Raw genomic sequence first — 57671 nt, forward strand, 5'->3', positions numbered from 1 at the left:
CAATCCTATCTAGCTCGCAGCATAGCGGCTGAACAGTCACTTTCTTCCTATGTTCCCATAATAGACTGCCCCGGCAATTCATTCCGCCCGTCTGCTATTTGCCGACTACTGCCGATTGTACTCGACGCTACGACAGCGGCTATAGCGATGGCCCCCGGAACTCCACAGCAGCAACTTTATCGCTGCCTGCACAAAAATACTGTTTATAGTCGAGAACGTTTAAAGGCGATTTCAGACAACATGGTAGCCACCCGCCGGGCCTCTGCAAGTAGCGAAGGGTGATCTTCATGCGTCCGGTTCTCCCCGCACCAATCGCAGCAATCCCAAAGCGTCCCCATCCACCACTCGTTCAACTCCGAGAGGGATGCCGGCTGAGGCAAGTCACTTAGATTGATGTTGAATGTGGAGTCTAAATCTTGTACTAGTCTGCACAACGCGTGAACTGACATTTTGTGAGCAGCGAAATTATCTAACGCCCGCTTCAGCGCATCTTGCGCATAAGGCAGTGCCTCCCAAGACTCCGGGACAAATCTGTTCAGGTGAAACGCTACTTTTGATGTAAGATCCTTCGCCTGACCATCTGATGTACATGTATAGAATTGCCATATGTCCGGATGCGCTTCACCTAAATCAATATTGGCAGCGTCAGCAATGTTGGGCAGCTCTTCCAGCATACCAACTCCACACCAAAACTCGACCGTAATACGGTTTAATTCGTCGCGCCAATTCGTCATGGGTGCCAAAAATCTTTCCATTGTAAAGCCAGATTCTAAATCAGACCCAATGACCACTGTTGGCCGACCTCTGCCGATCGTACTCGACGGCGCTTAAAACAAGTTTATTGACCATCTGCCGCGCCATTGCTGAGCTTTGTACTTATCGAAACCTGTCTCGATTAGCACCCGGGCACTGTAGATTCCATTGATCGCGTTGCTCGTGCGAAGCGCGAAAAGGGAAGGAAATCGCGCTGTTGCAGCCCCGAGGATACCTTCCATTTCTTCACGGGTTCCCCAGAGCCAGACCTCATACACAAGCGGGGCTATCTGGACTTTCAATGGGTCATATTCACCGATCCAGCGGCGCAAGGAGGAACCCGTAGCGGGCGTGCTCGCTGCCTGCCGAAAAACTGCGCAGGCAGCAGGAGCGGTGAAAGTAGATCGCCCCGTTCGCGGTCATCACGCCGTTTTTCGGCTGCAGGCCGAACGGCAGGTAGCGCCGGTTGAAAATACGCACGGCAGCGAAATTGATGGCCGCGCCAAACCGGCGCAGCGCCATCGTGCCCGCCGTCAGCGCGCGAAAGCGCTGCGCTGTGCGGCGCGCACGGGCGCCGTCAAGCCTAGCGCCGCAGTGCCGCCGCCGCGCGCGCCAGTTCGGTGATGCGGGCCCAGTCGCCCGACGCAATCGCATCCTTGGGCGTGAGCCACGAGCCGCCAACGCAGGCCACGTTTTTGCAAGCCAAAAACTGCGGCGCGGTGTCGATCGAAATGCCGCCCGTCGGGCAGAACGTCACGTCAGGCAGCGGACCACCAATGGCGTTAAGCATGCCCACGCCGCCGGCCGGCACCGCCGGGAACAGTTTGAGCTGACGAAAGCCGGCCTCGCGCGCGGCCATTACTTCGGACGGCGTCATCACGCCGGGCAGGAGCGCCAGGCCGCTTTTGCGCGACGCTTCAATCAACGCTGGCGTGAGGCCCGGCGAGACGCCGAACACGGCGCCCGCATCGCGCGCGGCGGCGAATTCTTCGGGCAGGGTGAGCGTGCCCACGCCGAGGATCGCGCCCGGCACTTGCGCCATGTCGCGAATCGCACGCAGACCGTGGGGCGTGCGCAGCGTCACTTCAAGCACGCAAATGCCGCCGGCAACGAGCGCGCGGGCCAGGGGAACGGCGTGCTCCGGATCGTCGATGGCAATCACGGGGATGACGCTCGCCGAGCGCATGATGTCAAGTAAGGTCATGGTCATATTGGGTTCTTGATCAGGGTGTCTTCGTCGGAACCGGGTACGGTGTCGCCAATGTCGGCGGCCTCGTGCAGCGGCAGGGTGGTGTGGATCGGCGATGGCAGCGCGAAGGTGGTGGCGCCCTTCTCCGCTTCGCTGATGGTACTGCGGAACATCGAAAACAGTTCACGCCCCATGCCCACCTGGTTGGGCGAGAGGTCGGTCGTAGCCAGAGAGCGCGCCGCCCACACAGCGGCCGGCACCAGCGCTTCGAGCGTGCCGGCGCCCGCGTCCAGGCGAATGATGTCGCCGTCGCGCACCAGGCCAAGCGGGCCGCCCGCGAGAATTTCAGGCGAGACGTGGATCGCCGCCGGCACCTTGCCCGACGCGCCCGACATGCGCCCGTCGGTGACCAGGGCCACGTGGCGCCCGGCGTCCTGCAGGTTGGCCAGCGCCGGCGTGAGTGCGTGCAGCTCCGGCATGCCGTTGGCGCGCGGGCCCTGGAAGCGCAGCACCGCGACGAAATCGCGATCGAGCTTGCCGGCGCTGTAGGCGTGCATGAAGTCTTCCTGCGAATTGAAGGTCAGCGCGGGCGCTTCGACCACGCGGTGCTCCGGCTTGACGGCCGACACTTTCATCACGGCGCGGCCAAGGTTGCCGGCTACCAGCACCATGCCGCCGTCGGGCGCAAAGGGATTAACCGCCGCGCGCAGCACGTTCTCGTCGGCGCTCTTCTCAGGCACCGGCTTCCAGTACACGCCAGCGCCGGCGCCGTCGCTGAACGGCTCGGCGCAGTGGGCGCGCAAGCCGCGCCCCAAAATGGTGGTGACGTCGTCGTGCAAGAGGCCCGCGTCAAGCAGTTCGCGGATCACGAAGCCCGGGCCGCCGGCGGCCTGAAAGTGGTTGACGTCGGCGTCGCCGTTCGGGTAGATCCGCGTTAGCATCGGGACGATGGCCGACAACTCATTGAAGTCGTCCCAGTCGATGACGATGCCGGCTGCCTTGGCGATTGCCACCAGGTGCAGCGTGTGGTTGGTCGAGCCGCCGGTGGCCAACAGGCCCACCACCGCGTTGACGATGCATTTTTCGTCGACCACATGGCCGACCGGGATGTAGGTGCCGCCCTGCTGGGAAATTTCGACCGCGCGCTTGGCGGCGGCCGCGGTGAGCGCGTCGCGCAGCGGCGTGCCCGGCGTGATGAAGGCGGCGCCCGGCAGGTGCAGGCCCATGATCTCCATCAGCATCTGGTTGCTGTTGGCGGTGCCGTAAAAGGTACAGGTGCCGGCGCTGTGATACGAACCGGCTTCGCACTCGAGCAGCTCTTCGCGCGTGGCCTTGCCTTGCGCGTAGAGCTGGCGGATGCGCGCCTTTTCCTTGTTCGAGATCCCGCTGGTCATCGGGCCGGCCGGCACGAACACCGCCGGCAGGTGGCCGAAGTGCAGCGCGCCGATCAGCAGGCCCGGCACAATCTTGTCGCACACGCCCAGGTACAGCGCGGCGTCGAACATATTGTGCGACAGCGCGATGGCGGTGCTCATGGCGATGGCGTCGCGCGAAAACAGCGACAGCTCCATGCCCGGCTGGCCTTGGGTGACGCCGTCGCACATGGCCGGCACGCCGCCGGCGAACTGCGCCACCGCGCCCGCTTCGCGCACCGCATCCTTGATGATGGCCGGGAAGGACTCGAACGGCTGGTGCGCCGAAAGCATGTCGTTATACGACGAGACGATGGCGACCGACGGTTTTTTCAGTTCGCGCAGCTTGAGCTTGTCGTTGGCGGGAAAGGCCGCGAAGCCGTGCGCCAGGTTGGTGCACGACAAGGCGCCGCGCTGCGGGCCTTGCAGGCGGGCGGCGTCAAGATGCGCCAGGTACGCCGCGCGCGACGGCGCGCTGCGTTTGATGATGCGACTGGTGACCGCTTCAACTACGGGATGCAAGGCCATGGCCATTCCTTATGAATTAATTTCATGAAATTTTACTACAAAAACTGCTGGAACCGAACATTTCACACAAACATTGGGTTTTGAGACCCGGGCAGCGATATGGCGGAATGCGCGCTGCGCGCTTTTCCGCCCTACGGTCATAACTGATTGTCGCTATGTCGCGCAATGCGCGCCGCGCCCTTTTACCCCCTTCCGACGTCATCCATTTCCGTAGGGCGGAAAAGGGCCCGACCCGCATTCCGCCACGCGCCGCCCGCGGCCTCAACACCGTTTGTAGTGAATTTACGCAAATTCTTGTATGATTCGATAATCTAAGCACAACCAACCTCCGACCATACTCCCATGCGCCAGATCGCCCTGAGCACGACCGCCAGCTACCAAGCCCTTGAAACGCACGCGCTCGAAGCCGAAGACTGGCTGCTGCGCGACCTGTTCGCCAACGACCCGGCGCGTTTTCCCGCGTTCACGGTCGACGCGGCCGGCCTGTTCCTAGACTATTCAAAAAACCGCCTCGATGCGCGCACGCTTGAACTGCTGGCCGATCTGGCGCGCGAGCGCGGCGTGGAAGACCAGCGCGACGCCATGTTCGCCGGCGAGCGCATCAACCTCTCCGAACACCGCGCCGTGCTGCACACCGCCCTGCGCGCGCCGCGCGAGCTGGCGCTGATGGTCGACGGCCAGGACGTCAGCGCCGACGTGCACGGGGTTCTGGAGCGCATGCGCGTATTCACCGATGCGGTGCGCGCCGGCATCTGGCTCGGCCACAGCGGCAAGCCGATCACCGACATCGTCAACATCGGCATCGGCGGCTCGGACCTGGGCCCCAAAATGGTCTGCCTGGCGCTGCGCCAGTACGCCCACCCGCGCCTGAAACTGCACTTCGTCTCCAACGTCGACGGGCACGACCTCGACGCCGCGCTCGGCAAGGTCCATCCCGAGACCACCTTGTTCATCATCGCCTCCAAGACCTTCACCACCACCGAGACCATGATGAACGCGCAAAGCGCGCGCGCCTGGTTCCTCGAGCGCGCCGGCGCCGATGCGCTGGCCAAGCATTTCGTGGCCGTCTCCACCAATACCGAAGCGATCAAAACGTTCGGCATCGATCCGGCCAATATGTTCCCGTTCTGGGACTGGGTGGGCGGGCGCTATTCGGTCTGGTCGGCGATCGGCCTGTCGGTCATGCTGGCCGTCGGCCACGGCTACTTCAGCGACCTGCTGGCCGGCGCGCACGCGCTGGACCTGCACTTCAAGGAGGCGCCACTGGAAAAGAACATGCCGGTGCTGCTGGCCATGATCGGCTTTTGGAACCGCCAGTTCCTGGGTTGCCCGTCGCTGTCGATCGCGCCCTACCACCAGGACCTGAACCGCTTCCCGGCCTACCTGCAGCAGCTCGACATGGAAAGCAACGGCAAGTGCGTGACCAAGGGCGGCCAGCCGGTCGACACCCTCACCTGCCCGGTCATCTGGGGCGACTGCGGTACCAACGGCCAGCACGCCTACTTCCAGCTGCTGCACCAGGGGACCGACGTCACGCCGATCGACTTCATCGCCGCGCTGCGGCCGGCCCACGAGATGGGCCACCACCATGCGGCGCTGTTGGCCAACTGCTTCGCGCAGTCGGAAGCCTTCATGCGCGGCAAGACCACCGCCGAAGTGAAGCAGGACTTGCAGGGCCAGGGCTTGACGGAGGCGCAAATCACCGATCTGGCGCCGCACAAGACCTTCCCCGGCAACCGACCCAGCAACACCATTCTGATGGAATACCTGACGCCCTACACGCTGGGCGCGCTCATTGCGCTGTATGAACACAAGACGTTTGTGCAAGGCGTGATCTGGGACGTGAACAGCTTCGACCAGTGGGGCGTCGAGCTGGGCAAAGTGCTGGCCAAAAAGATCGAGGCAGAGCTCAACGGCGACGCCCAGCCAGCCCAGCACGACAGCTCTACCAACGGCCTGATTGCCATGGCAAAGGCCGCGGTTTAATATGCCGTACCGGACCCCAAGGACCATCGACCAATTTACCGTCGTCCACGCCGACCCCATGCTGGTGGGCGAATGCCCCCTGTGGCACCCCGCCGAACGCAATATCTACTGGGTCGACATCGCCGGCTACAAAGTGCACCGCATCCATCCCCTGACCGGCGAACACCGCGAATGGCGCATGGAAAGCGAACCGGCCGCCATCGCGATCCATTCGCACGGCGGCCTGGTGGTGGCGACCCGCAGCGGCTTCGTGCACCTCGACACCGGCTCGGGCGAAGTATCGCCCATCGCACCGGCGCCTTACGATACGGCCATTGCGCGTTTCAACGACGGCTGCGTCGATGGCGCCGGGCGCTTCTGGGTCGGCACCATCTACGAGCCGCGCGACCAGCCGGCGGCCGAGATGTACTGCCTCGAAAAAGGTGCGCTGACCTTGAAATGGTCGGGCGGGATGACCAACTCCAACGGCTTGGCGTTCGCACCCGAGCAGCATGCCATGTACCACGCCGACACCACCGCCCACCGCGTCGACCGCTACAACTTTGACGCGGAAACGGGAATGGTGTCGCACCGCGAGCCGTTCCATCAGTTTTCGAGCGACAAGGCCAACAACTATGGCGGGCGTCCGGACGGTGCTGCCGTCGACAGCGAAGGCGCTTACTGGTGCGCGATGTTCGAAGGCGGCCGCCTGCTGCGCTTTTCGCCGCAGGGCGAACTGCTGTGCGAGGTCGCGCTGCCGCTGCGCTGCCCGACCATGATCGCCTTTGGCGGCGACGACCTGCGCACGCTGTATGTCACCAGCGCCAGCCATGGCCGCCCGGCCGCGGAGCGCGAACAGTATCCGCTGACAGGGTGCGTGCTGTCGCTGCGACTTGAGGTCGCGGGGCGCGAGGAGCCGATGTATTTGCCTTGATTGCCGCGACACGGTTGGGTTGAGAGTCCCGGAACGGATGACATCCCGGCCCTAATCCCACGCTACATTCATCCCTTGCGGGATGTGAGTGGCAATATTGATCAGGTGTTCCTTGAGCGTGGCAATCTGCTCGCTTGGCGCAGCGCGCCCCAGCATCCGCGCAAGCACGGTATGGCTCGAAGTAGCTGCTCTCAAAGGTGAGCCGCAAGACAATGTCTGGCATCGCCGCCCGTCAAGGCTGGAGTAAGGCGAAAATATAGCACCGGAGAAAAATTACTTAATTGTATTTTTTTGTGGCGTTTGTCAGGCGTGGCGCAAACCCCACGCTTTCGACCTTGCGCGCTACAATGTTTTGCAGCAGCGCACAATCCCGAGGAGTTGCCAATGAGCGCGTCACGTCGCAACCCGTCATGAGCACCAGCCCACGCCTTCCCGATGAGACGCTGGTGCATATCGCCGGGCGCATCGCTCACCTGGGCGGCTGGATTGTGGATTTGCTGAGCGACCGAATGTTCTGGTCCAACGAAGTGTGCGATATCGTCGAGGTCCCGCATGGCGCCTCGCCCACCGTGGCTGAGGCGATCGCCTACCACCCGCCCGGGTGGCGCGCGCGTGCCAGACAATTGTTTGACGGCTGCGCCAACGATGGCATTGGTTTTGACGAAGAGATGCAGGTCATCAGCGCAAGCGGCGTACGAAAATGGGTACGGATAACGGCGGAAGCCGTCTCTGGCGCCGAGGGCGCGGTCACCCGCGTGCAGGGTGGGTTCCAGGACATCACCGAGGCCAAACACGCCGACAGCGACCGCCGCATTCTTGCCACGCGCCTGACCACGACGCTCGAGAGCATCACCGACGCCGTCGTCATGCTCGACCGCGAATGGCGCTTCACGTTCATCAACGGTACCGCTGAACGGCTGTTGCAATGCACGCGCGAGGAAGTGCTGGGCATGAACATCTGGGACCGCTTCCCGGAGGCGGTGGACGGTCCCTACTTCATTCAATACCACCGCGCCATGCGCGAGAACTGCTCGGTCGCCTTTGTCGAACACTACGCTCCGCTCAAGCTGTGGACCGAAATCCGCGCCTATCCGTCCGAGGAAGGCCTGGCCGTCTACATCCTCGATATCAGCGAGCGCAAGGCGAGCGAAGCGAAAATCCACACGCTGGCCTACTTCGACAAGCTCACCGGCCTGCCCAACCGCGAACTGCTGGTCACGCATGTCGAGCAAGCGATCGCCGCCAACCACGCCGCAGGGCGCTACCGGGCCCTGTTGATTATCGACCTGGACAACTTCAAGAGCATCAACGACACGCGCGGGCACGACAAGGGCGACCTGCTGCTGCAGATGGTCGCGCAGCGCGTGTGCGCGGCGGTCGGCACGGCCGATATCGTGGCCCGCTTTGGCGGCGACGAATTCGTGATCCTGCTCGACGACCTGGGCGCCGAGCGCGAGTTGGCGCAGCAGCGCGCCACAGCCGCCGCCGGCGCGCTGCTCGGGTGCTTTAACGGTGGCTTCGAGATCGCCGGCATTGACCAGTACAGTACCGCCAGCATCGGCGTCACCCTGTTCGACGGCGAGGCGGTTAGCCCGGACACCTTGCTGCAGCGCGCTGACCTTGCCATGTACCAGGCCAAGGGCGCCGGGCGCAACGCCTACGCGCTGTATTCGCCCGAGCTGCAGTCGCGCCTGCACGACCGCGTGGCGCTTGAGGCGGACCTGCGCCAGGGCCTCTCGTCGGGCCACTTTCTGCTGCACTACCAGCCGCTGGCCGAAGTGGACGGACGCATGACGGGGGTCGAGGCGCTGGTGCGCTGGAACCACCCCACGCGCGGAATGGTGCCGCCCAACGACTTTATTGCGCCGGCCGAAGAAAGCGGCTTGATCCTGCCGCTGGGCCAGTGGGTGATGCGCACCGCGTGCGAACTGCTGGCGCGCTGGACCGGCGCGCCAGCCAGCGCCCACCTGACGATGGCGGTCAACGTCAGCGCCCACCAGCTGCACCGGCCCGATTTTGTCGCCCAGGTGCTCGACGTGCTGGCCGCCACCGGCGCGCCGCCCGAGCGCCTCAAGCTGGAGCTGACCGAGAGCCTGTTGGTCAACGACGTTGAAGGCACCATCGCCAAGATGGACCAGCTCAAGCTGGCTGGAGTGCGCTTTTCGCTGGACGATTTCGGTACCGGTTACTCGTCGCTGTCGTATTTGCACCGCCTGCCGCTCAGCCAGCTCAAGATCGACAAGAGTTTTGTGCGCGACGCACTCGGCGGCCAGCAAGGCGCGGCCATTGCCCACACCATCCTGGCGCTGGGCAAGGCGCTCAGGCTGACGGTGCTCGCTGAAGGGGTGGAGACGCCTGAACAGCTGGCCTTCATTGCCTGTGCCGGCTGCAGTGAATACCAGGGGTATTTGTACAGCCGGCCGCTGACCGAGGCGGCGCTGGCGGAATTTATTGCCGCCCGCTGAGCAAGCTGACATCGGCAACGCCCGCAGCATCGACACATCTCGCCAAGTAAGGCTCCTTGTGGGATGCGTGCTTCCATGCTGCCCGCAACCGCACCGCGAATGCCACCAACCGTTGCCAATCTACAACCCTTACGTACGCGAGCGAACAAACAAAACTGCTAAACTTCCAATGCAAATTTAAGCTTGCTACTTCAAAGGAATGATGTGGACACGCTGGTCAAGACGGGTATCACCGGGTTGGATGAAGTATTGCGCGGCGGCCTGCCGCGCCAGAATAACCTGCTGGTTGAAGGCGCGCCCGGCGCCAGCAAGACCACCCTTGGCCTCGGCTTCATCCATGCCGGGGCCGCGCTGTACAACGAGCCGGGCGCGATCGTCTCGTTCGAACTCGATGCCGCCAAGCTGCTGCGCGACGCGGCGCTGTTTTGCTGGGACTTGCAGGCGCAGATCGAGCGCGGCATGATCAAGGTGATCCAGACCAGCCCCGCCGTGCTGCTGTCCGAATTTCGCAACCCCGACGGCGCCTTTGCCGAAACGCTGCGTGCGATGGGCACCAAGCGCCTGCTGATCGACGGCCTGACCCCGCTGCGCCTGTACGCCGAGGTGCACGAGCTGCCGTTTCGCGAAGACCTGCACCTGCTCATCGAAGGCATCAACCGGCTGGGCGTGACCACGCTCATGACGGCCGAGCGCGACGAAACGCTGGGCACCGTGCCGGCCCACGAGCGCTTTGTGTTCGACACCATCATCTCGCTCACGCGCCAGGAACAGAACCGGCGCGTGCAGCGCCGCCTGACGGTACTCAAGTCGCGCGGCCAGGACTTCATCGGCGGCAGCCACACCATGCGCATCGAAGGCGGCAAGGGCATCCACGTGTACCGCCGCGCCCAGTCGCGCCCGCACAACTCGCCCGACCAGCCCACCTCGAACGAGCGCCTGTCGATCGGTTCGGCGCCGATTGACGAGATGATGGACGGCGGCTTGTACAAGGGATCGGTCACCATGCTGAGCGGCATATCCGGCACCGGCAAGACGGTGCTCAGCGTGCAGTTCCTGGACGCTTGCATCAAGGCCGGCCACAAGACGCTTCTGGTCAGCCTCGACGAGCACCCGCGTCAGCTGATGCGCAACGCCGCCTCGCTCGGCTTCGACCTCGAAGGCATGCTCGCGCGCGGCGAGCTGTTCATCCATTACGAGTCGCCGCTTGAACTGGAACTGGACGTGCACTTCGACCGCGTCATCAAGCTGGTCGAGCAGGAAGGCATCGACTGCGTGGTGTTTGACTCGTGCGCGGTGTACGAGATGACCAGCCCGGCCGAAGTGGCCAACTACCTGTACGCGGTGGCGACTTTTTTCAAGGACCGCCTGGCGACGATCTTCCTGAACTATGAAAGCCCGGAGCTGTTGGGCCTGTCGCAGATCAGCCAGGAGCTCAAGGGCTCGCACCTGGTCGACAACATCATCTTGCTCAATTACGTCGAGATTTCGACCGTACTGCGGCGCGCGATCGCCATTCCCAAGGTGCGCGGCAGCCGCAACCGGCAGATCACGCGCGAATACGTGATCGGCGAAGGCGGCCTGCTGCTGCTCGACGAAAGCGCCGGCCATGCCGACCCGGCCGGCGTGGTGCCGCAGCTGCCGTTTTCGTCCTACTACGGCTTGCTGTCGCGCTCCCCGTCACGCCAGAGTCCCCTGATCGACGAAGCGGTCGCGCATGGCGACAAGATGCCGGAATCGGTCGAGCTGCCGACTGCAGCGTCGTCGTGATCAGCGTCGCGCTGCCCGAGGATAAGGGACACGACTGGGACAGCTGGCGCCAGCCGCTCGACCAATTTGCGCAGGCCACCGGACTGACGGTGTCGGCCTACGACATGGACGGCGCGCGCCGCATTGGCCCGCTGACGGCGTCGCGCAGCGCGCAGCTGCTTGCTACCGGCTCCCTGTGGCACGAGGACGGCGCCGGCACGGCGCTCGAGCGGCGCCTGGTGCGCGCGCCGGCCGGTGCCGTCCTGCACGGCATGCGGGTGTGCGCCATGCCCCTCACGCACTTCGGCCAGGTATACGGTGTGCTGGTGTACGGCTGGAGCTTTGGCAACTTCAGTTCGCCCATCGAGTGCGAACAGATCGGCGCCCAGGCGGGCGTGTCGGGGCAGGCGCTGTGGAACGAGGTGCGCCTTGAGCCGCCGGTCTCAAACGCGCGCCTGGCGACCTACACGGCGCTGCTGCAAACGCTGGTGAACACCACCGACCGCCAGCGCGAAACGATCGAGGAACTCAATCGCGTCAGCCGCACGCGCGACCTGTTCCTGGCCACCGTCTCGCACGAAATGCGCACGCCCCTGTCGGCCCTGTCGATGCGGGTCGAAGTGCTGCTCAAGACCGTCAAGGATTTGCCCAAGCCGGTTGAAAGCGCGCTGCTGGCCATGCGCGTGCACGTACGCCAGGAAGCGGGCATGATCGACGACCTGATCGACGCGGCGCGCACCTTGACCGGGCAAATGTCGGTCAACCGCACGCGCGCCTCGCTTGGGCGCATCGTGCGCGACGCGGTATCGACCATCGAAGTGCAGACGCATGAAAAAGCGATCGCCTTCAGCGTGGCGCCGTCCGACCAAGGCGACAGCATTGTGGTGTACGCCGACAGCCACCGCCTGCAGCAAGTGCTGTGGAATTTGCTGCTCAATGCGATCAAGTTCACGCCGCCGGGCGGCGCGATCCAGATCAGGATCGGGCAAAGCCGTGGTCATGTCGAAATCGACGTGGCCGACAATGGCCAGGGCATCGCCGCGCGCGACCTGGCGCACGTGTTTGGCGCCTTCACGCTGCAGCGGGAGGGCAACACCACTGGCCTCGGACTGGGCCTGTACATCGCGCGGCGCATCGTCGAACTGCACGACGGTACACTGACCGCGGCCAGCGGCGGCAAGAACCAGGGCACCACCTTCACCCTCCGCCTGCCCCTGTTTTTGTAGGGCGGATGCAAGCCGCCACAGCGCCGCGAGGACAGCTTTCGTAGTAAAATTACTTGCAAATGCTTCATTTATGTAGTAAATTTACATTACTCCAGCACCCAACTATTGCGAGAACTTACCATGGCCCTTACCGATTTCGACCTCGTTCTTTTTGGCGGCAGCGGCGACCTGTCGATGCGCAAACTGCTGCCCGCGATGTTCGCGCGCGACATCGCCAACGACTTGCCGGCCAGCGCCCGCATCATCTGCGTGGGCCGCCACGACTGGTCGCAGGAAGAATTCCTGGCCACCGTCGAAAGCACATCCAAGCCGCACATCAAGACCGCGCCGAATGCCAACGGCTGGGCCAAGTTCATCCAGCGCATCGTCTATGTGTCGCTGAACGCGACCGACCCGGCCACCTATGGCCCGCTGGTCGAAGCGCTGCGCAAGGACGACGCGGTCACGCGCGTGTATTACCTGGCCACCCCGCCCCACTTGTTCGCGCAAATTTGCGACAACCTCGACAACGCCGGCCTGGCCACGCCCAATTCGCGCGTGGTGCTTGAAAAGCCGCTGGGGCGCGACCTCGCATCGGCCAAGCAGATCAATCTTGAAGTCGGCAAAGTGTTTGCCGAATCGCAGATCTACCGGATCGACCATTACCTGGGCAAGGAAACCGTGCAGAACTTGCTGGCTCTGCGCTTCGGGAACATTCTGTTCGAGCCGCTGTGGCGCCGCGAATGGATTTCCGACGTGCAGATCACGATCGCCGAAAAAATCGGCGTGGGCAACCGCATGGGTTACTACGACACGTCCGGCGCGCTGCGCGACATGCTGCAAAACCACCTGCTGCAGCTACTGTGCATCGTGGCCATGGAGCCGCCCACGTCCATTTCGCCCGACGCCGTGCGCGACGCCAAGCTGCAGGTACTGCGTTCACTCAAGCGCTTCACCCCGACCACGCTGGCGCAAAACATCGTGCGCGGCCAGTATCGCGCCGGCCATGTGGATGGCAAGGCCGTGCCGAGCTACCGCGAAGAGCCCGATGCGCCGCAAAAGTCGAGCACCGAAACGTTCGTCGCCATCAAGGCAGAAATTGACACCTGGCGCTGGGCGGGCGTGCCGTTCTACCTGCGCACCGGCAAACGCATGGCCGACAGCCTGGCCGAAATCGTGGTGCGCTTCAAGCAGATCCCGCACTCGATTTTCAATCAGCCCACCAGCAGCTTTCAGCCCAACAGCCTGGTAATCCGCCTGCAGCCGGACGAAGGCTTGTCGCTGAACCTGATGGCCAAAACGCCGGGCGACAGCATGCGCTTGAAGCAAGCCGAACTCGAACTCGACTTCCGCGAGCAGTTCAAGACGCCGCGCATGGATGCGTACGAGCGCTTGCTGCTCGACGTGCTGCGCGGGCAGCTGACGCTGTTCATGCGGGGCGACGAACTGGAAGCGGCGTGGGAATGGGTTGAGCCGATCCTGGACCATTGGGAAGAAGACGACAGCGTGCCGATTCCGTATTCGGCCGGTACCTGGGGCCCTGCCGCGGCCAGCGCACTGATCGGCCGCGACGGCCTGCAGTGGCGCGAAGAAGCCTTGCCGGAAGACTGAACCCGTGCTGCTCGACTCGATCCGCACCCAGCTCGACTCGCTCTCCAAGTCGGAGAAAAAAGTCGCGCAGGCGGTGCTTGACCATCCCGGCGCCACGGTCAGCCAGAACATCACCGCGCTGGCCAAAAGCGCGCAAGTGTCCGAGCCGACCGTGGTGCGCTTTTGCCGCACGCTGGGCTACGACGGCTGGCACGAATTCAAGCTGAAACTGGCGCAAGGGCTGGCGCTGGCCATGCCCGGGGTGAACGAGCAGCCGGCGCAGGACGACCTGGCTTCGGACCTGGTCAACAAGATTTGCAGCCGCTCGATCAACACCTTGCTCGACTTGCGCAACAACTTGAATCCGGAAGCGGTGCAGCGCGCGCTCGACATTTTGTCGCGCGCGAACAAGATCGAGTTTTACGGACAGGGCACGTCGGGCATTGTCGCCGCCGACGCCCAGCACAAGTTCTTTCGCTCGGGCGTGCCGACGGTGGCCTATGCCGACCCGAACATCCACAGTATTGCCGCCGCCCTGCTGCACAGCGGCGACGCGGTGGTGGCCATTTCCCAGCGCGGCAACAGCCCGGCGCTGGTCCGCTCGGTCAAGCTGGCGCGGCGTGGCGGGGCCGACGTGATCGTGCTGGCGCCATCGGGCACGCCGCTGGCCGATTTGGCGACGGTCCTCATTCCCATCGACCTGGTTTTTAACACCGACCCGTACACGCCCATTTCGGCGCGCCTGGCCTACCTGGTTGTCATTGACGTGCTGGCGGTCGGCCTGGCCTTGCAACGCGGCCCCGAATTCAGGAAAAAAATGCAGAACGCCCAAAAAGCGCTGCAGGAATTCGACATGCAGTTCGATTCCTTCATCGGCTAGACTAGCGTGCTTGTAAAATAGCGGTCTCGCTACTTTACTGCTCACGCCATGTATATCACTCCCGCCGCTGCACTGAAACCCGATTACGCACTGCTGCGCCGCCAGGTCGAGAGCATTCTCGACGGCGAGCGCGACCTGGTCGCCAACGCCGCGCAATTTTCTGCCTTCATCTACGACACCATCGCCGAACTGAACTGGGCAGGTTTTTACCTGGCCAAGCCCAGCAAAAAGGGCGAAGGCCAGGACTTGCTGGTTGGCCCGTTCCAGGGCAAGCTGGCGTGCGCGCGCATCCCGTTCGGACGCGGCGTGTGCGGTGCGGCCGCGCAGCAGCGCAAGACCCAGCTGGTGCCCGACGTGCACGCTTTTCCCGGGCACATTGCCTGCGATTCGGCATCGAACGCCGAAATTGTCATCCCCCTCATCAAGGATGGCACGCTGCTGGGCGTGTTCGACATCGACAGCCCGCTGCTCAACCGCTTCAGCGAAGAAGACCAGGCCGGCCTTGAGTCGCTGGTGGACGCCTTTATCAACGCGACCGACTTCGGCTGACATGCGCGGGGGCGCGCCGAGAGTACAATGGTTTTCCTGACCTTATTTCCCATCCTGTCACCTACCAAGTGTCCCGAGTCGGAAGTTCGTTGTATAAATATTCCGACAATCCCCACGATGCTGCGTCAAAAATGCTCGCAAGGCCCCGGCCTTGCTCCGCTTTTGTTCCATGCCTCATGGCGATTTCGGAACATTTATAATCAACGAACTTCCAACTCAGGACACTAGCGCGCATATGAACCAGCTCGAACAACTTAAGCAATTCACCACCGTCGTTGCCGACACGGGCGACTTCCAATCCATCAAACAGTTCACGCCGCAGGACGCGACGACCAATCCGTCGCTGATTCTGAAAGCGGTGCAAAAGCCTGAATACAAGCACTTGCTCGACCATGCCGTCAAGGAGTATCCCGGCATGTCGATTGACGACGTGATCGACCGCGTGCTGGTCGCTTTTGGCATGGAAATTTTGAAGATCATTCCGGGGCGCGTCTCGACCGAGGTGGACGCGGCCTTGTCGTTCGATACCGAGGCCACTGTCGCCAAGGGGCGCGAGCTGATCGCGCTGTACGAGGCTGCCGGCGCGGGACGCGAACGCGTGCTGATCAAAATCGCTTCCACCTGGGAAGGCATCCGCGCTGCGGAAATTTTGCAGAACGAGGGCATCCGCTGCAACATGACCTTGCTGTTTGCGTTGCCGCAGGCAATTGCCTGCGCCGAAGCAGGTGCGCAGCTGATCTCGCCATTTGTTGGCCGCATCTATGATTACTACAAAAAGTCGACTGGCATCGATTACATGGGCGCGGAAGACCCGGGCGTGCAGTCGGTCAAGCGGATTTACGCTTACTACCGCAAGTTCGGCTACCAGACCGAAGTGATGGGTGCAAGTTTTCGCAATACGTCGCAGATTCTGGAATTGGCCGGCTGCGACTTGCTGACCATCAGCCCGGACTTGCTGCAGAAACTGGCGGAGACCGAAGGTACGGTCGAGCGCAAGCTCAGCAATGATGCAGACGCGGCGTCGATCAAGGAAGTGGCGCTGGATGAGAAAACCTTCCGCTTCATGATGAATGAAGACGCCATGGCCACCGAGAAGCTGGCCGAAGGCATTCGGGCCTTCTGTGCCGATTCCGGTAAGCTCAAGCAAATTATTGCCGGGATGCGGTGACGGGTACACACTGAGCGAGCAATCCACATCGTCCCCGCGCACGCGGCTGTAGCAGAAGCGCCAGCGGTGCAGCAAAGTTACATCGTCCTCGCGCACGCGGGGGCCCATAGAACCGACGAGTCACAGTTTCATTTACACGAGCTGGTCACTGTAACTCATTGACTCGAACAGAACTATTAGCATCCGTTCTATGGGTACCCGCCTGCGCGAGTACGATGTTGTTCTCGTTTTCGAGCGCGCAAACTTCGCAATTTCTGTCGCGCCGACTAATCTCAACGCGTTTTACTCCACCCTCTTTGGGAGGACCATGTGGTATAGGTTTTCAGATCGGCAAATGTCGCGATTGTGTGCAATATCCTCGTCCGCAAGGACGAAATGGCGGCATGCATTCTCCGGCGTTCCTGAGAACGAGGTGGTGCCACGCACACTCCCGCGTTCCTGAGACCCATGTAGCGCACTCTCCCGTATTCCCTCACACCCGCAAGCCGTCCAGGTGCGTCCCCACAATCTCCCCACCCAGCTTCACCAAATCAAACGGCGGACCGATCAGCCAATTCCTGATCAATCCTTCCACCAGCACCCACAGCCCCAGCGCCACCGCATTCGGTCTGGCGTCCGGCTTGACCTGCCCCTTCTTGATCCCGATCCGCACCCGGCTTTCGGCGCGCCGGATCCAGTCGGCCTGGTTGAGCGAGCGCCGTTCGCGCACCACCGTCATCTCATCGGTATATTCCAGCTTCAACGTGGCGATTTCAAACGTGCGGCGCGCTTTCGGGTCTTCCACTGTCAAACGGAAAACCCGCTCGGCATACTCGCGCAGGTCGCCCAACGGGTCGCTGCTGTTGGGCTGATCGAGCAGCTGCATGGCCGATTCGAGCGGCATGGACGCGCATTCCATCATGGCGTTGAACATCGCGCCCTTGTCCTCGAAATGCCAGTAAATCGCCCCTCGCGTCACGCCCGCCGCAGTTGCGATATGCTGCAACGTGGTACCCGATACGCCGCGCTCGGCAAATAGCGCCGCAGCAGCCTCGAGGATGCTGCGGCGCGTTGCCAGCGCGTCCTCTTTCGTCTTGCGAACCATTACTTCTCCAAACTTTAGGCACCGAAAACATTAAACATACATTCGTGATAGTATATTCAGAATCATATAAAGCAGTGTTTAGTTGAATCACGCCGTCAAATTGCTGTGCCGTAAATACAACTAATCGCTATTATCAATCAAAAGGATGTCCACGTAATGCGCCACGCTTCCCTCCTCATTCCGCCTCCGACTCCGACCCCGCCCCCGACCGTCAAGCGGATCGCCGCCACCACGCTCGCCGCGCTGCTGCTCCTTTCCGCCTGCGGCGACAAGACTGCTGGCGCCCCCGGGCCAGGCGGCCCAGGCGGCCCCAAGCCACCCCCGGAAGTAGGCGTCGTCACGGCCAAGCTGCAAGCGGTGGTGCTGCAGACGGAGTTGCCCGGCCGCGTGGAGCCGGTGCGCGTTGCCCAGGTGCGCGCCCGCGTCAACGGCGTGGTGCTCAAGCGCTTGTTTACCGAAGGCAGCGAAGTCAAGGCCGGCCAGTCGCTGTTCCAGATCGACCCGGGGCCGTACGCCGCCGCGCTCAACAGCGCGCGCGCCAACCTCGGCAAGTCCCAGGCCAACCTGACCCAGGCGGCGGCCCAGGCCGCGCGCTACAAGCCGCTGGTCGAGGCCAATGCCGTCAGCAAGCAAGAGTACGTGAACGTGGTCGCGGCGCAAAAAACGGCCGAAGCCGATGTGGCCGCCGCGCGCGCGCAAGTGCAGATTGCGCACATCAATGCCGGCTACGCCAACGTGACGGCGCCTATTGCCGGGCGCATCGGGCGCGCGCTGGTGACCGAAGGCGCGCTCGTCTCGGCCGCTGAAGCCACCCAGCTCGCACTGATCCAGCAAACCAGCACCGTCTACGTCAACTTCACCCAGTCGGCCTCGGAACTGCAGCGTTTGCGCAAAGCTTCCGGCCAAAAGTCCCTTGCCGGCGGCACCACCCCGGTCACCATCATGCTTGACGACGGTTCCGAATTGCCGCAAAAGGGCAAGCTGCTGTTTTCCGACGTCAGCGTCGATCCGACCTCGGGCCAGGTCACGCTGCGCGCCGAGGTACCGAACAGTGATGGCACCTTGTTGCCGGGCCAGTACGTACGCGCCCGCATTGCGCAATCGTCCTTGCCGGCCGCCATGCTGGTGCCGCAACAAGCCGTGACCCGCGGTACCCAGGGCGACACCGTCATCATCGTCGGTCCCGACGGCAAACCCGGCCCGCGCCCGATCAAGATTTCTACCCAGCAGGGAAGCAACTGGGTCGTTCTCGACGGCATCAAGGAAGGCGAACTGGTCGTCGTCGACGGCTTCCAGAAAATGCAGGCGCCCAACATGACGGTCAAGCCGGTGCCGTGGACCGCGACCGCCCCTGCCGCTGCCCCTGCCGCCGCCGCCGCCGCCGCCCCTGCTGCCGCCGCCACCAAATAAAGACAGGACTTCTCCATGGCTCGCTTTTTTATTGAACGCCCCATCTTTGCGTGGGTGATCGCGCTGTTCATCATGGTGATGGGCGCCGTGGCAATCACGCAATTGCCTATTGCGCAGTATCCGGCTGTTGCACCACCGGCAATCGTCATCAATGCCGCCTACCCGGGCGCGTCCGCACAAACGCTGGAAGACTCCGTCATCAGCGTCATCGAACGCGAAATGAACGGTTCGCCCGGCTTGATCTACATGGAATCGAACAGCCAGGCCAACGGCGCCGGCACCATTACGCTCAGCTTCCAGACCGGCACCAATCCCGACCTGGCCCAGGTGGACGTGCAAAACCGGCTGGCGCGCGCCACCCCGCGCCTGCCGCAGGCCGTGGTGCAGCAGGGCGTGCGCGTAGACAAGGCGCGCTCGAACTTCCTGATGTTTACCATCCTGTCGTCGGACGACCCGAAATGGGATCCGATCGCGCTGGGCGACTATGCGTCGCGCACCGTGTTGCCGGAAATCCAGCGCATTCCCGGCGTCGGCCAGGCGCAATTATTCGGCACCGAGCGCGCCATGCGCGTGTGGATCGATCCGGCCAAGCTGGTCGGCTTCAACCTGTCGCCAACCGACGTCAACAATGCAATCCGCCAGCAAAATGCGCAAGTCTCGTCCGGCACCATCGGCGACTTGCCTAACGTGGGCGGGCAATTGATTACGGCTACCGTCGTGGTCACGGGTCAGCTGAGCAATGTCGAACAATTCGGCAATATCGTACTGCGCGCCAATCCGGACGGCTCGACCGTGCGCCTGAAGGACGTAGCCCGCATTGAAATCGGCGGCCAGAGCTACGCCACGTCCGCGCGCCTGAACGGCAAGCCCTCGACCGGCATCGGCATCCAGCTCGCGCCGTCCGGCAACGCCCTGGAAACAGCCAAGCTGGTGCGTGAGCGCATGACCCAATTGTCCAAGTACTTCCCGACCGGCATGACCTACGCGGTCCCCTTCGACAGCTCCGCTTTTGTGGATATTTCGATCCGCCAAGTGGTAGAAACGCTGATCGAAGCGGTGATCCTGGTGTTCCTGGTCATGTACTTGTTCTTGCAAAATTTCCGCTACACCTTGATTCCCACCATCGTGGTGCCGGTTGCCCTGCTCGGTTCGCTGGCCACGCTGCTTGCGCTCGGCTTTTCCATCAATGTGCTGACCATGTTCGGCATGGTGCTGGTGATCGGCATCGTCGTCGATGACGCCATCGTTGTCGTCGAGAACGTCGAGCGCATCATGAGCGAAGAAGGCTTGTCGCCGCTGGAAGCCACGCGTAAAGCAATGGGCCAGATTTCCGGCGCCATCATCGGCGTGACCGTGGTGCTCATTTCCGTGTTCGTGCCGCTGGCGTTTTTTGGCGGTGCAGTAGGCAACATCTATCGCCAGTTCTCGGCCGTCATGGTGTCGTCGATCCTGTTCTCGGCCTTTATGGCGCTCTCGCTCACCCCCGCCCTGTGCGCGCACTTCCTCAAGCCGGTTGAAGCGGGCCACCATCATGCCAAGACCGGTTTATTTGGGTGGTTCAACCGCGGCTTTACCAAAACGGCCAAGAACTATGAAGGTTTTGTGGCCAAGACACTGCGCCACACGGGGCGCGCAATGATCGTGTTCGTGGCCGTGATTGCGGTCGTGGGCTTGCTGTTCGTGCGCATGCCGAACGCTTTCCTGCCGGCCGAAGACCAGGGCTACATCATCGCCAACTTCCAGCTGCCGCCGGGCGCCACGCTCGAGCGCACCGGCAAGGCGCTGCGCGAAGCGGAAGACTTCATCCTCAAGCAGCCTGAAGTGGCCAGCATGGTGGGCGTGCAAGGCTTCAGCTTTTCCGGTTCCGGCCAGAATATGGCGCTGGGATTTATTACGCTCAAGAACTGGAAAGAGCGCAATGGCGCCGGCCACAGCGCACAAGATATTGCCGGGCGCATTTCCGGACGCATGTCGACCGTGCGCGACGCCTTCATCTTCGCGATCAGCCCGCCGCCAATTCCCGAACTGGGCAGCAGCACCGGCTTTTCTTTCCGCCTGCAAGACCGCGGCGGCTTAGGTCATGACGCCCTGTTGGCTGCTCGCAATCAATTGCTCGGCATGGCGTCGCAAAGCGCCGTGCTGGCAGGCGTGCGTCCGGAAGGACTGGAAGACGCGCCGCAAGTGCAGCTCGATATCGACCGCGACAAGGCCAATGCGCTGGGCGTGTCGTTTGACGCCGTCAATGCCGCCATTTCGACCTCGCTCGGATCGAGCTACATCAATGACTTCCCGAACGCCGGCCGCTTGCAGCGCGTGGTGGTCCAGGCCGACGCGCCGAACCGCATGCAGCCTGAAGACTTGCTCAAGCTGAGCGCCGTCAATACGCGTGGGCAGCAGGTGCCCTTGTCGGCCTTTGCCACCACGCGCTGGATTACCGGCCCCATGCAGACGGTGCGCTACAACGGCTACCCGACCATGCGCATTGCCGGCGACGCCGCCAAAGGGCGCAGTACCGGCGACGCGCTGGTTGAAATGGAACGCCTGGCGGCGCAGTTGCCGCCCGGTTTTGCTTTCGAATGGACCGGCCAGTCGCGCGAAGAGAAACTGTCCGGCTCGACTGTCTTCATCTTGCTCGGCTTTGCCTTGCTGGCCGTGTTCCTGTCGCTCGCGGCGCTGTATGAAAGCTGGTCGATCCCGGTCTCGGTGCTGATGGTGGTGCCGCTGGGCGTTTTGGGCGCGCTGCTGGCGGCCAGCAGCCGCGGGTTTTCCAATGACATTTACTTCAAGGTGGGCTTAATTACCATCATTGGCCTGGGCGCCAAGAACGCCGTGCTGATCATTGAATTTGCCAAGGACTTGCAGGCGCAAGGCAAGTCCGCCGCCGAAGCCGTGATCGAAGCGTGCCACCTGCGCTTCCGTCCGATCCTGATGACCTCGTTTGCCTTTATCCTCGGCGTATTGCCGCTGGTCGTGGCCAGCGGCGCCGGATCGGCCAGCCAGCGCGCCATCGGTACCGGGGTGATGGGCGGCATGGTCACGGCCACCGCCCTGGGCATCTTCTTTGTACCGGTGTTCTTCGTACTGGTACGCAAATTGTTTAAGGGAAGCGAGCGCCAGCGCAAGAAATATGCGCACGAAGAAGCCGCCGCTCCTGCTGTCGAGGTCAATCATGGTTAAGCGCTCTGTTCTCACCGCCGCGCCGCTGGCGCTGGCCCTGGCCCTGACCGGCTGCATGTCGCTCGCGCCCAAGTACCAGCGCCCCGCCGCACTCGTTGCACCCAGCTTCCCCATCGCCGGCGCTGCGTCCAGCCAGGCGGCGGACTCGATCGCGTGGCAAGGTTTTTTTGCCGATGCGCGCCTGAAGCAATTGATTGGTCTGGCGTTGACGAATAACCGCGACTTGCGCGTGGCCATCCTCAACATCGAACAGGCGCGCGCCCAGTTCCAGATTCGTCGCGCCGATCTGCTGCCCTCGGTCGGCCTGGGGGTGTCGGGCAGCCGCGCGCCCGGTCCAAATGACAGTACCACCAGCAACTACAGCGCGGGGTTCGCCGTCAGCTCCTTCGAGCTCGACTTGTTCGGGCGCGTTCGCAGCCTGAACAATGCAGCGCTGGCGCAGTTTCTTGCCACCGAAGAAGCACGCAAGGCCACCCACATCAGCCTGATTGCCTCGGTCGCCAACGCTTACCTGGCCACGCTGGCCGACGACGAATTGCTGGCCCTGACGCAAAAGACGCTGGAAGCGCGCGGCGAATCGCTGCGCCTGATCCAGCTCAAGTACGACAATGGCGTGGTGTCCAAGCTGGACTTGCAGCAGGGCTTGTCGCTGGTCGACAGCGCCCGCGTCACGCTGGCCCAGCAACAACGCCAGCGCGCGCAAGACCTCAATTTACTCACGCTGCTAATCGGACAAACCTTGCCCGCCAACCCCGCGCCCGGCAACACGCTGGCGGCAACGGCACTGAGCGAATTGCCGTCCGGATTGCCGTCCGACTTGCTAACCGTGCGGCCCGACATTCGCGCCGCCGAGCAGCAACTGATTGCCGCCAACGCCAATATCGGCGCCGCGCGCGCCGCGTTTTTCCCGCGCATTTCGCTGACGGGCAGCGCGGGCAGCGCCAGCGGCGAGCTGAGCGGCTTGTTCAAGAGCGGCTCGTTCGGCTGGTCGTTCGCGCCGCAAATGGTGTTGCCGATTTTCGATTATGGCCGCAACCAGGCTAACCTCGGCAGCGCGCGCGCGGGGCGTGACATCGCCGTCGCCCAATACGAAAAGACGATCCAGTCGGCATTTCGGGAAGTCGCCGATGCGCTGGCCGGGCAAGCGACCTACGGCGAACAATTGCGCGCGCAGCGTTCGGTGGCCGAGGCCGAGCAGGAGCGTTTCAATCTGTCGGACTTGCGCTATCGCAGCGGCGCCGCCAGCTATCTGGACTTGCTCGATGCGCAGCGTTCGCTGTTCAGCGCGCAACAGGCGGCGGTGCAGGCCAATTTGGCGCGCTTGCAAAACCAGGTCACGCTGTATCGCGTCCTTGGTGGGGGCTGGACGGGGACGCAATAAGCACCGGCGGCGCGGGCGGCTTCGCCCTCGCCGCCCTGAACTAATCGCTGGCGCAGCAGTCCTATCCTTCAACGAGGACTGTTCATGCCACCCCATTTCATCAAATCAATCTTTATCCTGGCCGTGCTAGTGATCGCCACCATGGCGGCCGCACCCACCCCGCCATCGCTGGACGCGCGGCTCGCCCACCATGTGGGTCGGGTCGCCACGGTCGAACACAACACCGGCAAACCAGCCGCGCTCGAAGACGCCGCCACCCATATCGAAACCACCCTCGCCGCGCTGGGCTACAACGTCAGGCGCCAGCAATACGGCTATCACGGCCATACGGTGCGCAACCTTGAAGTGTCCCTCATCAACAGTGCCGGGCGCAAGGCGCCGGACCGCATCTTCATCATCGGTGCGCATTACGACTCGGCGCCCGGCGCGCCTGGCGCCAACGACAATGGCAGCGGCAGCGGCACGGCCGCCGTGCTCGAACTGGCGCGCATGCTCAAGGGCATCCACCTCAGCCAGGGCACGGAATTGAAGTTCGTATTTTTCGTCAACGAGGAACCTCCCTACTTTGGCGGCCGCGGCATGGGCAGCTGGCAGCACGCCAGCGATTTACGCGCGCGCGGCCAGCCGGTGGCGGCGGCGCTGATTTTGGAAACCATCGGCTATTATTCGCAGGCCGGGGGCAGCCAGCGCTATCCGCCGGGACTGGAAAATCGCTACCCAAACACGGGCAATTTTATTGCTTTTGTGGGGACGCAAGCGTCGTCGGAACTGGTGCGCAAGGCCTTGGCCGCGTTCAAGGCCGCGTCCCCATTCCCGGCCGAGGGGTTGGCGGCGGCATCGTATGTAGAGGGCGTGACGTGGTCCGACCATACCTCCTATAACCGCCATGGCTACCCGGCCATCATGATCACCGACACGGCCTTCCTGCGCTATCCCTACTATCACACGGCCGACGACACGCCCGACAAGCTCGATTACCCGAGCATGGCGCGGGTGGTGGAAGGGTTGGCGAAAGTGATCGAGGGGATTGCGGCGCCGGTGCGCATGTGACAGGTGTTGATATCATTGGGCTGTCCGACACCGCAAGCAAAGCTTCCCCTACAGCGCGCGAACCAAGCTTCCCCTTCATCGCGCGAACAAAGCTCCGGCTACATCGTCCTCGCGCGGGGACCCATGGAACCGTTGCTCTGTTGAACCGTTCCTTGGGTCTCCGCATGCGCGAGGACGATGTGCTGCTGCTGCACCGTCGCCCCTTCTGCAAGCCGCGTACGGGAGGGCGATGTGAAAGGTTCGTCAGCCATTGCCCGCAAGTTCAACAACTACTCGCTTAAAAACATTTGCTGCAAATCGTTCAAAAAGCGCAACCCCAATTCGGTTGGCCGGATCATTCGGTGGTCCCGGTACAGCAAGCCTTTCGCCTCGGCCTCATTAAGCGTCTTGTCGACTGCATTGATGCCCATTCCCGTACGCTCGCCAAACAGATTGGGCGAAAATCCGCCCGTCAGGCGCAGCGTATTGAGCATGAATTCAAAGCCCATGTCGTCGCGCCCGATCTCATGCTCCTCCTGCACCGGATTGCCCGCGCGCGCCGCCTCCATGTAGGCCTTTGGCTGCTTGAACCGCGCCTGGCGCAACACCCTGTGCGGAAATGAAATTTTGGAATGCGCCCCGGCGCCAATGCCCAGGTAGTCACCGAATTCCCAATAATTCAGGTTGTGCCGCGCGCGCCGTCCGGGCTGCGCATACGCCGATACCTCATACTGCTCGAAGCCGGCCACGCGGGTTTCGCTGGCGATCATGTCCTGCATGTCCGCACTGGCGTCGTCGTCCGGCAAGGACGGCGGATACTTGGCAAACAGTGTATTGGGCTCCATCGTCAAGTGGTAGAGCGACAAGTGCGGCGGCGCGAACGACAAAGCCGTCTCCAGGTCTTGCTTGGCTTCGCCCAGCGTTTGCGACGGCAGCGCATACATCAAGTCCAGGTTGAAATTGTCGAAGTTGGCGTGCGCAATCTCGACGGCGCGCCGCGCTTCATTGTCGTCGTGAATGCGTCCCAACGCCATCAAGTGGCGCGGGTTAAAACTCTGAATGCCGATTGACAGGCGATTGATGCCGCTGGCGCGAAAGGACTTGAATTTTTCAGCCTCAAAGGTTCCGGGATTGGCTTCCATCGTCACTTCGCACGCGCCGTCGAGCGGCAGTAAGGTGCGCACATCCGACATCAACCGGTCCAGTCCCTTGGCCGACATCAAGCTGGGCGTGCCTCCCCCAATAAAGATCGTGTAAATCTTGCGGCCCCAGATCAGCGGCAGCGACTGCTCCAAATCGAGCCGCACGGCGTCCAGGTATTCCTCTTCGGGAAACGCGCCCTTCGCTTCGTGCGAATTGAAGTCGCAATACGGGCACTTGCGCACGCACCATGGAAAATGAATGTACAGCGACAGCGGCGGCAGCGCCGACAGGTTCAGCGCGCCCGGCTGCAGGTACTGCAAGGCACTGGCGGCTGGCGAACGCGGTGCCGGCTGGGGCTCCCCGCTGATGACTTTGATGGGAATCATTTCAGCTTTTCAACAAGTGCGCGCAAGGCTTGGCCGCGGTGCGACAAGGCATTTTTTTCCGCCGGCGACAATTGCGCCACACACTTGCCCAGCGACGGAATGAAAAAATGCGGATCGTAGCCGAAGCCATTCGTTCCCCGCGCCAGCGGCGTAATTTCACCGTCCCAGCGGCCGTCCGCGATCACCGGCTGCGGGTCGTCCGCGTGGCGCACATAGACCAGCACGCAATAGTAATAAGCCGACTTGTCGGCATGCACCTCAAGATCGGCAATGACCTTGGCATTGTTGCGCGCGTCGGACTTGGGCTCGCCGGCGAAGCGCGCCGACCAGACGCCAGGTTTACCGCCGAAGGCATTGACGCACACGCCGCTATCGTCGGCCAGCGCCGGCAGGCCCGTCAAGCGCGACGCATGGCGCGCCTTTTCCAGCGCGTTCTCGACAAAGGTGGCAAACGGCTCGTCCGCTTCAGGCACGTCGAACTCGCCTTGCGGATGCAGGGTAAAGCCGATAGGGCTGAGAAGTTCGCTGAATTCCTTCAGTTTTCCCGCATTGTTGGAAGCGAGGATCAGGCGTTGGGTCATGTGGCGTTCTCTGGTGGCGATAAGGCAGCCGACATTTTAAGCCCTAACGGGCGCCGGCCAGCGATAAACCAGGCAAGGCATTGTCTGGATGTATGTTCGTAACGCGCCCTGCGGCCCGGGAAGCAGGCGCACCGGCATCCGAAAAATCAGTATCATCTGTGGATGAACAGTCCTTTGCCCACCCCGCCGCCACCGATTTTTTCCGCGCACTCCCCATTCGAGGATGCATTTGTTTATTACGGCATGTGCGACGCTTCCGCCGCGGCGGCGCTTGGCACCGATCTCTTCGTCGTGGCCAATGACGAGCGCAACGAACTCCTGGTTTACCGGCGCGGCGTGGCCCGCCCCGTGGCCGAAGTCGATCTCTCCCCGTTCCTGGGCACTAAAAAAGATCAGGAATCGGACCTCGAAGGCGCAGCGACAATTGGCGAGCGCATCTACTGGATTTCGTCGCACGGGCGCAACAAAAAAGGCAATCACCAGGAAGGCAGGCACCGGTTCTTTGCCACGCAATTGCGCAACGGCGTCGTGGTACCGATGGGACAGCCCTACGCCGGCTTGCTGGCCGACCTGGTCGCCGCGCCCCATCTGCAGCGCTATGCGTTTGCCCAGGCTTCTGGCCTTTCGCCGGAAGCGGACAGTGCGTTCAACATCGAAGGCCTGGCCGCCACCTTGCAAGGAGGCGTACTGATTGGCCTGCGCAATCCCGCTCCGCGCGGCATGGCGCTGATCATCCCGCTGCTCAATCCAGCGCAGATCATCGACGGCGCAGCAGCCGTGTTCGGCGAAGCGATCGAACTGGACCTGGACGGCCTGGCCATTCGCAGCATTGATCTGGTGGCGGACACCTACGTCATCGTGGCCGGCGCCCCGGCAGACCGGGGCCGTTTTGCGCTTTACCGCTGGTCGGGCGACGCAAGCGACCAGCCTGTTGCAGTGGCGCACGCCGACTTCGCCACGCTGCGCCCCGAAGCCATATTCGCCATTCCCGGCACCAGTTCGCTGCAGATCCTGAGCGACGACGGCGGCAAGCACGTCAAGGACACGCCGCAGCGCGATCAAGCATTCAAAAGCGTGACGCTCACCCTCTGATTCGCCCCTTTTGCACCACCCTATGGCGCAGGACTGGTGGCTTGCTCGCCGGCGAAACGGGGAGCAAATGCTTCCAGTTCCACCCTGGTCGCGTTGGTCATGAATAAGACCGCGTGATAGTTGCCAACCAGGGCAATCAGTTCCAAAATCTGCGCTGAAGAATAATGCTCAGCCAATTGATCCCATAGCCCATCCGAGATCGTTGACGTGTCATGCAGCTCGTCCACGGCCAGTAGCAACAGCGCTTCGTGCGCCGGCAAGCCGCTGCCCGCCGGCGCGTTCGCCAGCGTTGCCGCCACGTCGGCCGGGCTCAACGCCGCGGCTTTAGAGAACAAGGCAACATGCACGCCCTATTCATATTCCGATCCGCAGCGGGCGCATGTTCTAAGGATGACCAGCTCGCGAGTGCGTTGATCAATGGAACCCTTGTCCAGCAGATTGCCCGCGAACATGCGTTGCAACACGCGCGGATTGTTTGCCTGCGTACGAAACAACTTGAGCGGCTCCAGGCCAGGCGGCAAGTAGCGGGCGAACGTGTCGGCGATGGCAGCTTCAAAGGGTGCGTCGAGCGGGGCGATTCTGGCGGCGGCCATGGGATTCTCCTGTAGGGATACGACTGATATAATCAGAAATGCTACGAATAGTGTAGCACGACGCTACGCAATATGTAGCAACAGGAGAATTGATGAGTGTTCCAAAACCAGGCCAACCGGTACGCGGCTCCCACACCGGGCGTCCCATCATGGCCTTGCTGGACCTGCTGGGACGGCGCTGGGCAATGCGCATCATTTGGGAGTTGCGCGGCGCTCCGCTGACGTTTCGACAATTGCGCGAACGCTGCGACGCGATGTCGCCCACGGTCCTCAACCAGCGCCTGCACGAATTGCGCGACACCAGCATCGTTGAAACGGCAGCGTCGGGCGGATATTCCCTGAGCCCGGCCGGGGTGAGCTTGCTGCAGGCAATGATGCCTTTACTGAAATGGTCGGAAGACTGGCAGCAGATGCTTGGCGAAACTGGGAATGAGAACGCCGTGACAGAAGAGCAGTCGCGGGCTTGACGATCATCGTTCCAAGGTCAACTCGCCGCTAACATCGCAAGCAGATTCTGCAGTCGGACCACCTCAAAGGGCCCAGACGGGGTGAAGTCTCGTATCGGAAGGGTCGACGGCATCGATCCGTACCTTGGAAATTATTGGGTTAGCGCAGGCCCCGTATACTGCAACACCAAGCCTTTCGGCCCGATCGCCCACCCGGCTGTCGGCGAAGCAAATCCAACCGTGTTGACTGCGGTAAGATCGAGCACTTTCCAGCTCTTGCCGCCATCGCGCGAAAAACCCGATCCGGCCAACCCGGCCGCCACGAAGCTGTTGGGCGCGCCCGGCACGGGCATCACGACCGACATGAAGCCTTCCGGCAAGATCGCCGCCGGCGCCCATGTCGTGCCACCATCCTCGGTGCGCACGCCGTTCAGCGTTGCCAGCTTCGTTTCCTTGTAATCGCCGCCCACGGCCATGCCGGTGCGCGGATTTAGAAAGCCCAGCGAGAACACACCCTTGGTCGGCGCACCAGCCGGAATCGCTACTGTCGCGGCCTGCCACGTCGCGCCGCGGTCGGACGAATGGAACACGCGCGATGTCTTCGCCCCGCCGCTGCCGATCCACACGTCGCCTTTGCCGGCGACCGTCAGGCAGGTGCCGCTGGCGGCAAACGCGCCCTCGGCTTCCAATGCTTCCAGGCCGCTGCCGCGTACTTCGTTCCAGTTTGCACCGCCGTCGGCTGTGACGAGCACCTGGAACTTGCCTTTGACCGGATCGCCGAACAGAATGCCATTGTTCGCATCCCAGAAACTCATCGCATCCCAGAAGCCTTCGGCATACTGGTTCGTTGCCTGCAAGTGCCATGAGGCGCCGCCGTCCGAGGTGCGGTAGATGCGCGAGGCGTCGCCGGGGCCGGCACTCATGATGACCGCGTTCTTCTCGTCGAACGCGTGGAGGTCGCGGAAATCAAGTTTCTCTGCATTGGCGACATTGATCACTTGCCAGCGCACGCCATCGACGGTGCGCAGCACCGTGCCTTGCGTACCGCTGGCCCACGCCACTTTGTCGCTGACGACCGACAGGCCACGCAACGAGGCTGTGGTGCCACTGGCTTGCTGGCGCCACGCCGTTTGCGCCGCAGCACTGCCGCACAGCAGCGACATGATGAACAAGGAGATGATCGACTGACGCATCGTGGTTCGCTTCCAAAAGTTGGCGCCGGGAAAGGCCGCGCCAGCACGGCCCCGCAATAGCAGTGGCCTGTTGCAAAAGTGAAGAAAATTGTTTTGGCTACTAAGCAATATCAGGGAATCAAAACCCGCAAATTCCCCATGATCTGCTTGAACAATGCTGCCGCGGCGTCATTGCCCGGCTCACACACCAGCGTGAAATTGAATATCTTGCGCGATGTAACGTAGCCGAGGTAAAGATACACTTGCTTGTCCGGCAATTGCGCGCTGAGATGCATTTCCAGGGCGCCGCCGCCGGAGAAGGCCTTGATACTGCGGTTCAGTACCGTGACACCGGTACTAACTTTGGTCAGCGCCGCGTGCCGACTGTCGAGGCAGTGTTCGGCAAGGGCTGGCGCCTTCGCTTCGGCAATCTCATACAGATCGGCACTGACGGTAATCGTCGCCTTGTCCTGCTCCGAGTGAAAATTGCAGGCATTCTTTTCGGACGTGGGCGCTTGCAGCCAGTGAGCCGGTAAATTTAGCCGGAATTCGCTGTAGGCATGCTCAACAAGCGCGGCATCCGCTTTCGGCTGCGGCGGCTCTGGCGGCAAGGAAAAAGAATAGGGAAATTTCAAGGCAGCCTTCCGAGGTAGTGGAGTACGGTTGCGCTTAAATACCCAGCGCCTGCTTCTGCAACTTGATAATGTCCGCGATGCCACCCTGCGCCAAATCGAGCAAGCGGTTCATGCCGGCGCGATCGAATGCCGCGCCTTCGGCCGTTCCCTGTACTTCAATAAAATGGCCGGCATCGGTCATCACCACATTCATGTCGGTGTCGCAGCCCGAGTCTTCGATGTAATCGAGGTCCAGCACCGGCATGCCCTGATACACGCCCACTGAAATGGCGGCCACAAAACTGTTGACCGGCACCGCGCCGATCGCGCCCTTGTGCACCAGTTGATGGAAGGCGTCATAGGCTGCCACCATCGCCCCGGTAATGGACGCGGTGCGCGTGCCGCCATCTGCCTGCAGCACGTCGCAGTCGATCTGCAAGGTACGCTCGCCAAAGGCATTCAAATCAAACGCGGCGCGCAGCGAGCGGCCGATCAGGCGCTGGATTTCCTGCGTGCGGCCCGACTGCTTGCCGCGCGCCGCCTCGCGGTCCATGCGGGTGTGCGTGGAACGCGGCAGCATGCCGTATTCGGCCGTCATCCAGCCCTGCCCTTTGCCCTTTAAAAAGCCCGGCACCTTGTCCTCGATGCTGGCCGTGCAAATGACCTTGGTGTCGCCGCATTCAATCAGCACCGAACCCTCGGCATGCTTGGTGTACTGGCGCGTGATGCGCATTGCGCGCAACTGGTCAACCGCGCGCCCGCTCGGGCGTGTAACAAACGTCATGGAAAGCCTTATTTAATTATTTAATAATCTGGGAGGATTTTTCGATCGCGCCGCGAATCTCGGCAATCGCTTTTTCAATTTCGTCGTCATTGAAGGCGTCCACTTCGCTCGGGTTTTCCGGTTCGGTATTGGCCTGGATGGTGGTGCTGACCAGGTTATCGGGCAGCATCATGGTCGAGATCACGGTGGCCATGCCGTCGGCACTCGAGACCGCCGTTTCCACTTCCGGCGAGCCTTGCCACATGATTGCCAGCGCGGTCGCGTTATCGCCCTTGTCGCCGGCAATCGCGGTGGCGGTCGCGATCATGTCGGGAATGGCGCGCACGATGGTCTGGGTCGACAGGCGGTGCACCAGGTCTTCGTCCGACAGCATCGACCATAGCCCGTCCGAGCACAGCATCAGCACGTCGCCCGACTGCAGGCTCGCGGGGCGCGCGATATCGACCTTGGGCAGCGACGAGGCGCCGATGCAGTTGTACAGCTTGTTGCGGTCCGGATGGCTGGAGCGCTCCGACGGGTCGGCCATGCCTTTGTCGATCAGGTGCTCGATGTGCGAATGGTCGCGCGTGCGGCCCAGGATCTGGCCGCGCCGCAGCCAGTACAGGCGCGAGTCGCCGCAATGGGCCCAGGTGGCGATATTGTGCTGGATCAGGCACGCCACCGCCGTGGTGCGCGGCGTGTCGGGTAAATTGTTGGCGGCGCGGTAGCGGTGAATTTCGTGGTGCGCTTCCATGAACGCTTCTTCGAGAAAGCGCTCCGGCTTTTTGACATACGGCGTCGCGTTTTTCTGGAACAGGTTCGACATCGCCTGCATGAAAATCGAGGCCGCCACTTCGCCGCGCAAATGGCCGCCCATGCCGTCGGCCAGCACCAGCAAGAGCGCGTCGCGCGTAAAGCTGTAGCCCATGCGGTCCTGGTTGACCTTGCGCCCGCCGATCTGGCTTTCCTGATATACGGAAAATTGCATTATATTGACTCTCTCATCAGGTGTTTCTATCGTCAGGCGTTTTGCGCCCCATGCCCATGCGGTCAATCAGGCCGCGCCAGCCGCCAAGCACCTTGTCCGTGGCGCTCGCATCGGCCGCTTTTGGCACGCGCGGCATCGCCAGTTCCTTTTGCAGCGAAAACAAGCTTTGCGGACGCGCCAGCGGATCGAGTTCCAGGCACCATTTCACCATCTTGATCAGCTCGGGCGAATAGTTCGCTTCCAGCTTCAGGTAGTAACCCGGCATCTTGTCTTCGATCTTGCGCTGGTCGGCCGCCTGCGGGGGCGACGCGGCCATGCAGGCGAACATCGAAGCGCCGATACTGTAAATATCGGACCAAGGTCCCAGTGCCGCCGTTTTGGAATACAGGTCGGGCGGCGCAAAACCGGGTGTATACATGGGCGTGAGCTTGGGCACGTCGGCATTGAAGGTCTGGCGCGCGGCGCCAAAATCGAGCACGATCGGGGTGCCATCGGTACGCAAATAAATGTTGGCCGGCTTTAAATCGAGATGCAGCAGCTTGTTGGTGTGCACTTCGCGCAAGCCCGCGCACACGCCAATAAAGATCTGGCGGATGAACGCTTCATTGAGCCGGCTGCCCTTGGCGCCCAGGCGCGCGATTTGCTCCTGCAGCGAATGGCCTGATTCATATGCCATCACCATGTAGACCGTTTCGTTGCCACGGAAGAAATTTAGTACGCGTACCACGTTCGGGTGCGAAATGCGGGCCAGCGCCCTGCCCTCTTCAAAAAAGCACTTCAAGCCAATCCGGAACACCGCCAGATTAGGCTTGGAAATGACGGGCACGAGTTCGCCCGGCTGCCGCAACGCCAGGGCGCTGGGAAGGTATTCCTTGATCGCGACAGCATTCCCGTCGACGTCATAAGCGAGATATACAATACTGAACCCACCGGACGCAATTTTCTTTACAATGCGATATCCGGCAATTTCAAGCCCATCGGGCAATGGAGCGTTATTTTGTGCAGCCATAGGGTTCCTTGCTTAACACGGCGATTGTGTGGATAAAACTGTGCTTTGTAAAGCTAAGATAAAAGTGCAAACGATAAATACCGGGGACTCCATTGAGCATTTCTAGCATGACAGGTTACGCGGTTGCCACGAGCGAAGGCGCGGCTGGCACCCTTACGATCGAAATCAAGAGCGTCAACTCGCGCTTTCTCGATCTGCAGTTTCGCATTAATGATGAGCTGCGCGCCCTGGAGCCCGATCTGCGCGCGGCCATTATGGCCGCAATCACGCGCGGCAAGGTCGAAGCGCGCCTGAGTTTCGGGCGCAAGGTGGCCGGTGCGTCGCAGGTGCTCAACGCGGGCCTGCTGGTCGACCTGGCGCGCCTGCAGGCCGAGGTGACCAAGCACTTTGTTTCGGCTCCCACCATGACGGTGGCCGAACTGCTGCGCTGGCCCGGCGTCATTGAGGAAGCGCAAGTGGGCCAGGAGTCGCTGCAGGCCGACGTTGCCGCCTTGACCATCAAGACCATAGCCGCCTTTGTCGACAGCCGCCGCCGCGAAGGCGCCGCGCTCGAAACGATGCTCGTCTCGCGCATCGATGCGATGGACGTCATCGTCAAGCGCATCACGCCGCTCATTCCGCAAGTCATTTCGCAATTCCAGCAAAAAGCCATCGAACGCATGCAAGACGCGCTCGGACTGGCCGGGCACGGCACGCCGTCGACCTTGACGCGTCAGGAAGCGTTCGAAAGGATCCGCCAGGAAGTCACGCTGTACGGCATCCGGATCGACGTTTCCGAGGAATTGTCGCGCCTGACGGCGCATTTGACCGAAACGCGGCATATCCTCAAAAAAGGCGGCCAGGTTGGCAAAAGGCTCGATTTCATGATGCAGGAATTGAACCGGGAAGCCAACACCCTGGGCGCCAAGGCCTCCGTCAAGGAACTGGCCGATGCGTCGATGGAACTGAAACTGCTCATCGAGCAGATGCGCGAACAGGTGCAAAACCTGGAGTAGCGCGGTGCAGGCAAGCCGGTCGCGTTGACGCATCGGCTTGCTCGCAGCTATCTGCCGCCCGGCAGCGCCTTCCAGCTTCTCTGGTGCGGCCAAGCAACAGTCAATCTTTCCGTCCCGCCGATACCACCCATTCAAAAGTTTCATTTAAGACATTGTCACGTGTTAGTATCGCAATGCTTATAAAGCAATCTTAGGCGAATGGCATGTTTTACAGTCGTCTACACGAACCTTGAAGAATGGAAGATACGAATGAACGGATTTAAATTAGCAGGTCTCACGGCCGCCATGCTGCTGACCTCGCAGCTCGCGCTGGCCGACAACCTGTCGCTGCGCCTGAACTATGCGCAAGGCAAGACCGGTGTAGCATTTCAGGCCACCCACGTCGAAACCGGTCACTTTGCCATCACGCCCAAGCGCGAACACATTGCCGGCCCCAGCTGGCGCCTGGTGAGCCGCAACAGCAAAGGCGTGATCGTCTATGAAACCGAGATCGCCAACAACCTGACTTTCCACGCGGAAGGCTTCGACCCGAAAACCGGACAGATCGCCGCCGCCCGGACCGTTCAGCTCAATGCGGGTGTGCTGGAAGTGTCCATCCCTTACGGTACCGATGTCGCCAGTATCGAAGTGCTGCCCTCGAACAAGGATCTGGCCGCCTTGGCAAAAGGTGCAAGCGCGCCCGCCGCGCTGGCCAAGTTCGACCGCAATGCGATCAATGGCGTCAAGCTCAAAACGAAGGCCGAGCGACTCAATATGCTGGCCGCTACTGCCGCCGCCGGGGGCACGCCGACCGTCGCCACCATTGTCGACAGCGGGCCGCCGGCACAGCGCATGGATATCGTGCTGCTCGCCGAAGGCTATACGGCCGCCGAGATGGGCAAGTGGCAAATGGATGCGAACCGGATTGCGACAGGCATGCTGAACGATCCAGTGTTCAACAATGCGCGCGCCGGCATCAGCATTCGCCGGGTCGACGTGGCCAGCGTCGAATCAGGCGCCGACGAGCCGGACAAGGGTATCTACCGCAGCACGGCCTTTGACGCCACCTACAACTGCGGCGGCGTAGAGCGCTCGATTTGCCTCGACGATAGCAAGGTGCTTGGCGCGGTCAGTTCCGTGCTCGCGCCCGATGCGCGCGACTTCATCGTCATCGTCGTCAACTCGACGCGCTATGGCGGCGCGGCCACGATGGGCGTTTCCGCGCGCGTGGCCTCGGACAGCGGCTCGGAGATCGACATGGCCTTGCATGAAATGGGCCATTCGGCATTTTTGCTGGCCGACGAATATGACCTTGGCAACTGCGCCGCCGGCGAACCGGCGGAGCCGGACGTGACACGCAATTTGTCGCGCACCCAAGCCAAATGGGGCAGCAAGATTGCCGGCAGCACGCCCGTCCCCACCCCGATTAACGCGCTGCCGAACGGCACGGTCGGGATGTTTGTTGGCGGCAAATACTGCACAACTGGCATCTATCGCCCGACGGAAAACTCGAAAATGCGCACGCTGGGCCTTCCTTGGCACGCGGTCAACGAAGCCGTACTGAACTCGGTCATCAACAAGTACTATACGGCTTGCCCTAGCCAGTTTTATACCCGCGCGATCGACCCCACTTACGGCGACTCGTGCAGACTGAACGATACCCACGACGGCACCAGCTGTGCTTTCCAGCCGTGGGACACGGCATCGAACCTGCAGGCGGCCGGCTGGACGATTCTCGGCAACACGTGCAAGACCTTCGCGGGTGGCCGCCTGACAACTGTCAGCCTGTTCGTGAAACCAAGGCCGTAATCGGCAGCAAGGCCCGCCGCGATACTTTTTTGCGGCGGGCCGATATAAAAGATCATATTAGACACAGCGTGGGTGCTCCCGGATACTCGTTTGCACGGCCAACCGCGGCCGCAACCGACCGGAGCATGCCATGCACCCACGCCCTACCCGTCGCGGTCACCCCATCAAGGCTGTTTTCTCCATCGGCGTCGCAGCAGCGCTTTTCCTGAGCGCGCCCGCCCAGGCAGCCTCAACGACCTTCATCAACCCGGTCGGGCCGGCCACGCGTTCATCGGCCGACCCGCACGTGGTGCGCCATAGCGACGGAATCTATTACTTCGTTTCCACGTCGCCAGGCTGGGACAAGCTGGAAATTGCCAAGTCCCCAACGCTTTCCGGCATTGGCGTGAGCACGCCCAGGACGGTGTTCGTCAAATCAGGGGCGTGCAGCGGCGCCAGCTGTACCTCCAAGGACTTGTGGGCGCCGGAACTGCACTTCATTGACGGCGCCTGGTATCTGTATTTTTCGGCCGCCGGCAGCGATGACCAGCACCGCGTCTTCGTCATGAAAAACACCAGCGCCGACCCGACCACGGGCAGTTTTGGCGCGCCCGTCAAAGTCGCCGACAGCGACGACAGCTGGGCAATCGACCAGACGGTGGCCCGCATCAACGGCCAGCTCTACATGGCCTGGTCCGATATTTCGGGCGGCGGACCGCAACGCATCAAGATCGCCAAAATGAGCAGTCCGAGCACACTCATTGGCCGCGGCGCGATCATCGCGACACCGACGTACACATGGGAAACCTTGGGCGCGCCCGTCAATGAAGCGCCGCAATTCATCGTCCACAACAGCAAGGTGCATATGACGTTCTCGGCCAGCGGCTGCTGGACCGACGACTACAAGCTTGGCTTGCTAAGCGCCAACCTGACGGCCGACCTGACGCTGGCCGGCAACTGGAGCAAGGCTGCCGCGCCAATCCTGCAAAAGGGCAATGGCGCTTTCGGTCCCGGCCATAACGGCTTTGCCAAGTCGCCCGACGGCAGCGAAGACTGGATCGTCTACCACGCCAATCCGGCCAGTGGCCAGGGCTGCGGCAATGGGCGCACGACCCGCATCCAGAAAATTACCTGGAATGGCGACACGCCGGTGATCGGCGCACCCGTCGCAGCCGGCCTTCCGCTCGGCCGTCCGGCCGGCGAAGGCAGCGGCACCATCTGGTACCGCATCCGCAACCAGGCCAGCGGCAAGGTCATGAGCATCGACCGCGCCGGCCCCGCGCAAGGCGCTGCGATATGGCAATGGACCAACGTGAACAATACCGACCAGCAATGGTCGCTTGACCCGGCCGGCGCCGGGTACGTCAAGCTGACGTCGCGCTTCAACGGCCAGGTAGCCGATGTTTACAACTTCAGCACCGCGCCAGGCGTGCAGCTCAAGTCCTATCCCGACATTGGCAGCACCAATCAGCACTGGCTCCTGGTTCCCGGCGCAAGCCAGCATGTTGGCGTGCGCAACCGCAACGGTGGACTGATGCTCGACAATCGGGACGGCAACCTGGCCGACGGCGGCATCGTCCAGCAATGGACCGATAACGGCCTGGCGCCGCAGCGCTGGCTGTTCGAGCGCATCAATTAGGGTGATGAAGGGGGCCATCAAGCTGTCGCGGCAGCATCAGATTTTGGTAGAATGCCCTATCGCATGGGCCTTCGCCAGAAAGAAAATATGCCACTTACCCCCGCCTTCGCCGGCAGCCTGTTCATCGTCGCCGCCCCGTCCGGCGCCGGCAAGTCCACCCTGGTCAACGCCTTGCTGGCGCAGGAACCGGGCATCGGCTTGTCCATTTCCACCACCACGCGCTCCCCGCGTCCTGGGGAAACGGACGGCGTGCAATACCACTTCACCACCGCCGACGACTTTGTCGCGCGCTCAGGCCGCGGCGAATTTCTGGAATGGGCCGAAGTTTTCGGCAACTACTACGGCACTTCGCGCGTCATCATCGAACAGGAAATGACGGCTGGCACCGATATCCTGTTGGAAATCGACTGGCAAGGCGCCCGCCAGGTCAAAAAGCAATTTCCCCAGGCGGTAGGCATCTTTATTTTGCCGCCATCGATTGCCGCTTTGTCCGAGCGCCTGCACAAGCGCGGCCAGGATGAGGAAAACGTGATCGAGCGCCGTCTGCTGGCCGCCGGGGGTGAGATCTCTCACGCTCCGGAGTTCGACTATGTTATTATCAATGAAGAGTTCAACGTCGCCTTGTCGGAGATGAGCGCGATTGTCAGAGCGTCACGCAGCCGGGTTGCCCAACAGGCTGCGCGCAACGCCTCGCTATTTGCCCAACTGGGTATCCATGCGCAACAACCGTGACGTCTCACACCATTGTTTAATTAGGAGTAAAGATGGCCCGCATTACAATTGAAGATTGCTTGAAAAGTATCCCTAACCGCTTTCAACTGACCCTGGCCGCGACTTATCGCGCTCGTCAGTTGCTGCAGGGTCACACGCCAAAGGTTGACGCAAAAGACAAGCCAACCGTCGTTGCACTGCGCGAAATCGCAGCGGGCAAAGTCGGTATCGAGATGCTCAAAAAGGTCCCGATGTAATTGTTGTAGCCTGTTTCAGAGTGTTCACCCGTAATTCTGGTAGGCTTTAAGTATGAACCTTACTCCGGATACGACACTCCCAGGCACGCCCAAGACCCGCGCATCGCGCGTCGGGTCCAAGCAGGAACCTGTCCCGCCCGCCCCTGTGCCGGGCGTGGCATCGGTTACCTTGCTGTCAGCCAAGCTGGCCGAGTATCTCACTCCCTCCGAACTGAAAAAGGTCAAGGAAGCGTATCGTTTTTCCGACGAGATGCATCTGGGCCAGGTCCGCAAGTCGGGCGAACCGTATATTTCCCATCCCATCGCCGTGGCCGAAATTTGTGCCGACTGGAAGCTTGACGCCCAGGCCATCATGGCCGCGCTGCTGCACGATGTGATGGAAGACCAGGATGTCAAAAAAGATGAGCTGACCGAGCGCTTCGGCTCGCCCGTCGCCACCCTCGTCGACGGCCTGTCCAAGCTGGAAAAAATCGAATTTCAGAGCCTGATCGAAGCGCAGGCCGAAAACTTTCGCAAAATGCTGCTGGCCATGGCGTCGGACGTGCGCGTCATCCTCATCAAGCTGGCCGACCGCCTGCACAATATGCGCACGCTCGACCATATGCCGGCGTCCAAAAAGCGCCGCATTGCTTCCGAGACCATGGAAGTGTATGTGCCCATTGCGCACCGCCTGGGCTTGAACAATATTTACCGCGAGCTGCAAGACCTCGCGTTTTCGCACCTGTATCCGGTGCGCTATCGCACCCTAGCCAAGGCGGTCAAGGCGGCGCGCGGCAACCGGCGCGAAGTGGTCAAGAAAATCCTCGAATCGGTCAAGAACACGCTGCAAGTGGCCGAGCTGCAGGCCGAAGTGTACGGCCGCGAAAAGACCCTGTACGGCATTTACAAAAAAATGCGCAGCAAGCGCCTGTCGTTTTCGCAGGTGCTCGACGTGTACGGCTTTCGGGTCGTGGTCGACAGCTTCGCCAATTGTTACGTTGCGCTGGGCACGCTGCACGGGTTGTACAAGCCGATGCCGGGCAAGTTCAAGGATTACATCGCCATTCGCAAGCTAAATGGCTATCAGTCGCTGCACACCACCCTGATCGGCCCCTACGGCACGCCGGTCGAATTCCAGATCCGTACCCAGGAAATGCACCGCACCGCCGAATCGGGCGTGGCCGCGCACTGGCTGTATAAAAACGGCGACTCCAATCTGTCGGACTTGCAGCAGCGCACCCACGCCTGGCTGCAGTCGCTGCTCGACATCCAGCAGCAGACGGGCGACTCGGCCGAGTTTCTCGAGCACGTCAAGGTCGACCTGTTCCCCGACTCCGTGTACGTGTTCACGCCCAAGTCCAAGATCATTGCCCTGCCGCGCGGCGCCACCGCGCTCGACTTTGCCTACACCATCCACACCGGCATTGGCGACCATACCGTCTCGGTCAAGATCAACCACGAAGCAGCATCGCTGCGCACTGAACTGCGCAACGGCGACATCGTGGAAATCGTCACCGATCCAGGCTCGCGGCCAAGCCCGACCTGGCTGGCCTTTGTCCGCACCGGCAAGGCCCGTTCGGCGATTCGGCATCACCTGCGCACCATTAACCTGAACGAATCGGTGGAACTGGGCCAGGAGCTGCTGTCGCAGGCGCTCACCGCGCTCAGCATCCGTCCGGACCTGCCTGAGAGTACGATTGAAAAGCTGCTCAACGAATCGTCGGCCAAGTCGATGGACGAACTGTACGCGGACATCGGCATCGGCAAGCGCATGGCAGCGCTGGTGGCGCGCCACATTTTTGGGCTGATCGACGACGATCTGGCGGCCATGCCGTCCAGCTTGCACCAGACGCCGGGCGAACTCGATCCCGTGACGATCTACGGCAGCGAAGGCGTCTCGGTACAGCTGGCGCCATGCTGCCTGCCCATTCCCGGCGACCAGGTCACCGGTCAGCTGCGCCGCGACCAGGGGTTGATCGTGCACACGGGCGACTGCAGCAGCGCCAAGCGCGTGCGCAGCAAGGAGCCTGACCGCTGGATTCCCGTCCAGTGGGGCACGGAACTCAATCGGCGCTTCGATTGCCGCATCCGGTTGCTGATCAACAATGAAAAAGGCATTCTGGCGCGCGTGGCGGCCGAGATTGGCGAGTCGGACGCGAACATTTCCTACGTGGGCATGGACGAGGATGAAGAACACGTGATGACGCAGTTGCGCTTTACGATCCAGGTGAAGGACCGGGTGCACCTGGCGCACCTGATCCGCAACCTGCGCGGCGTGACGGGCGTGACGCGCGTCGAGCGCGAGCGGAACTAGACTCGCAACACTGCCCCCCCGTCGTCCTCGCGCACGCGGGGACCCATAGAACCGACGAGTCATGTGCTCCTTGAATCAATTGGTTACTGTAACTAATTAATTTGAAAGGAGCGATGGGCATCCGTTCCATGGGTCCCCGCGTTCGCGAGGACGATGTTGGGAAGGGCCGCTGCTGCGTAGTTGCCCCGCTAAAATGCGGAACTGAGCGTCACCCGAAATGAACGCGATTCCACCGGATGGAAATGTACGCCTTCGCTGGCGAGCGCCTCGCCCCTCAGGCGCGACGCATAAAAATAATCGACCGCCGAATCGCGCCGGTTGCCCAGGTTGAACCCTTCCAGCTCAATTTTCGTGTGCGCGCTGAGGCGGTAGCCGATGCGCCCATTGATGGTCGATGTCGCGTTCGAGCGCACGGTGTTGTCCTCGATGAGCGGTCGCGGCCCGAAATAGCGCCACTGCAGCGCGCCGTACCACGGCCCAACATGGTCGAGCGCCAGCGCCAGCGACGCCACGCCCTCCACCGCGCCCGGAATGCGCTCGCCCGCAAGGTCGCGATCGGCAAAGCGCGCCCGCGCAAAAGCCACGTCCGCGTCCACCGTCACGTACTTGTTCGGCTTGTAGTAATTGGAGAATTCAAACCCGGTGCGCCGGCTCGGCCGCCCCGCGTCGGTGGTGCCCGCGTCACCCACGAACACCAGCTCGGAATCGAAGTCCAGCCGGTACAGCGACAGCGAACTTTGCAGCCCTTTGATAAACTCGCTGCGCACGCCCAGCTCCATGCCGACCGCCTTCACCAGCGGCGTCACGCGCTCAACCGCGGCGCCGCTTTTTGGGTCGATCGCGATGGTGGTGCCGCGTGCGTCGTTGCTGTGAAAGCCATTGCCCGCATTCACATACAACTCGGTCCTGGCCCACGGCCCGAAGATCAGGCTGAGCACAGGGCTGGCGCGCGTCGCGCTGCTGCGGCCCGAATTGGCCGCCAGGTCGCTCTCGACGTCAAAACGATAGTGGTCCAGGCGCACGCCGGCCACCGAGCGCAGCTTCGGCGTCCAGCGCGTCGTTAGCTCGCCAAACAGCGCGCCGCTGGTCTCGACGATATGGTCTTCGCGCGTGGTGGCGCGGCGCGTGCGGGCAGTGGTGTCGTACAAGCCGTTATGGATATTGTCGTTCTGGAGCTGGATGCCGACCCGGTAGTTGTCCCAGCGGTGCTCGGCATTGAACGCGGCGGTCACGCGCCGGTCCGGCTGGCTGAACTGGTCGCCGTTGATCGGGTCATCCAAAAAATACGTGAAATTCGAAAACAGGTCGAGCCGGTTGGCGATCAGGTATGCGTTGACCTTGGTCGCGCCGGCATCCGAATCGGCGCGCCAGTTGCCAGATATGCTGTAGCGCTGCGAGGCGCCGCCATCGGTGCCGTCGACCGCGTCGAAGCGCCCCAGCCTGCCATCGTCCACGGCCCGTGCGGGAATCTGGTCGGTCGCCTGCCAGCGCGCCTTGTACGCCATGGCCGTCACGTTAAAGCCGTTGGCGGCGCTGCCTTCGCTGTAGCGCAGCACGCCGTTGACCTTGTTGAAGTCGTCCCCGCGCGTAAACGGGCCATCGTTGTGGAACACTTCCAGCGCGTACAGCAGGTTGCCCTTGCCAACGGCCGGCGAGTGCGCCAGCAGCGCGCGCCGAAAGCCGTTCTGCCCCAGGCCCAGGGTGGCAATGCCGTGGTCGAGCACTTCAGCGTAGCGCACCGCCAGCGCGCCGGCGGCGGCAAAGTCGCCCTCGTCGGCGTGGTACGGTCCCTTGCGGTAATCCAGCCGGTCGGTCAGTTCGGGAATCAGGAAATTGAGGTCGCTCCAGCCTTGGCCGTGGGCGTGGCTGCGCTGGTTGACCAGCATGCCGTCCACGGTGGTGCGCAAGTCGGTGCCGTGATCGAGGTTAAACCCGCGCAGATAAAACTGGTTGGCCTTGCCTTCGCCGCTATGCTGGCTGACGATCAGGCCGGGCGCCGCTTCCAGCAGTTCGGCCGGCCGGTAGACGGTGCGCGCCTCGAGCTGCGCCTGCGTCACCACGCCGCTGTTGGCCGAATCGGCCACCCCGATCTGGCTGGTGCGCGAGGCGGTGATGACCACCCGGCCGGTACCGGCGTCGGGGTCGCCTTCGGCCGCCCCGGCGCGCGTAGCGCACAGCAGCAAGACAGCGGCAAAAACAGCGGTAAAAGCAGGGTCGCAGCGCAGGTTTGGCGTCATGGAGCGAATAGTGGTCAGTGGGGCAGCAAGGATTATTGCCCCCATGACCAGTTATTCGCAAGCTAAGCGCGTTTGGATTCAACCGCGTGGCTGCTCACCTTGTGGTGCATGCGCCGCAGCCCCAGCCAGACGGCCATCACCAGCACCGGAATCATGATGCCGGTAACCACATCCGGATTGACCGGCACGCCGGCCGCCTTGAGCGCCTTGCCCGCGTAGCTGACCAGGCCAATCGAATAATACGAAATGGCCACCACCGACAAGCCCTCGACCGCCTGCTGCAAGCGCAGCTGCTGGGCGGCGCGGGTATTGAGCGACTCCAGGATGCGCCGGTTTTGCTGCTCCTGCACGATGCCCACGCGCGTGCGCAGCAAGTCGTTGGTGCGCCCGATGCGCTCGGCCAGCGCCTCCTGGCGCCGCACCATCGACTCGCAGGTGTTCATCGCCGGGGCCAGGCGCCGGTCCATGAATTCGCGGATCGTCGGCACCCCGGGAATGCGCGTCTCGCGCAGCTCGTCGATGCGCGCCTGCACCAGCCGGTAATACGCTTTGGAGGCGGCGAAGCGATAGCTGTTTTCCATCGCCAACTTTTCCATGCGCGCCGCCAGCGCCGTGATCTTTTGCAGCAGGTGGCTCTCGTCATCCTCGCCGTGCGCAGCGTTGGGCGCGTCCACCCGGTCCGACATGTCCAGCGACAGGCGCGCCAGCTCGGTTTCAATGCCGTTCAAGACGGGCGCGGCCTGCTGCGCGCGCGGCAGGCCAAGCAGCGCCATCATGCGATAGGTTTCCACTTCCAGCACCCGCTGCACCAGCCGCCCCGCCTGCTGGTACTGCATGCCCGTGTCCTGCACCACCACGCGCCCAAAGCCGTCCGGCGCGATTGCAAAATCGGTCCACACCTTGGCGAAATTCTGGCTCTCGCTGCCCACCAGCAAGTTGCCGCCGAACTGCTGGCGCATCTCGGTCAGCGTGGCGCTCATGTGCTGCATGACCACATGGGTGGCCGCCATCAAGGTGCCGTCGAGCGAGTGCAGCCATTTTTCGGGCACATGGCGCAGCGCCACCTGGTCGAACAAGTGCTCGATGGCGGCGGCGCGCTCGCGCTGCTCGGCAAAGGTATAGGTGGCAAACTCGGTGTGCGACTCCCACTGCAGCCGGAACGGGCCAAAATCGTGGAAAAAATACTTGGCGTCGCGATGCGGGCTGGCCACGCCAAAATACTGGCACAGGGCAGCGAGCAGCTCGTGCTGAAAAGTGCCGTGGTCCGCGTCCACGCCCCGGTCCTCGCGGCTGTAGACGGCCAGATGGGTCAGCGTTTCAGGGCCCATCAGGCGCAGCGAAGGGCGCGAATGCACCTCCGCGGCCAGGGGAATGCGCAAATGGTGATTCAGGCTGCTGTGGGCAATGGACATCGGGCGACTCGCTAGCTATGGGAATTCTTATTCTTCGGGGGGCGCCGGGTACGTCACGCTGAGCACTTCGAGCTCTTCGGGCCCGAGCGGCGTTTGCAGCGTGACCAGGTCGCCTTCCCTGGCTTTGGTCAGCGCGCGCGCCACCGGCGACACCCAGCTGATCTTGCCCTTGAGCGGATCGAGCTCGTCGATGCCGACGATGGTCACGGCATGCTCGTCGCCCACCGCATTGCGGTAGGTGACGGTCGCGCCGAAGAAAATCTGGTCCGTGCCATGGTGCACAGTCGGATCAACCACGGCGGCCGCATCCATGCGCTTGGTCAGGAAGCGGATGCGCCCGTCGATCTGGCGCAGGCGCCGCTTGCCGTAAATGTAGTCGCCGTTTTCGGAGCGGTCGCCGTTGGACGCGGCCCAGTGCACGACCTTGACGATCTCGGGGCGCTCCACGTCGATCAGGTGCAGCAGCTCGTCCTTGATGCGCTGGTAGCCGGCCGGCGTGATGTAGTTTTTCGCGCCGGCGGGAATGGCTTGCGCCAGCGCGAGCGCTTCCTCGTCTTCGTCGCCGTCCGCTTCTTTGACAAATGCTTTGTTCATGCGCCTTATTGTAACGACGCACGGGCATCCTGTCCGGGTGATACCGAAATGCCCCATATTGATGTTTTCACGTATCATGTTTTTAGAATGAAACGACCCTACCGCCTGCGCAAGCTGATCTTCGCGCCGCTGATTTACCTGGCGGCGCTGGTGCTGTTGATTGAGGAGTGGTTCTGGGACATGGGCACGCGCCTGTTTCGCTTAATTGCCGCCTGGCCGCCGGTCGCCTCGCTCGAAGAGCGGATCCGCGCGCTGCGTCCCTATCCAGCGCTATGTCTGTTTGCACTGCCGGCGCTGCTGCTGTTTCCGATCAAGATACTGGCGCTGGTGGCCATTGCCAGCGGCCATGCGGTGGGCGGCGTGTGCGCGATCATCGTCGCCAAGCTGGGCGGCGCCGCCGCGGTGGCGCGGCTGTATGTGCTGACCCGTCCCAAGCTGCTCACGCTGGCGTGGTTCGCGCGCTGGCACGACGCGTTCATTGTCCTCAAGGACCGCTGGATCGGGCGTTTAAAGGACACCATTGCGTTTCGGCGCACCAGCATGGCGCTGGCCCGGATGCGCCGCCTGTGCCGCGAGCTGATGGCGCGCATCCGCTTGAAAATGAAGCGTGGGCGGCACCGCAGCCACCCGTCGCGCGTGCTGCGGCGCCTGATGGCGATGTGGCGCACCAAACGCGGCCCGTAGGGCGCAAAAGCGCAGCGCAGTGCGCCCTGTTCAGCGTCGCGTTGACGCATGCATTGGCGCAATGCGCTGCGCTTTTGCGCCCTACGTGTGGCCCGCTTGCGCAATTTTCCCGCGATTTTCCCGCGACAGCGCCGCGCTTGATGGCGACGTGGATGCGCTCCCGGCTCGCGCGTTTTTCCCGTATGATTCCACGATGAATCCCGCGCCTCCCAATATCGCCGACCTGATGCAGGCCTTCGTCAGCAATACGCCGGGACTGGTGTATCAGTTCATCCTGCATGCCGACGGCAATGTCGAGTTTCCCTACCTGAGCGAAGGCTGCGCGGCCCTGCTGGGCCTGCCCGCGTCGGCATTGCAGGCCGCGCCCGGGCGCTTTCTGGAACTGATCGTGCCTGACGATCGCCGCGGCTATCTCGACGCCATGCACGCTTCGGCCACGGCGCTGTCCGGCTGGAACTGGGAAGGACGCATCTGGATCGACGAATACCAGGACCAGAAGTGGATCAACCTGCGCTCGACCCCGCGCATCCTGCCGCAACCGCCCGGCAGCGTGCACTGGGAAGGCATCATGACCAACATCACCTCCAGCAAGCTCGAGCAGCTCGAAGTGACGCGCTCGCGCGCCCGCCTGGCCGAACTGACCGCACACATCGAACAGGTGAAGGAACAGGAACGCACCCGCATCGCCCGCGAAATCCACGATGACCTGGGCGGCAACCTGACCGCCATCAAAATGGCGCTGATGATGCTGACCCAGCGCCTGCCCGCCGACCCGCAGTTGATCGAGCGCGCCGAATATGTCGACGCGCTGGTGGACCGCAGCATCGAGGCGGTGCACCGCATCTCGCTCGACCTGCGCCCGTCGATGCTCGACTTTGGCCTGGTCGCCGCGCTCGAGTGGCAAAGCCGCGAATTCGAAAAGCAGAACGGCATCTCGTGCGCGTTCAGCTCCAGCGAAAAGGAAATTGACCTCTCGCTCGACCACGCTACCGCGCTGTTTCGAATTTTCCAGGAAGCGCTGACCAATATCGCCAAGCACGCCAAAGCGAGCCAGGTAGTGGTGCGCCTGCAGCGCATGCGCCACCAGGTCTCGCTCACGATCGCCGACAATGGCGTGGGCATCGGCCAGGCCGACCGCATCAAGCCGGGTTCGTTCGGCCTGCGCGGCATGAACGAGCGCGCCCGGGCGCTGGGCGGGACGATGACGCTTGGTGCCGCCCCCGGCGGCGGCTCGGTGGTGACCATCAAAGTCAAGCTGACTTCGCCAAGACCGGTGATAATGGATCCCCCCTATGATCACACTGCGAGCAAAACGCAACAATGACTGACAAAGCGACCATCCGCGTCTTCATCGCCGACGACCACGCCATCGTGCGCGAGGGCCTCAAGCAAATTCTGGCCGAGTCGCCCGACATCGTCCTGGCCGGCGAAGCGGAAAACGGCGTGGACGCCATCAAGCTGTTTCGCAAATCCAAATGCCATGTGATGCTGCTCGACATTTCCATGCCCGACCGCAGCGGCATCGACGTGCTCAAGCAAGTGAAAAAAGAAAACCCGGAAATCGCCGTGCTGATGCTCTCGATGCACCGCGAAGACCAGTACGCGATCCGCTCGCTCAAGGCGGGCGCCTCCGGCTACCTGACCAAGCAGAGCGCCCCCAAGGAACTGGTGACGGCCATCCGCCAGGTTGCCACGGGCCAGAAATACGTCAGCGCGGCACTGGCCCAGGAACTGGCCAAGGCAATTGGCGCCGACCATGAAACGGCGCTGCACGACACGCTGTCGGACCGCGAATACCAGACGCTGACGATGATCGCTTCCGGCAAGACCGTGAGCGCCATTGCCGAGGAACTGTCGCTGTCGGTCAAGACCATCAGCGAATACCGCGCCCGTCTCCTGGTCAAGATGAAACTCAAAAATAGCGCGGAGCTGACCCACTACGCGATCAAGAACCAGCTGATCGAATGAACCGGCGCGCCCTCGCCCGCGATCTAAATTATGCAGCAAGCATATCATTGCTGATATACACTAATCGATCCTGACCAAGGCTCGTACCATGTCTACCATCAAACCGCCAGCGCCCCCGCCGGCCGAGAACCCCGCCGAGATCGCGCGCGAAGCCTTCCGCCGCCTTGCCACGCGCCGCCTGGCGCCGACGCCGCACAACTACACGATCGTCTACAACGAGATTGCCGGCATTGTCGAGCCGCCGGCCGAACTTGACCCGGCCGTGGGCGACATGCTGGCCGCCTTTGCCACCAAGCTGCACGACAGCCCCGGCGAGCTGCACGAATATGGCCGCCGCTTCCAGCGCGCCGCCCGGGCGCGCGACTGGGACAGTTATTCGCGCGCGCTCGGTCAACTGGTGGACAAGCACTTCCGTAAAGCCAACTCGATCGAACTGGTGGGCGCTGCCGAGTCGCCCGAGTGTAAGCACATTCGCGACATGCTGGCGCGCACGCTCTCGTTTGCCGTTGCCGCACTGCTCGACGGCTCGCCGGCGCTGGTGGCCGAGGCCGAGTCGCTTGGCGCTGCCGTCAAGACCGCCACTAACGACGATGCGCTGGCCGAGACTGCCGTGCGTCTCAAGCAGCTGTGCTACCAGATCGAGATCAAGAATGGCGACGCGGCCGAACAGCAGGATTTGCTGATGCGCCTGTTCAAGCTGTTGCTGGAAAACGTGTGGAAACTGCTCGACGACGACAGCTGGATCCGCGGCCAGATCGAGGCCGTGCAAAACCTGATCGCCGGCCCGATCAACGCGCGCACGCTGGAAGACACCACGCGCAGCCTGAAGGAAGTCATTTACAAGCAGGGCCAGCTCAAGCACAGCCTGTCGGATGTCAAAGGCACGGTCAAGAACATGATGATGACCTTCATCGACCGCTTGAGTTCGGTGGCGACCTCGACCGGTGACTTCCATGAAAAGATCGGCGGTTTCTCTGAACAGATCAGCCGCGCGGACAATATTGTGGACCTGAACAAGATTCTCGACGAAGTGCTGCGCGAAACGCGCGCCATCCAGACCGAGGCGCTGCAGTCGCGCGACCGCATGATCCTGGCGCGCCAGGAAGTGCAGGAAGCCGAGCAGCGCATTCACTCCCTGGAGGCAAAGCTGCAGCATATGAGCGAGCTGGTGCGTGAAGACCAGTTGACGGGCAGCCTGAACCGGCGCGGCCTGGACGACGTGTTCGAGCGCGAGACGGCCCGCTCGGACCGGCGCGGCACGCCTTTGTGCGTTGCCCTGCTGGACCTGGATGACTTCAAGCGCCTGAACGACACCTATGGCCACCAGGCCGGCGACAGCGCGCTCAAGCACCTGGTCAAGATCGTCAAGGAAACGCTGCGCTCGATGGATGTGATTGCACGTTTCGGCGGCGAGGAATTCTTGATTTTGCTGCCAGAAACCACGGTGGAGGCGGCGGCGCAGACGATGACGCGGCTGCAGCGGGAGCTGACCAAGCATTTTTTCCTGCATGAGAATGAGAAGGTGTTGATCACGTTCTCGGCCGGCGTGGCGCTGCGCCAGCCGAACGAGGAGCAGTCGGCTTTGGTCAAGCGCGCCGACCTGGCCATGTATGAAGCGAAAAAGTCGGGCAAGAACCGGGTGGTGGTGGCGCCGTAGCCGCGCCGCATCAAGCCGCGAGTCGTCGTACCGCCGCGTTCGAGGCTGTTGCAGAAGGGGTGATGGTGCAGCAGCACTACATCGTCCTCGCGAAACGCGGGGACCCATAGAACCGACGAGTCCAGTTTTCCCGGGGGCGAGCCGGTCACTGTAAGCTATTGAGCTGAATAGAAGTATTGGCATCCGTTCTATGGGTCCCCGCGTACGAGGTCGTAGCAGAAGGAGCAGCAGTGCCGCAGAGTTACATCGTCCTCGCGAAACGCGGGGACCCATAGAACTGACGAGTCATGTTTCCCTTGAATCGCGCTGCTTGCTGTAACGAATTGATTCGAATCGAACTATTGGCATCCGTTCTATAGGTCCCCGCGTTTGCGAGGACGACGTGACTTTGGTTTTCGAGTTCCCAAAAGTCGCGATTTTTTTGGTTCGCGAGGATGATGTTTCACGCTACCAGTCGTACTTCAACTCCCCAACAAAGGTGCGCTTCGGATACGGGTGAAACGCCCAATACGTATAGTTATTCAGATTATCCACCCCCAGCGCCGCACTCCACTGCTTGTCCAGCCGCGCCCTGATCCGCGCATCGACCACGAAAAACTTGCTGAACCCTTGAAACGCAAACCCATTCGTATCGCTGTTATCAAGCTGCCCATATTGCCGTCCGCTATACCGCGCCGCCACACTGTACGACACGCGCTCGCCCTGCCGGTAGCTGGCCACGGCACTGGCGCGCCACTGCGGCACGCGCGGCTGGCGCTTGCCCACGCTGGCGGCAAACCCGCCATTGGCCGCAATCACCGAATCGGTCCACGTCAGACTGCCGTTCAACGCCAGCCCCGCAATCCATATACCGTCGCGCTGCCACGCCAGCTCCACCCCCCGGGTATGGATCGCGTCGACATTTTGCACGGTCGACACGCTCGCCGTCAGCGCCTGCGCGTACAAGGCATCGCGCGTGCGCTCGACAAACAGCGTGGCGCGCAGCGTGCCTTTGTCGGTCGCTTGCTCGGCGCTCAGTTCGCCCGTCCACGATCGCTCCGGCCGCAAGGCCGGATCGGTATTGACAATCGCGTCGCCCACGATCGCCCCCTGGTACAGTTCGCCCACGGTGGGCATGCGCAGCGCGCGCCCGGCGGAGGCCTTGAGCGTCCACTGCGGCGCCAGCCGGTACGCCAGCGCCGCCTTCGGTGAAACGTGCTGCTCGCGGCGCTCCTGGCCGAACGGGACAATCACGCTGGCGTTACCCAGTTCGCCGCCGTAGGCGCGCCAGCGCTCGTAGCGTGCGCCCAGCGTCGTCTTCCAGTAGTCCGAGATGGTCCAGGTCTGCTGCGCGAACAGGCTCTTCAACGCGGTATTCCCGTTCGACGCGGACAGGCGCGCGCCCGCCGCGCCGAGCGCCCAGTCGTCCGTGCCGCTCACCAGCGAACGCAAGTGATAGTCGTCCTGCTGGTAGCCGAATTCGATCACCTGCCCCGCCGGGCGCCACACGCCGCGCAAGTTCAGCGTGCGCCATCCGGTGCCGTTCAGGTCGGTTATGCGCCCCGCTGCGCCGGGAAACGAAGCCGTTGGCGCGCGCAGCACGTCCTTGCGGTAGTCGTACAGTCCCGCTGCCGCTTCCCAGTCGAACAGGCCGCGCGTGGTGGTCTTGAGCGAGACGCCTTGCATCCGGTGCTCCATCACGTTCACGCTGGGCGCGAACGCGGCGCTCGGCGCGTTCAGGCGGTACTGCCGGGCGTCGATCACCACGTTGCCGGCATACACTGGCTGACCAGCCGCATCGCGCAGGTAACTCTGGACGGCGCCGTCGGCATCGTTCTTCCACAGGCCAAAGGTGTAGCTGGCACGCAAAGTCGGGCTCAGGTCGTACACGAGCTTGAGCTTGGCGTGGTCTTGCACCGTGTGGTAGCTGGTGGTAGTGCCCAGCAGCCACCACGGTTGCCCTTTTGGATTGTTGCCGGCGATGGCGCCGCGTACGACCGGCGTTGCGGGCGTGGGCGCGGCGCCCTCGGCCAGCGTGCGGGTGGCAAACGACAGCGGCTGGCCGTTGCTGTCGAGCCGGTTGGCGTTGATCCACCAGGCCAGCTTGCCGTTCTTGTTGCCGATCGATGCACTGGCCTGCTTGCCCGCCACCCGTTCGCCACTGCCGTACAGATCGAATTTCTGGGTTGCGTAGCCCAGCTTGGCGTGCATTTCCAGGTGGGTGGGCAAGCGCGTGACATAGTCGACCACGGCGCCCACCGAGTTGCCCGCGTAAGCGGCCGAAAACGGTCCGTACAGCACATCGACGCGTTCAATTTCCTCGGGCGTGACCAAGCCCCAGCGCGGCGTGAAACCGGCGCCATTGCCCAAATAGTTCGACAGCAGGATGCCGTCCGCGTAGACCATGGAACGGGCGCTGTTGCCGCTGCCCGAGGCGCGGGTCGACAGCACGGCGTGGTTGTAGTCGCCGATAAAACGTTTGCGCACCAGCAGGCTGGGCAGGTACTTGAGCGCGTCTTCGCTGTCGGTGGCGTTGATGGTCGCTTCGATCCGGCGCGCGCTAATGCCTTCCATGGTGGTGGGAATCTGGGCCGGCAGCGAAGTCGGCCGTCCGCCGCTGATGACGACGGTGTCCGGTACGTGCGGTGCGCCGACAATGTGCTGCGCCAGCGCGACAGGCGCGCAGGCCGCCAGCAGGGCTGCGCCCATGCTTGGGTAGTGATGGTTCATGTGTTTTTTCCAGCCTTGGGTCAAGACGAATGTCGGAAGGACGGCGCCAGCGCATCGCCCGCCGACAGGGTCGACAGGGTCGACAAGGCAGACGCAGCTTTAGCGCCGCGACGCGCTTGCGCGCATCAGCGTCGGTACTCAGGCGTGGACTGGGGGAGCGCGCGATTGCGCGAGCGTCCAGATGGCCAATGGGCTTGGCGACTGGAAAAACAGGGAGGGATGGGTGTCGCGCCCTTTCAGCAGCGGCATGCTTGAGGCAGTGCCCGGCAGCAAGGCGATGGCTGGTGCGTGGGTGGCGCAGAACGGGCAGTGTTCCAGGTGGACCGATACCTGCTGGGCATCGGCGCCGTCTGCCTTGACCATCTTGACGCCCGCTGCGCTGCAGATCTCGGTCCAGGTATCACCACGCGACGCGGCCATGGCTTGCGCCGCCGACGGCGCCAGCGCCGCAAACAGCATCGCGAAACAGGCGATCCATGCGGCAAAGCGTCGAGTGATTGTGTTCATGACCATAAGGCAAATTATACCAGTGCCCGCGCTTGCCTTCGCCCCCCCTTTGCCTACTTCTTCGCCGCCGGCGGCGCCTTGTACGTCACCCGGTAAATGCGGCCCCGGTGATCATCCGACACCAGCATCGAACCGTCCGCCAGGAAAGCGATGTCGACGGGACGGCCGACCACTTCACCATTCTGGATGAAGCCATCGATGAACACGGTGTCGCTCACCATCTTGTTTTCATGCAAGGTGACCAGCGCCACGCGGTAGCCGCTCTTTTGCGCGCGGTTCCACGAGCCGTGTTCGGCCACGAACAGCTGGTTCTTGTACTGCGCCGGAAACTGGCTCCCCGTGTTGAATGCCAGGCCAAGCGCGGCCACGTGCGGCCCCAGCTTGGCGACGGGCTCTTCAAACTCCGCGCACTTGCGCCCCGCCGCAAATTCGGGATCCGGCACCACGCCGCCTGCGCAATACGGAAAGCCGAAATGCATGCCCGCCTTGGGCGCGACGTGCAGCTTGTCGGACGGCAGATTGTCGCCCAGCATGTCGCGCCCATTGTCGGTGAACCACAATTGCCCCGTCGTGGGGTGGAACGCGAACCCGACCGTGTTGCGGATGCCGCGCGCGTATTCTTCCAGGCTTGATCCGTCCGGATTCATCCGGTGGATCTTCGAGTATGGCTCGTTTTCCTTGTTGCACACATTGCACGGCGCGCCGACGGGTATGTAGAGCTTGCCGTCAGGCCCGGCCTTGATGACTTTTCCGCCGTGCCACTTGTCACTCGGTAGCGAAACCTTGAGCACATTGACCTTCGGGCTTTTATCATAGGTGCTGTCAATATTGTCAAAGCGAATCACGCGCGACACTTCCCCCACGTACAGCGCACCGTTCAGCCAAGCCACGCCAATCGGTGTATCGAGCCCTTCGGCGACGGTGACGACCTTGTCGATCACGTTGTCGCGTTTGCTGCTGACCAGCGCGACAACTTTGCCGGCAGCGCCAGAGCCCACATACACAATGCCGGAAGGCGAAACAGCCATGCTGCGCGCGGCGTTCACCTTGTCGGCAAAGACCGTCATGCTGAAACCAGGCGGCAACGTGAAGTTGGCAAGTTCCGGGTACGACGCCGCCGCCGCTGGCGCGGCACTGACGGGCGTGAGCAAATAATCGGCAATCGATGCCAAGTCCGCCGGCGCCAGTATTGCCTTAAAGGAGGGCATGCCGGCCGTGAGCGAACCGGCGGCGATGAAACCGGCCAGCGCCGCCTTGTTCGGCTTGACCTTGACCCAGGTGGCGTCAGCCAGGTTGGGGCCGATGGCGCCTTCGCGCTGGGCGCCGTGGCAGGCTGCGCAGTTTTGCTGGTACAGCGCGGCGCCGCTTGCCGCGTGCGCGAGCGGCGCTGCACAGGCCGCAGCGATGGATAAGGCGAGCAGCAATTTTTTCATTGGGTGTGTCGTTTGCATGTCAATAAGTCAGTATCACCAGGGAAACCGCCTGGCGCGGCAGCTGCATTGTGATGATCGTACTGCCATTTCGCACTTTCAGTTTTTTTGGCGTACCTAACTGGGCCAGTTCGCTGGCCTGCTGCAACTGGAGAACTTGGGCCGGGCTGGGGCTGGCGGGCGAGCCCATGCGTTTCCAGGCGGTGTAGGAATTGCTGTTGTCGCTGTCGATGCGGTAGTGGCGCATGCTGACCGCTCTGGCGGGAATGCCGGCAATCTGCAGCGCCACGGGAGCGCCGGCGTCGATGATGTCGTCGTCATGATAGTTCCATACCATCACCGCCACGCGCCGCTTGCCGCGCGTGGCCAGCGCGTTGATGTCGGTGCGCGCGCCGCGCACGCCGCCCGCCTTGATGCTGGCCGCGTCGTAGGCCAGGTCGCCACTGACGGCCACGCGCTCCTCGCCCATCAGGCCGAACATGCGGAACACGTTCAACACTGGCTTGTTCACGCCATTGGTGGCCAGATCGCGAAAGCCGGCATACCACGGCTGGTCTTCAAATTCGAACGACCAGTTGACGGCGCCAATCAGGTTGACGCCGCGCTTGTCGGCCAGGTCGTATTCGCGCGCGATGGATGCTGCCGTATAACTGGCATACAGAGTGCCGTTGCGGTAGGCGTTTTCGGGCTTGGTGGCCATGCCGCAGGCGGCGCAGCCTTCCGGATCGGACTCGCCGATGATCACCGGCATGCCCTTTAGTTGCGGGTATTTTTCAACCAGGGCGAAGCTGTCGTCAAGGCGCTGGAAGTGCACGTCCATGCCCATGCGCACCACGCCGCCCACAACCTTGGGCGCGCCCTTGGCATGAAAGGCGACAAAGTCCAGCGGCGCGCCGGTCCTGCCGGTTGCGTAGTTCGGCTCCGTCAGCACGTGCCTGAGGAAGTCGTCCATGAAGCGGCCCGCGCCCGCCGTGTGCGGGCCGCCGATGCGGGCGCTGGGCAAGGCGCGCTTGACGGCATCGGCCGCGTAGTCATACATCTTGAAGTACTCGCGCTTGACGTCGGGTGCGATCAGGTAATGGCCGTCCGGCTCGTTCCACACTTCCCAGTACCAGCTCTCCACTTCCTGCTGGCCATAGCGCGCCACGCAATGGCGCACCCATTGATAGATCAGTTCGGCCCACTTGTCGTAGTCCTTCGGCGGCGTAGCCCAGCCCGTCATGATTTCCTGGTAGCGCACGCCCGGCTTCCAATGATGCTGGTAAGGCTGGGGATGTTGCGACAGGGCCTCCGGCATAAAACCAATTTGCGCCAGCGGCTTCATGTTGCGCTCGACATAAGTATCGAAGATCTGGTCGACGATGCTCCAGTGGTAGACCGGCTTGCCGTCCTTGTCTTCCGTGTACATGCCGGTCGATCCCCATTTCAGCGCGTAACTGCCGTCGCCGGAGGTCATCAGGTTGTGGGCGCGCACGTAGACGGGAACGGGGCTCAGGACGGCAATGTCGCTCAGCAGTTTTTTGCCGTTGGGGGCCGTGGTGTAGTTCGGTTCGTCGTAGCCGAACCAGGCCCAGATGGGCGTCATGGGTCCTTTGACATGGTTGATATCGACCGTCAGCTTGACGCTGGAACGTGATGGGGCGACGCTGCCGTCATCGCAAGGGGAGCGGCGGCGGCAATCGTCAGCTGCGCGCAGGCGGCAAAGCTTAGCGCGGTCAATAATTTCATCATGGGGGTAGGTTCGCAGGCCGGGGTGACTGGCAATGGTAGGCCGATCTTGCGCGCTGAGCCAATCGCTAATTTGTCGGGAAACATATCAAAACGCATATGTATTGCCCGTGAAGCCCGGAAGTTGGGCTTTTTTGTGGTGGGCTTGCAATGCTTCCTGGGCGAAAATAAAACTATTTTCGCTATCAAGTATTCGCCGTGCGGGTCGTTTAACGGGGCGCTTTGCACTTTCGGTGAGCACGCAATGCGCACTTTATTTCCATTGCCGACCATCAACTTCTGTTGCGCCGCACCGTTACCAAAAATAACTGCGGTGTGAGTGTCCCGGAAACCGGGCAGACCAAAGTGAAAACAGGCACCTTCGCCTACCCGGCACTACCTTCTGGAGAATTATCATGGCTGCATTTATCAACACCAACACCGCATCGATGAACGCTCAGCGCAATCTGAACGCTTCGCAATCTTCGCTGACCACGTCGCTGCAGCGCCTGTCGTCGGGCATGCGTATCAACAGCGCCAAGGACGATGCAGCCGGCTTGGCCATCGCCGACCGTATGACGTCGCAAATTCGCGGCAACACCGTTGCCATGCGCAACGCAAACGATGGCATCTCGCTGGCCCAGACGGCCGAAGGCTCGCTCGGCAAGATCGGCGAAAACCTGCAGCGTATGCGCGAACTGGCGGTCCAGTCGATGAACAGCACCAACAGCGCCGATGACAAGTCGGCGCTTGACCAGGAATTTGGCGAACTGGCCAGTGAAGTGACGCGGATTGCTGGCGGTACCGATTTCAACGGCACAAAAATTCTCGGCGCTGGCGCTACCTCAGCCGGTTTCACCTTCCAGGTGGGCGCAGGAACCTCGGCCAACGACAGCATCACGGTCAAAACCAAGAACATGGCTGCCGAAGCAAAATTGGTCAACGTTGTCGGCGGCACCACCGGCACCACCATTGCCGCAGTCACCGACGATGCGAGCACCACCACCGTCGACGAAACCGATGCAGGCGCTGCTGCCGGCGCCACCGTGGCACGCAAGACGCTGACCGGCACTGCCGCCCAAACCGGCGACATCGTCAACAAGATCGATGAAGCGCTGAAAACGGTGAACAAGGAGCGCGCTACCTACGGTGCCACGCAAAACCGTTTCGAATCAGTGGTAAGCAACTTGCAAGTGTCGATCGAATCGCAGTCAGCTTCCCGCAGCCGCATCATGGACACTGACTTCGCTTCGGAAACGGCCAGCCTGACCCGCGGCCAGATCCTGCAGCAAGCCGGCACCGCCATGCTGGCCCAGGCGAACTCGCTGCCAAACGGCGTGCTGTCCCTGCTGCGCGGTTAATTTACCAGCAAGCGTATCACCAGACCGCCCGGTCCGAATCCTTTCGGCCGGGCTGTTTTTCTGGCCAAGCCATCATTGCCGAAATGACATAAAACGTCGCTTGAGCATATTTTCACGATTTTTTTATTTCCCAGACTCAAGTTATCGCAAACTGCACCGTTACCAAAAATAACCGCGGTGTGATTGTCCCGGAAAAATGGGGCAGACCAAGGTGAACAAGGCACAGTCGCCTACCCGGCAATACCTTCTGGAGAATTACCATGGCTGCATTTATCAACACCAACACCGCATCGATGAACGCTCAGCGCAATCTGAACGCTTCGCAATCCTCGCTGACCACGTCGCTGCAACGCCTGTCGTCGGGCATGCGCATCAACAGCGCCAAGGATGATGCAGCCGGCCTGGCCATTGCCGACCGCATGACCTCGCAAATTCGCGGCAACACCGTTGCCATGCGCAACGCAAACGATGGCATCTCGCTGGCCCAGACG

General features: G+C 62.3%; 48 protein-coding genes (1 of these 48 running past the window's edge). 27 read left to right on the forward strand and 21 right to left on the reverse strand.

Annotated features, from left to right (window positions below):
* Nucleotides 1-203 precede the first annotated feature (203 nt).
* The 4 genes from ACP7BV_RS13875 to edd form a co-directional block, all read right to left on the reverse strand.
* A complete protein-coding gene (locus ACP7BV_RS13875; protein ID WP_426104565.1) occupies nucleotides 204-674 on the reverse strand; it encodes a hypothetical protein in 471 nt (156 codons plus the stop codon).
* A 391-nt stretch (nucleotides 675-1065) separates the two neighbouring features.
* Entirely contained in the window at nucleotides 1066-1275 is a 210-nt protein-coding gene (locus ACP7BV_RS13880; RefSeq protein ID WP_426104566.1) for a hypothetical protein, read from the reverse strand.
* A 61-nt stretch (nucleotides 1276-1336) separates the two neighbouring features.
* The gene (gene eda, locus ACP7BV_RS13885) at nucleotides 1337-1963 is read right to left on the reverse strand and encodes a bifunctional 4-hydroxy-2-oxoglutarate aldolase/2-dehydro-3-deoxy-phosphogluconate aldolase (RefSeq protein ID WP_426104568.1); all 627 of its coding nucleotides are present in this window, start codon (nucleotides 1961-1963) and stop codon (nucleotides 1337-1339) included.
* Nucleotides 1960-3882 carry a phosphogluconate dehydratase gene (gene edd / locus ACP7BV_RS13890; protein WP_426104570.1) on the reverse strand — a complete coding sequence of 641 codons (1923 nt, stop codon included), beginning with the start codon at nucleotides 3880-3882 and terminating at the stop codon, nucleotides 1960-1962. Before edd ends, eda begins: the two co-directional genes overlap by 4 nt.
* A 342-nt stretch (nucleotides 3883-4224) precedes the next feature.
* Here edd and pgi point away from each other — a divergent pair, with 342 nt between their 5' ends.
* The 9 genes from pgi (at nucleotide 4225) to tal (ending at nucleotide 16384) form a co-directional block, all read left to right on the forward strand.
* Nucleotides 4225-5868 carry a glucose-6-phosphate isomerase gene (pgi, locus tag ACP7BV_RS13895; RefSeq protein WP_426104572.1) on the forward strand — a complete coding sequence of 548 codons (1644 nt, stop codon included), beginning with the start codon at nucleotides 4225-4227 and terminating at the stop codon, nucleotides 5866-5868.
* 1 nt (nucleotide 5869) lies between these two features.
* Complete coding sequence (locus tag ACP7BV_RS13900; protein ID WP_426104573.1) at nucleotides 5870-6781, forward strand: SMP-30/gluconolactonase/LRE family protein; 912 nt, start codon at nucleotides 5870-5872, stop codon at nucleotides 6779-6781.
* A 410-nt stretch (nucleotides 6782-7191) separates the two neighbouring features.
* Nucleotides 7192-9246: a putative bifunctional diguanylate cyclase/phosphodiesterase gene (locus ACP7BV_RS13905; protein ID WP_426104575.1), complete on the forward strand. Its 2055-nt coding sequence runs from the start codon at nucleotides 7192-7194 to the stop codon at nucleotides 9244-9246.
* A gap of 204 nt (nucleotides 9247-9450) precedes the next feature.
* Nucleotides 9451-11013: an ATPase domain-containing protein gene (locus ACP7BV_RS13910; RefSeq protein WP_426104576.1), complete on the forward strand. Its 1563-nt coding sequence runs from the start codon at nucleotides 9451-9453 to the stop codon at nucleotides 11011-11013.
* On the forward strand, nucleotides 11010-12218 hold the full coding sequence (locus tag ACP7BV_RS13915; protein ID WP_426104578.1) for a sensor histidine kinase: 1209 nt from the start codon (nucleotides 11010-11012) through the stop codon (nucleotides 12216-12218). Before ACP7BV_RS13910 ends, ACP7BV_RS13915 begins: the two co-directional genes overlap by 4 nt.
* A 120-nt stretch (nucleotides 12219-12338) precedes the next feature.
* Nucleotides 12339-13808: a glucose-6-phosphate dehydrogenase gene (zwf, locus tag ACP7BV_RS13920; RefSeq protein ID WP_426104580.1), complete on the forward strand. Its 1470-nt coding sequence runs from the start codon at nucleotides 12339-12341 to the stop codon at nucleotides 13806-13808.
* Between the two features lie 4 nt (nucleotides 13809-13812).
* Nucleotides 13813-14667: an SIS domain-containing protein gene (locus ACP7BV_RS13925; protein ID WP_426104582.1), complete on the forward strand. Its 855-nt coding sequence runs from the start codon at nucleotides 13813-13815 to the stop codon at nucleotides 14665-14667.
* Nucleotides 14668-14715: 48 nt separating this feature from the next.
* On the forward strand, nucleotides 14716-15216 hold the full coding sequence (locus tag ACP7BV_RS13930) for a GAF domain-containing protein (protein ID WP_426104584.1): 501 nt from the start codon (nucleotides 14716-14718) through the stop codon (nucleotides 15214-15216).
* Nucleotides 15217-15451: 235 nt separating this feature from the next.
* Nucleotides 15452-16384, forward strand: a complete 933-nt coding sequence (gene tal, locus ACP7BV_RS13935) for a transaldolase (protein WP_426104586.1) — start codon at nucleotides 15452-15454, stop codon at nucleotides 16382-16384.
* A gap of 472 nt (nucleotides 16385-16856) precedes the next feature.
* On the opposite strand, the gene ACP7BV_RS13940 is transcribed toward tal, so the two are convergent.
* A complete protein-coding gene (locus ACP7BV_RS13940) occupies nucleotides 16857-17468 on the reverse strand; it encodes a TetR family transcriptional regulator (RefSeq protein ID WP_426104587.1) in 612 nt (203 codons plus the stop codon).
* Between the two features lie 156 nt (nucleotides 17469-17624).
* Here ACP7BV_RS13940 and ACP7BV_RS13945 point away from each other — a divergent pair, with 156 nt between their 5' ends.
* From ACP7BV_RS13945 to ACP7BV_RS13960, 4 genes are all read left to right on the forward strand, one after another.
* Nucleotides 17625-18878, forward strand: a complete 1254-nt coding sequence (locus tag ACP7BV_RS13945; protein ID WP_426104588.1) for an efflux RND transporter periplasmic adaptor subunit — start codon at nucleotides 17625-17627, stop codon at nucleotides 18876-18878.
* 15 nt (nucleotides 18879-18893) lie between these two features.
* Nucleotides 18894-22055: an efflux RND transporter permease subunit gene (locus tag ACP7BV_RS13950; RefSeq protein ID WP_426104589.1), complete on the forward strand. Its 3162-nt coding sequence runs from the start codon at nucleotides 18894-18896 to the stop codon at nucleotides 22053-22055.
* Complete coding sequence (locus ACP7BV_RS13955; RefSeq protein WP_426104591.1) at nucleotides 22048-23436, forward strand: efflux transporter outer membrane subunit; 1389 nt, start codon at nucleotides 22048-22050, stop codon at nucleotides 23434-23436. The genes ACP7BV_RS13950 and ACP7BV_RS13955 overlap by 8 nt, the downstream gene beginning before the upstream one ends.
* A gap of 84 nt (nucleotides 23437-23520) precedes the next feature.
* Entirely contained in the window at nucleotides 23521-24486 is a 966-nt protein-coding gene (locus ACP7BV_RS13960; RefSeq protein ID WP_426104592.1) for a M28 family peptidase, read from the forward strand.
* A 269-nt stretch (nucleotides 24487-24755) separates the two neighbouring features.
* Here the strand turns inward: ACP7BV_RS13960 and hemW are convergent, their stop codons facing one another.
* Nucleotides 24756-25994 (reverse strand): radical SAM family heme chaperone HemW, encoded by a 1239-nt coding sequence (gene hemW / locus ACP7BV_RS13965; protein ID WP_426104594.1) that lies wholly within the window; start codon nucleotides 25992-25994, stop codon nucleotides 24756-24758.
* Nucleotides 25991-26575: an RdgB/HAM1 family non-canonical purine NTP pyrophosphatase gene (gene rdgB, locus ACP7BV_RS13970; protein WP_426104596.1), complete on the reverse strand. Its 585-nt coding sequence runs from the start codon at nucleotides 26573-26575 to the stop codon at nucleotides 25991-25993. The genes hemW and rdgB overlap by 4 nt, the downstream gene beginning before the upstream one ends.
* A gap of 243 nt (nucleotides 26576-26818) precedes the next feature.
* On the opposite strand from rdgB, the gene ACP7BV_RS13975 reads away from it, so the two are divergent.
* A complete protein-coding gene (locus ACP7BV_RS13975; protein WP_426104597.1) occupies nucleotides 26819-27667 on the forward strand; it encodes a DUF3616 domain-containing protein in 849 nt (282 codons plus the stop codon).
* Between the two features lie 20 nt (nucleotides 27668-27687).
* Here ACP7BV_RS13975 and ACP7BV_RS13980 read toward each other — a convergent pair whose 3' ends face one another.
* Both ACP7BV_RS13980 and ACP7BV_RS13985 read right to left on the reverse strand, forming a co-directional pair.
* A complete protein-coding gene (locus ACP7BV_RS13980; RefSeq protein ID WP_426104599.1) occupies nucleotides 27688-28014 on the reverse strand; it encodes a hypothetical protein in 327 nt (108 codons plus the stop codon).
* 3 nt (nucleotides 28015-28017) lie between these two features.
* Nucleotides 28018-28260, reverse strand: coding sequence for a hypothetical protein (locus ACP7BV_RS13985; protein ID WP_426104600.1), 243 nt, complete (start codon nucleotides 28258-28260; stop codon nucleotides 28018-28020).
* A gap of 92 nt (nucleotides 28261-28352) precedes the next feature.
* Here ACP7BV_RS13985 and ACP7BV_RS13990 point away from each other — a divergent pair, with 92 nt between their 5' ends.
* Nucleotides 28353-28727 carry a winged helix-turn-helix transcriptional regulator gene (locus ACP7BV_RS13990; RefSeq protein WP_426104601.1) on the forward strand — a complete coding sequence of 125 codons (375 nt, stop codon included), beginning with the start codon at nucleotides 28353-28355 and terminating at the stop codon, nucleotides 28725-28727.
* Nucleotides 28728-28858: 131 nt separating this feature from the next.
* Here the strand turns inward: ACP7BV_RS13990 and ACP7BV_RS13995 are convergent, their stop codons facing one another.
* The 5 genes from ACP7BV_RS13995 to ACP7BV_RS14015 form a co-directional block, all read right to left on the reverse strand.
* Entirely contained in the window at nucleotides 28859-29899 is a 1041-nt protein-coding gene (locus ACP7BV_RS13995) for a hypothetical protein (protein ID WP_426104602.1), read from the reverse strand.
* A gap of 110 nt (nucleotides 29900-30009) precedes the next feature.
* Nucleotides 30010-30597: a hypothetical protein gene (locus tag ACP7BV_RS14000; protein ID WP_426104604.1), complete on the reverse strand. Its 588-nt coding sequence runs from the start codon at nucleotides 30595-30597 to the stop codon at nucleotides 30010-30012.
* The gene (gene rph / locus ACP7BV_RS14005) at nucleotides 30548-31276 is read right to left on the reverse strand and encodes a ribonuclease PH (RefSeq protein ID WP_426104605.1); all 729 of its coding nucleotides are present in this window, start codon (nucleotides 31274-31276) and stop codon (nucleotides 30548-30550) included. Before rph ends, ACP7BV_RS14000 begins: the two co-directional genes overlap by 50 nt.
* Before the next feature lie 16 nt (nucleotides 31277-31292).
* On the reverse strand, nucleotides 31293-32243 hold the full coding sequence (locus ACP7BV_RS14010; protein ID WP_426104606.1) for a PP2C family protein-serine/threonine phosphatase: 951 nt from the start codon (nucleotides 32241-32243) through the stop codon (nucleotides 31293-31295).
* Between the two features lie 16 nt (nucleotides 32244-32259).
* Nucleotides 32260-33252 (reverse strand): serine/threonine protein kinase, encoded by a 993-nt coding sequence (locus tag ACP7BV_RS14015; RefSeq protein ID WP_426104607.1) that lies wholly within the window; start codon nucleotides 33250-33252, stop codon nucleotides 32260-32262.
* Between the two features lie 107 nt (nucleotides 33253-33359).
* Here ACP7BV_RS14015 and ACP7BV_RS14020 point away from each other — a divergent pair, with 107 nt between their 5' ends.
* The 6 genes from ACP7BV_RS14020 (at nucleotide 33360) to ACP7BV_RS14045 (ending at nucleotide 40914) form a co-directional block, all read left to right on the forward strand.
* Nucleotides 33360-34247, forward strand: coding sequence for a YicC/YloC family endoribonuclease (locus ACP7BV_RS14020; protein ID WP_426104608.1), 888 nt, complete (start codon nucleotides 33360-33362; stop codon nucleotides 34245-34247).
* Between the two features lie 249 nt (nucleotides 34248-34496).
* Nucleotides 34497-36035, forward strand: a complete 1539-nt coding sequence (locus tag ACP7BV_RS14025; protein ID WP_426104609.1) for a M64 family metallopeptidase — start codon at nucleotides 34497-34499, stop codon at nucleotides 36033-36035.
* Between the two features lie 130 nt (nucleotides 36036-36165).
* Nucleotides 36166-37653 carry a family 43 glycosylhydrolase gene (locus ACP7BV_RS14030; RefSeq protein WP_426104610.1) on the forward strand — a complete coding sequence of 496 codons (1488 nt, stop codon included), beginning with the start codon at nucleotides 36166-36168 and terminating at the stop codon, nucleotides 37651-37653.
* An 87-nt stretch (nucleotides 37654-37740) separates the two neighbouring features.
* Nucleotides 37741-38385 (forward strand): guanylate kinase, encoded by a 645-nt coding sequence (gmk, locus tag ACP7BV_RS14035; protein WP_426104612.1) that lies wholly within the window; start codon nucleotides 37741-37743, stop codon nucleotides 38383-38385.
* A 32-nt stretch (nucleotides 38386-38417) separates the two neighbouring features.
* Nucleotides 38418-38621: a DNA-directed RNA polymerase subunit omega gene (rpoZ, locus tag ACP7BV_RS14040; protein ID WP_295997292.1), complete on the forward strand. Its 204-nt coding sequence runs from the start codon at nucleotides 38418-38420 to the stop codon at nucleotides 38619-38621.
* 52 nt (nucleotides 38622-38673) lie between these two features.
* Nucleotides 38674-40914, forward strand: coding sequence for a RelA/SpoT family protein (locus ACP7BV_RS14045; protein ID WP_426104614.1), 2241 nt, complete (start codon nucleotides 38674-38676; stop codon nucleotides 40912-40914).
* A gap of 188 nt (nucleotides 40915-41102) precedes the next feature.
* Here ACP7BV_RS14045 and ACP7BV_RS14050 read toward each other — a convergent pair whose 3' ends face one another.
* From ACP7BV_RS14050 to greB, 3 genes are all read right to left on the reverse strand, one after another.
* Entirely contained in the window at nucleotides 41103-43151 is a 2049-nt protein-coding gene (locus ACP7BV_RS14050; protein ID WP_426104616.1) for a TonB-dependent receptor, read from the reverse strand.
* Nucleotides 43152-43213: 62 nt separating this feature from the next.
* Nucleotides 43214-44563, reverse strand: a complete 1350-nt coding sequence (locus ACP7BV_RS14055) for a DUF3422 family protein (RefSeq protein WP_426104618.1) — start codon at nucleotides 44561-44563, stop codon at nucleotides 43214-43216.
* A 27-nt stretch (nucleotides 44564-44590) separates the two neighbouring features.
* Nucleotides 44591-45157, reverse strand: a complete 567-nt coding sequence (gene greB, locus ACP7BV_RS14060; protein ID WP_426104620.1) for a transcription elongation factor GreB — start codon at nucleotides 45155-45157, stop codon at nucleotides 44591-44593.
* 87 nt (nucleotides 45158-45244) lie between these two features.
* On the opposite strand from greB, the gene ACP7BV_RS14065 reads away from it, so the two are divergent.
* From ACP7BV_RS14065 to ACP7BV_RS14080, 4 genes are all read left to right on the forward strand, one after another.
* Nucleotides 45245-45841 (forward strand): hypothetical protein, encoded by a 597-nt coding sequence (locus ACP7BV_RS14065; protein ID WP_426104622.1) that lies wholly within the window; start codon nucleotides 45245-45247, stop codon nucleotides 45839-45841.
* Between the two features lie 193 nt (nucleotides 45842-46034).
* Nucleotides 46035-47165, forward strand: a complete 1131-nt coding sequence (locus tag ACP7BV_RS14070; RefSeq protein WP_426104624.1) for an ATP-binding protein — start codon at nucleotides 46035-46037, stop codon at nucleotides 47163-47165.
* Nucleotides 47162-47809, forward strand: coding sequence for a response regulator (locus tag ACP7BV_RS14075; protein WP_426104626.1), 648 nt, complete (start codon nucleotides 47162-47164; stop codon nucleotides 47807-47809). Before ACP7BV_RS14070 ends, ACP7BV_RS14075 begins: the two co-directional genes overlap by 4 nt.
* Nucleotides 47810-47897: 88 nt before the next feature.
* Entirely contained in the window at nucleotides 47898-49466 is a 1569-nt protein-coding gene (locus tag ACP7BV_RS14080; RefSeq protein ID WP_426104628.1) for a GGDEF domain-containing protein, read from the forward strand.
* A gap of 447 nt (nucleotides 49467-49913) precedes the next feature.
* On the opposite strand, the gene ACP7BV_RS14085 is transcribed toward ACP7BV_RS14080, so the two are convergent.
* The 4 genes from ACP7BV_RS14085 to ACP7BV_RS14100 all read right to left on the reverse strand — a co-directional run bounded on the left by ACP7BV_RS14085 (nucleotide 49914) and on the right by ACP7BV_RS14100 (nucleotide 55697).
* Complete coding sequence (locus tag ACP7BV_RS14085) at nucleotides 49914-52175, reverse strand: TonB-dependent receptor (protein ID WP_426104630.1); 2262 nt, start codon at nucleotides 52173-52175, stop codon at nucleotides 49914-49916.
* Between the two features lie 138 nt (nucleotides 52176-52313).
* A complete protein-coding gene (locus ACP7BV_RS14090) occupies nucleotides 52314-52682 on the reverse strand; it encodes a DUF2946 domain-containing protein (RefSeq protein WP_426104632.1) in 369 nt (122 codons plus the stop codon).
* Nucleotides 52683-52735: 53 nt separating this feature from the next.
* Nucleotides 52736-54115, reverse strand: a complete 1380-nt coding sequence (locus tag ACP7BV_RS14095; protein WP_426104633.1) for a PQQ-dependent sugar dehydrogenase — start codon at nucleotides 54113-54115, stop codon at nucleotides 52736-52738.
* 19 nt (nucleotides 54116-54134) lie between these two features.
* Nucleotides 54135-55697: a GH39 family glycosyl hydrolase gene (locus ACP7BV_RS14100; RefSeq protein WP_426104634.1), complete on the reverse strand. Its 1563-nt coding sequence runs from the start codon at nucleotides 55695-55697 to the stop codon at nucleotides 54135-54137.
* A gap of 538 nt (nucleotides 55698-56235) precedes the next feature.
* Here ACP7BV_RS14100 and ACP7BV_RS14105 point away from each other — a divergent pair.
* Together ACP7BV_RS14105 and ACP7BV_RS14110 are read left to right on the forward strand one after the other, a co-directional pair.
* The gene (locus ACP7BV_RS14105; RefSeq protein ID WP_426104636.1) at nucleotides 56236-57180 is read left to right on the forward strand and encodes a flagellin; all 945 of its coding nucleotides are present in this window, start codon (nucleotides 56236-56238) and stop codon (nucleotides 57178-57180) included.
* Between the two features lie 260 nt (nucleotides 57181-57440).
* Nucleotides 57441-57671, forward strand: partial view of a flagellin gene (locus ACP7BV_RS14110; RefSeq protein ID WP_426104638.1) — the beginning only. Its footprint extends 696 nt past the window's final position; only the first 231 of its 927 coding nucleotides appear in the window; its start codon is at nucleotides 57441-57443; the stop codon falls past the right edge of the window.

Origin of the sequence: Massilia sp. TSP1-1-2 (assembly GCF_049896185.1) — a bacterium.
Taxonomy (GTDB): domain Bacteria; phylum Pseudomonadota; class Gammaproteobacteria; order Burkholderiales; family Burkholderiaceae_D; genus Telluria_A.

Excerpts from the sequence above, each read along its gene's own strand:
- ACP7BV_RS13875 (WP_426104565.1), bottom strand. The coding sequence starts at position 674 with ATGCTGGAAGAGCTGCCCAACATTGCTGACGCTGCCAATATTGATTTA.
- ACP7BV_RS13880 (WP_426104566.1), bottom strand. The coding sequence starts at position 1,275 with ATGGCGCTGCGCCGGTTTGGCGCGGCCATCAATTTCGCTGCCGTGCGT.
- eda (WP_426104568.1), bottom strand. The coding sequence starts at position 1,963 with ATGACCATGACCTTACTTGACATCATGCGCTCGGCGAGCGTCATCCCC.
- edd (WP_426104570.1), bottom strand. The coding sequence starts at position 3,882 with ATGGCCTTGCATCCCGTAGTTGAAGCGGTCACCAGTCGCATCATCAAA.
- pgi (WP_426104572.1), top strand. The coding sequence starts at position 4,225 with ATGCGCCAGATCGCCCTGAGCACGACCGCCAGCTACCAAGCCCTTGAA.
- ACP7BV_RS13900 (WP_426104573.1), top strand. The coding sequence starts at position 5,870 with ATGCCGTACCGGACCCCAAGGACCATCGACCAATTTACCGTCGTCCAC.
- ACP7BV_RS13905 (WP_426104575.1), top strand. The coding sequence starts at position 7,192 with ATGAGCACCAGCCCACGCCTTCCCGATGAGACGCTGGTGCATATCGCC.
- zwf (WP_426104580.1), top strand. The coding sequence starts at position 12,339 with ATGGCCCTTACCGATTTCGACCTCGTTCTTTTTGGCGGCAGCGGCGAC.
- ACP7BV_RS13930 (WP_426104584.1), top strand. The coding sequence starts at position 14,716 with ATGTATATCACTCCCGCCGCTGCACTGAAACCCGATTACGCACTGCTG.
- tal (WP_426104586.1), top strand. The coding sequence starts at position 15,452 with ATGAACCAGCTCGAACAACTTAAGCAATTCACCACCGTCGTTGCCGAC.
- ACP7BV_RS13940 (WP_426104587.1), bottom strand. The coding sequence starts at position 17,468 with ATGGTTCGCAAGACGAAAGAGGACGCGCTGGCAACGCGCCGCAGCATC.
- ACP7BV_RS13945 (WP_426104588.1), top strand. The coding sequence starts at position 17,625 with ATGCGCCACGCTTCCCTCCTCATTCCGCCTCCGACTCCGACCCCGCCC.
- ACP7BV_RS13950 (WP_426104589.1), top strand. The coding sequence starts at position 18,894 with ATGGCTCGCTTTTTTATTGAACGCCCCATCTTTGCGTGGGTGATCGCG.
- ACP7BV_RS13955 (WP_426104591.1), top strand. The coding sequence starts at position 22,048 with ATGGTTAAGCGCTCTGTTCTCACCGCCGCGCCGCTGGCGCTGGCCCTG.
- ACP7BV_RS13960 (WP_426104592.1), top strand. The coding sequence starts at position 23,521 with ATGCCACCCCATTTCATCAAATCAATCTTTATCCTGGCCGTGCTAGTG.
- hemW (WP_426104594.1), bottom strand. The coding sequence starts at position 25,994 with ATGATTCCCATCAAAGTCATCAGCGGGGAGCCCCAGCCGGCACCGCGT.
- rdgB (WP_426104596.1), bottom strand. The coding sequence starts at position 26,575 with ATGACCCAACGCCTGATCCTCGCTTCCAACAATGCGGGAAAACTGAAG.
- ACP7BV_RS13975 (WP_426104597.1), top strand. The coding sequence starts at position 26,819 with ATGTGCGACGCTTCCGCCGCGGCGGCGCTTGGCACCGATCTCTTCGTC.
- ACP7BV_RS13985 (WP_426104600.1), bottom strand. The coding sequence starts at position 28,260 with ATGGCCGCCGCCAGAATCGCCCCGCTCGACGCACCCTTTGAAGCTGCC.
- ACP7BV_RS13990 (WP_426104601.1), top strand. The coding sequence starts at position 28,353 with ATGAGTGTTCCAAAACCAGGCCAACCGGTACGCGGCTCCCACACCGGG.
- ACP7BV_RS13995 (WP_426104602.1), bottom strand. The coding sequence starts at position 29,899 with ATGCGTCAGTCGATCATCTCCTTGTTCATCATGTCGCTGCTGTGCGGC.
- rph (WP_426104605.1), bottom strand. The coding sequence starts at position 31,276 with ATGACGTTTGTTACACGCCCGAGCGGGCGCGCGGTTGACCAGTTGCGC.
- ACP7BV_RS14010 (WP_426104606.1), bottom strand. The coding sequence starts at position 32,243 with ATGCAATTTTCCGTATATCAGGAAAGCCAGATCGGCGGGCGCAAGGTC.
- ACP7BV_RS14015 (WP_426104607.1), bottom strand. The coding sequence starts at position 33,252 with ATGGCTGCACAAAATAACGCTCCATTGCCCGATGGGCTTGAAATTGCC.
- ACP7BV_RS14020 (WP_426104608.1), top strand. The coding sequence starts at position 33,360 with ATGACAGGTTACGCGGTTGCCACGAGCGAAGGCGCGGCTGGCACCCTT.
- ACP7BV_RS14025 (WP_426104609.1), top strand. The coding sequence starts at position 34,497 with ATGAACGGATTTAAATTAGCAGGTCTCACGGCCGCCATGCTGCTGACC.
- ACP7BV_RS14030 (WP_426104610.1), top strand. The coding sequence starts at position 36,166 with ATGCACCCACGCCCTACCCGTCGCGGTCACCCCATCAAGGCTGTTTTC.
- gmk (WP_426104612.1), top strand. The coding sequence starts at position 37,741 with ATGCCACTTACCCCCGCCTTCGCCGGCAGCCTGTTCATCGTCGCCGCC.
- rpoZ (WP_295997292.1), top strand. The coding sequence starts at position 38,418 with ATGGCCCGCATTACAATTGAAGATTGCTTGAAAAGTATCCCTAACCGC.
- ACP7BV_RS14045 (WP_426104614.1), top strand. The coding sequence starts at position 38,674 with ATGAACCTTACTCCGGATACGACACTCCCAGGCACGCCCAAGACCCGC.
- ACP7BV_RS14050 (WP_426104616.1), bottom strand. The coding sequence starts at position 43,151 with ATGACGCCAAACCTGCGCTGCGACCCTGCTTTTACCGCTGTTTTTGCC.
- ACP7BV_RS14055 (WP_426104618.1), bottom strand. The coding sequence starts at position 44,563 with ATGTCCATTGCCCACAGCAGCCTGAATCACCATTTGCGCATTCCCCTG.
- greB (WP_426104620.1), bottom strand. The coding sequence starts at position 45,157 with ATGAACAAAGCATTTGTCAAAGAAGCGGACGGCGACGAAGACGAGGAA.
- ACP7BV_RS14065 (WP_426104622.1), top strand. The coding sequence starts at position 45,245 with ATGAAACGACCCTACCGCCTGCGCAAGCTGATCTTCGCGCCGCTGATT.
- ACP7BV_RS14070 (WP_426104624.1), top strand. The coding sequence starts at position 46,035 with ATGAATCCCGCGCCTCCCAATATCGCCGACCTGATGCAGGCCTTCGTC.
- ACP7BV_RS14075 (WP_426104626.1), top strand. The coding sequence starts at position 47,162 with ATGACTGACAAAGCGACCATCCGCGTCTTCATCGCCGACGACCACGCC.
- ACP7BV_RS14080 (WP_426104628.1), top strand. The coding sequence starts at position 47,898 with ATGTCTACCATCAAACCGCCAGCGCCCCCGCCGGCCGAGAACCCCGCC.
- ACP7BV_RS14085 (WP_426104630.1), bottom strand. The coding sequence starts at position 52,175 with ATGAACCATCACTACCCAAGCATGGGCGCAGCCCTGCTGGCGGCCTGC.
- ACP7BV_RS14090 (WP_426104632.1), bottom strand. The coding sequence starts at position 52,682 with ATGAACACAATCACTCGACGCTTTGCCGCATGGATCGCCTGTTTCGCG.
- ACP7BV_RS14095 (WP_426104633.1), bottom strand. The coding sequence starts at position 54,115 with ATGAAAAAATTGCTGCTCGCCTTATCCATCGCTGCGGCCTGTGCAGCG.
- ACP7BV_RS14100 (WP_426104634.1), bottom strand. The coding sequence starts at position 55,697 with ATGACGCCCATCTGGGCCTGGTTCGGCTACGACGAACCGAACTACACC.
- ACP7BV_RS14105 (WP_426104636.1), top strand. The coding sequence starts at position 56,236 with ATGGCTGCATTTATCAACACCAACACCGCATCGATGAACGCTCAGCGC.